We start from the raw sequence: 56774 nt of genomic DNA on the forward strand, positions 1-56774 counted from the left end.
ACGGAATCCTGAAAATGAAATTGCAAGGTTCCGATGCCCGAAGCATCAAAACCCTGCAATCCTAAAACACCCCGCAACCACAAATGCGATTCCAGCTCAATCGCTTAGCCGCTCTTCACGGATGACTCTGATTGCAGACCTTTGGTTTCGCGTAGATTGGCCGAGTCCAAACCGACCCTCACTCCGCCGCCTCGCTCGCCGCACGCCTCCGCTTCGGCTTTCGCGCCTTCTCCAGTACCGGAGCCAGGAATTTCCCCGTATAGCTCCGCGGCGCCTTGACGATATCTTCCGGCGGGCCCCAGGCGACGATCTCGCCGCCGCCATCGCCGCCTTCGGGGCCGAGATCGATGACCCAGTCCGCGGTCTTGATGACTTCGAGATTGTGCTCGATGACGACGACCGTGTTGCCCTGCGCGACCAGCTCGTGCAGCACCTCCAGCAGCTTCTTGACATCGTGGAAGTGCAGGCCGGTGGTCGGCTCGTCCAGGATGTAGAGCGTGCGGCCAGTGGCGCGCTTGGACAGCTCCTTGGCGAGCTTGACGCGCTGGGCTTCGCCGCCTGAGAGCGTGGTGGCCTGTTGGCCGACATGGATGTAGTCGAGGCCGACGCGGTGCAGGGTCTGGAAGGTCTCGCGCACGCGCGGCACCGCCTTGAAGAACTCGGCGGCTTCCTCGACGGTCATGTCGAGCACGTCGGCGATGCTCTTGCCCTTGAACAGCACCTCCAGCGTCTCGCGGTTGTAGCGCTTGCCCTTGCAGACGTCGCAGGTGACGTAGACATCGGGCAGGAAGTGCATCTCGATCTTGATGACGCCGTCGCCCTGGCAGGCCTCGCAGCGGCCGCCCTTGACGTTGAAGGAGAAGCGGCCGGGCTCGTAGCCGCGCGCCTTGGCTTCGGGAAGACCCGCGAACCATTCGCGGATCGGCGTGAAGGCGCCGGTGTAGGTCGCGGGGTTGGAGCGCGGGGTGCGGCCGATCGGCGACTGGTCGATGTCGATGATCTTGTCGATGTGCTCCAGGCCTTCGATGCGATCGTGCGGCGCGGCACCTTCGCTGGCATTGTTCAGCTTGCGGGCGATGGCGCGGTAGAGCGTGTCGATCAGCAGCGTCGACTTGCCGCCGCCGGAGACGCCGGTGACGCAGGTGAACAGGCCAAGCGGAATCTCCGCCGTGACGTTCTTGAGATTATTGCCGCGCGCGTTCACCACCTTGATGGTGCGGCGGTGGTTCGGCGGACGCCGCTCCGGCACCTCGACCTCGAGCTCGCCGGTGAGATACTTGCCGGTGAGCGATTTCGGGTTGCGCATGATGTCGGCGGGCGTGCCTTCGGCGACGATGTTGCCGCCATGCATGCCGGCGCCGGGGCCGATGTCGAGCACGTAGTCGGCGAGGCGAATGGCATCCTCGTCATGCTCGACCACGACCACGGTGTTGCCGAGGTCGCGCAGCCGCTTCAGCGTATCGAGCAGGCGGGCGTTGTCGCGCTGGTGCAGGCCGATCGAGGGTTCGTCGAGCACGTAGAGCACGCCCGTCAGGCCGGAGCCGATCTGCGAGGCCAGGCGAATGCGCTGGCTCTCGCCGCCGGACAGCGTGCCGGAGGAGCGCGACAGCGTGAGATAGTTGAGGCCGACGTCGAGCAGGAAGGTGAGGCGCTCGCGAATCTCCTTCAGGATGCGGCCGGCGATCTCGTTCTGTTGCTTGTTCAGCGCCTCGGGCACGCCCGCGAACCACTCGCCGGCCTTCTTCACCGACAGCTCCGAGATCTCGCCGATATGCTTGCCGCCGACCTTGACGCAAAGCGCCTCGGGCTTCAGGCGGAAGCCATTACAGCCCTCGCAGGGCACGTCGTGGAAGTACTTCGCCAGCTCCTCGCGGGCCCACTCGCTTTCGGTTTCGCGGTAGCGGCGGTTGATATTGGTGATGACACCCTCGAACGGTTTCTTGGTGTCGTAGGAACGCACCCCGTCTTCATAGGAGAACTTGATCTCGTCCTCGCCCGAGCCGTAGAGGATCGCGTTCTGCGTCTTCTTCGGCAGATCCTTCCACTTGGTGTCGAGCGTGAACTTGTAGTGCTTGCCGAGCGCGGTCAGCGTCTGCACGTAATAGGGCGATGACGATTTGGCCCAGGGCGCGATCGCGCCCTTGCGCAGCGTCAGATCCTTCTCGGGGATGACGAGATCCTCGTCGACATGCTGCTCGACGCCGAGGCCGCCGCAGGCGGGGCAGGCGCCGTAAGGATTGTTGAAGGAGAACAGGCGTGGCTCGATCTCGGGAATGGTGAAGCCGGACACCGGGCAGGCGAACTTTTCCGAGAACAGGATGCGCTCGGGGCCGCTCTTGTCGTGGATCTTGGCGGTCTTCTTTTTCTCTTTCTCTTCGGCGGGCGCGGCTGCGGGCGCGTCGGCGAACTCGACGACGGCGAGCCCCTCGGCGAGCTTCAGCGCGGTCTCAAAGCTCTCGGCGAGGCGCTGGCCGATGTCGGAGCGGACCACGATGCGGTCGACCACGACGTCGATGTCGTGCGGGAATTTCTTGTCGAGGCTTGGGGCTTCCGCCAGCTCGTAGAAGGTGCCGTCGATCTTGACGCGTTGAAAGCCCTTCTTGAGCCATTCGGCGAGCTCTTTCTTGTACTCGCCCTTGCGGCCGCGCACGACCGGCGCCAGCAGATAGAGGCGGGTGCCTTCGGGCAGCGCCAGCACACGATCGACCATCTGCGAGACGGTCTGGCTTTCGATCGGCAGGCCCGTGGCGGGCGAATAGGGCACGCCGACGCGGGCCCAGAGCAGGCGCATATAGTCGTAGATCTCGGTCACCGTGCCGACGGTGGAACGCGGGTTCTTCGACGTCGTCTTCTGCTCGATCGAGATCGCCGGCGACAGGCCGTCGATCTGGTCGACGTCGGGCTTCTGCATCATCTCCAGGAACTGGCGGGCATAGGCCGACAGCGACTCGACGTAGCGGCGCTGGCCCTCGGCATAGATGGTGTCGAAGGCGAGCGAGGATTTGCCGGAGCCGGAGAGGCCGGTGAACACCACCAGCTTGTCGCGGGGAATCTCGACGTCGATGTTCTTGAGGTTGTGCTCGCGCGCGCCGCGGATCGTAATTGCGCGCAGGCTGGAGCCCGCGTTCTGTTGTTGGCGCTTCGCCCTGATCACTTCGTCCATCCCGCTGGTCCCTCAAGGAATCCAAAGACGCGCGATCGCGCCAATGCAAAAGGCGCGCTTCGCCCGGAACCGGGATCGGCGCCGATGGGTATGGCAGCGAACGTAGGAAGAACGGCGGAGGATTTCCAGTGGGACTTGCGAATCGTCAACGGATTGTTGGCGCGCTGGCGGCAAGTGGCAGCAAGCGGGCGCGGAACTGCACCTGAACAGCCCGCCGCAACAAAAAGGCCAGCGCGAGGCCGGCCTTTCGTGGCGATGTGACGTCGGTCAGCGATCAGTACTTCGCGACGACAGGGCCGCCGAAAGTGTAGTTCAGGCGAACGGTGCCCATGTCGACGTCCTGCTTGATACGGTCGGTCCGGTCGTTGATGCCAAGCACAGTGAAATTGAGGTTGCGGCCGCCCATGAACAGGTGGTCGTATTCGATGGCAACGGACCAGTTCGGTGCGAAACCGAATTCGAGGCCGGTGCCGACCGCGCCACCCCAGCGGGTCTCGCTTGCGCTGTCGACGACCACGCCGCCCAGAAGGCCGTTATATTTGGCGTGCGTGACCGCGGCGCCGCCCTTCACGTACCAGAGCACGTTGTTCCAGGCATAGCCGACCTGGCCGGTGAACAGGCCGATCGCATCGATTTTGGTCTGATTGACGACCGGCGCGAATGCGGCAAGCGGGCTCGCATTCGACCCCTTCAGATTGGCCCAGTCTCCTTGAGCTTCGAGCCCGAACACCCAGTTGGCCGCCTGCCAGCGATAGCCGACCTGACCACCGACGAGTCCACCGGTCGCGTTGTGACAACCTTCGGACACGACCGGGATTGGCGCGCCGAGCACAGCATTGAGATCCCAGCAATTGCGGCTCGAGGCACCACCGCCGTTGATGCCGAGGTAGAAGCCGCTCCAATTGTACATCGCGACTGGCGCGACCGGAGCTTTGGTGTAGGGGCGGGCCGCCAAATCGGCTGCCGAGGCCGGTGCCAACGCGCTGAGTGCGAACAAACTGGCCGAAGCCAGCAAAAGCTTCTTCATATCCATTCCCCAGTTCCGTTTCCATTCCGGCCTTCCGGAGAGCGGAAGAGCAGCGGACCCTATGACTCAAGTAACGTGGTGATTTTACACCACCGAAGCCAAAGGTTGTGTCTCCCTGGAGCCACATCTCGGCGAAAACGCTGGGGGCGGGCTGGCGTATTGCTACGCGCCTGAAAACAACAAAAAGGCCGGCGCGAGGCCGGCCTTTCGTAACGCGGGTAGCGTCAGAGACGCAGCTCAGTACTTCGCGACGATCGGGCCGCCGAAGTGATAGTTCACGCCGACCTGCACGGTGTGGAAGTTGAGCGTGCCGGTAGGAATGGCGCCCGAGAAGTAGGTCTCGCCGCCCAGGCTGCGATAGAGGTACTCGCCCTTGACCGACCACTGCGGAGCGAAGAACGCCTCGACGCCCGCACCAACGGTCCAGCCGGAGTGGAACTTGCTGTCGGAGACCGAGAGGGCTCCCAGGCTGGCGGTGAGCTTGTTGTCGATCCAGGCGTAACCACCGGTGCCGTAGAACAGCACGTTGTTGACAGCCCAGCCGATGCGGCCGCGCACGGTGCCCATCGCGTCGGTCTTCGAGGTCAGCGAGGCGGGGACGCCACCGACGCCGGGGACGAAAACCACACCTGCAGCCGTCGCGCTGACGTCGGCCCAGGCGCCATCGGCCTCAACGCCGAACACCACGTTGCCGGTCTGCCAGTTGTAACCGGCGGTGCCACCGACGAAGCCACCCTTCATCTTCGGGTCGCCCGAAGCGTTTTCCCACGCGCCGCCGCCGACGATACCGAGGTAGAAGCCGGTCCAGTTGTAGACAGCAGCGACCGGAGCGACCGGAGCCTTGGTGTAGGGGCGCGCCGCGAGGTCAGCGGCCGAGGCCGGAGCGGCGAGAGCGAGCAAACAGGCCGAAGCCAGCAAAACCTTTTTCATTTTCAACTTAATCCCAGTCCCAGTTTCTGTTGTTGCCTTCCGCGACGGAAGGGCAGCGGACTCAACGGCCCAACTGATGCCATCTCTACACCACCAAAGGCGCACGTTGTGTCTCCGAAAAGCCACATAGCCGCAAAAGGTGATGGTTACTGACTTATTACTTCCAAGCGATCGAGCCGAAACAAGAAAGGCCGGCGCAAGGCCGGCCTTTGATCTCCGAATAATTTCAGCGAGATATCAGTACCTCGCGATCGCCGGGCCACCCCAGCGATAGTTCACGCGGATGAGGCCGATATCGACGTCCTGGCTGATGCGCTCGGACCGTGTGACGACACCGAGCGGGGCAATGGCGAAATTGCCGGATCCGGTGAAGTTGATCGTGCGGTTGCCGAGGAAGATGTGGTCGTACTCCAAGCCGACTGACCAGTTCGGCGCGAATCCGAACTCGATGCCTGCACCGACCGTGCCCCCCCAACGGGTCTCGTTGGCGCGATCGAATTCGAGGCCTGTCGCCAGATCGTAGGTGCGATAGCGATCCCCGACGACGGCGCCGCCGCCCTTCACGTAGAGCAGCACGTTATTCCAGGCGTAGCCGACCTGGCCGGTGAGCAAACCGAAAGCGTTGATCTTGGAACGATCGCGCAGGCCAGTCAGCGGGCTGATGTTGTCGCCGGAGAAGTCGGCCCAGTTGCCTTGGCCCTCGACGCCGAACACCCAGTTCGCCGACTGCCAGCGATAGCCGACCTGGCCACCCACCGTGCCGCCCGTGGCGTTGTGGCAGCCTTCACCGACCAGAACGCCCGTCACGGGCGTCACGAAGTCCCAGCACTTGTGGCTCGTGCCGCCGCCGCCGTTGATGCCGATGTAGAAGCCGCTCCAGTCGTAGATGGCAGCGACCGCCGGCGCCGGAGCCTTGGTGTAAGGACGCGCTGCGAGATCCGCCGCGCTTGCAGGAGCCGACAGGACCAACGCCATTGCACCGATTGCACTAAACAGAATCTTATTCATTGCAGTCTCCCCACTTTCGTCCGCTTCTCGAAATCCCCAAAGCGGCTGATCAGGCGCGACGCCCATATGAACTAATTCCGAGGCAACCGTAGCCTAAGGAAAGAGCAGAGTCCGTCTCCGAAATGCCACACTCGGCGACCGACTGAAGTGGCTGCAACTTGATGAATGTTAAGTGGTTTTTGCCGTTCACGGGAACCCGGAAAGGTTCCATCGGAGGAATTGTCTTTTTATCGGCACGCGACCGAATGTTCTGGTGCGTCGCCGCAAAGAACAAATCTGGAACAAAGCCGATGGTGATGCTATATGTGGGGATAACCCTGGGGGTGCCGGGCTGACCGGTGCCCGCAAGCGTATAGGGTCGCCTCGACGGGGCGCAGAGCAACGCGGGCAGCGGATTCGCCCTTTTGAAATTCAGTGGCATTCGGAGTGGAGAGCGGCGATGGCGGGAAGCGTCAACAAGGTCATTCTGGTTGGAAATCTCGGCAAGGATCCTGAAATCCGCCGCACCCAGGACGGGCGGCCGATCGCGAATTTGAGCATCGCCACCTCGGAGACCTGGCGCGACAAGAACACCGGCGAGCGCAAGGAAAAGACCGAATGGCATCGCGTCGTGATCTTCAATGAAGGGCTCTGCAAGGTCGCCGAGCAGTACCTGAAGAAGGGCGCGAAGGTTTACATCGAGGGCGCGCTGCAGACCCGCAAATGGACGGACCAGAGCGGCGTCGAGAAGTACTCGACCGAGGTCGTGCTCCAAGGCTTCAACTCGACGCTGACCATGCTCGACGGCCGCGGTGGCGGCGGAGGAGCCGGCAGCTTCGGCGACGAGCCGGGCGGCGATTTCGGCTCCTCCGGTCCCATCAGCAGCGCACCGCGCCGTCCGGTTGCCGCCGGCGGTGGCCGCAACAGCGACATGGACGACGATATCCCGTTCTGAGCGTGCGTCGTGTCAGCAATTCTTACTAATTGATAGGGCGGGCTCGGATTTTCCGGGCCCGCTTCATGTTTGGGATGAGGTCCGCGTTGCGCCCATGCGAAGTTGGCCGACGGGGCGGCTTCTCGCGTGATCAGCCAGGCGCGACGGGTGGTTCTGAAGGGCCGATTCCGGGAGCGGTTCAGGGGCTGGTCCGGAGCCTTAAGTTATTGGAAAAATAAGCGGAAAAAGCGCTTTCGAGGGGGCTGCAAGGGTGGTTATCCGACCCTGGATGCGCTATATGATTCCCAGATAAAACCTCACCGGATTTCCCCTTGGCTGACGACGACAACAAGCCCGGCGACCAGCCGGCGCAACCCTCGGACATTCGCCCCGTTTCCATCTACGAGGAGATGAAGAAGTCGTACCTCGATTACGCCATGAGCGTGATCGTGGCGCGCGCGCTGCCCGATGCGCGCGACGGGTTGAAGCCGGTGCACCGCCGCATCCTGTTCGCGATGAACAATCGCGGCGACACCCCGGACAAGAAGCACAAGAAGTCTGCCGGTGCCGTCGGCGAAGTCATGGGTAAATACCACCCGCACGGCGACCAGGCGATCTACGACGCCTTGGTGCGCATGGCGCAGGACTTTTCGATGCGCGCGCCCCTGATCGACGGACAGGGCAATTTCGGGTCGGTCGACGGCGATCCGCCGGCGGCGATGCGCTACACCGAGTCGCGCCTGACCAAGATCGCGCTGAAGCTGCTCGAGGACATCGACGACGACACGGTCGACTTCCAGGACAACTATGACGGCTCTGAAAAGGAGCCGGTGGTTCTGCCCGCGCGGTTCCCGAACCTGCTGGTCAACGGCGCCGGCGGCATCGCGGTCGGCATGGCCACCAACATCCCGCCGCATAATCTCGGCGAGGTGATCGACGCCTGTGTGGCGCTGATCGACAATCCGTCGCTGACCATCGACGAGCTCAACAACATCATTCCGGGGCCGGATTTCCCGACCGGCGGCATCATCCTCGGACGCCAGGGCATCCGCAGCGCCTACCATCTCGGCCGCGGCTCGATCGTGATGCGCGGCAAGGTCACCTTCGAGACGATCCGGAAAGAACGCGAGGCGATCGTCATCACCGAGATCCCGTATCAGGTGAACAAGGCGACGATGGTCGAGCGCATCGCCGAGCTCTACAAGGAAAAGAAGATCGAGGGCATCTCCGACCTGCGCGACGAGTCCGACCGCGACGGCTATCGCGTCGTCGTCGAGCTCAAGCGCGATGCCGTGCCCGACGTGGTGCTGAACCAGCTCTACAAGTTCACGCCGCTGCAGACGAGCTTCGGCGTCAACGCCGTCGCGCTCGATTCCGGCCGTCCGCAGACCATGAACCTGAAGGACATGCTGACGATCTTCGTCGGCTTCCGCGAGCAGGTCGTCACGCGACGGACCAAGTACAAGCTGCGCAAGGCGCGCGAGCGCGCGCATGAGCAGGTCGGCCTTGCCATCGCGGTCGCCAATATTGACGAGATCATCAAGGTGATCCGGCACTCGCCGACGCCGGCTGCGGCGCGCGAGACCCTGATGACGCGCGACTGGCCCGCCCGCGACGTCGAGGACATCATCACGTTGATCGACGATCCGCGCCACCGCATCAATGCCGACGGCACCATTCGCCTGTCGCTGGAGCAGGCGAGGGCGATTCTGGAGCTGCGCCTCGCGCGCCTCACCGCGCTCGGCCGAGACGAGATCGGCGAGGAGCTTTCCAAGCTCGCCGGCGAGATCAGCGACTATCTCGACATTCTGCGTTCCCGCGCCCGCATTCTCGACATCATCAAGACCGAGCTCGCCGAGGTGAAGGCGGAGTTCGCCACGCCGCGCCGCACCGTCATCATGGAGCAGGAGGGCGAGGTCGAGGACGAGGACCTGATCCAGCGCGAGGACATGGTCGTCACCGTCTCCCACGCCGGCTACGTCAAGCGCGTGCCGCTGTCGGCCTATCGCGCCCAGCGCCGCGGCGGCAAGGGCCGCGCCGGCATGCAGACCCGCGACGAGGATTTCGTCAGCCGGCTGTTCGTGGCCTCCACGCACACGCCGGTGCTGTTCTTCTCCTCACGCGGCCAGGTCTACAAGGAGAAGGTCTGGCGGCTGCCGATGGCTGCGCCGAACGCACGCGGCAAGGCGCTGATCAACATCCTCCCCCTGGAGCAGGGCGAGCGCATCACCACCATCATGCCGCTGCCGGAGGATGAATCGACCTGGGGGCAGCTCGACGTGATGTTCGCCACCACGGGCGGCAACGTCCGTCGCAACAAGCTGTCCGACTTCGTCGACGTCCGCCGCTCCGGCATCATCGCGATGAAGCTGGAGGAGGGGGAGGCGATCGTCGACGTGCAGATCTGCACCGAACGCGACGACGTGCTGCTGACGGCTGCCGGCGGCCAGTGCATCCGCTTCCCGGTCACCGACGTGCGCGTGTTCACCGGGCGCACCTCGATGGGCGTGCGCGGCATCGCGCTCGGCGAAGGCGACAAGGTGATTTCGCTGGCGATCCTGCGCCACGTCGAGACCACCTCGGACGAGCGTTCGGCTTACCTGAAGATGCGCCGCGCGGTGGCTGGCGAAAGCGCGGCCGAGGAGCCGGCAGCGGACGCCGAGGCCGAGGAGGCCTCCGGCAGCTTCCAGCTGCCGCAGGAGCGCTATGTCGAGATGTCGGCGCAGGAGCAGGTCGTGCTGACGGTATCCGTCAACGGCTACGGCAAGCGGACCTCGTCCTACGAGTACCGCACCACGGGCCGCGGCGGCAAAGGCATCGTCGCCATGAGCGTCAACAACCGCAACGGCAACCTCGTGGCGTCCTTCCCGGTGGAGGAGGCCGATCAGATCATGCTGGTCACAGACAAGGGCCAGCTGATCCGCTGCCCGGTCGAAGGCATCCGCATCGCGGGCCGCTCGACGCAGGGCGTGATCGTGTTCGACACCGCCGAGGACGAGCACGTCGTCTCGGTCGAGCACATCACCGAAGAGGCCGAGAACGGCAACGGAGAGAGCGGCAACGGTAGCGGGGCCTAGGGCATGATCCGGAAAAGTGCGCAGCGGTTTTCCGAAAAGATCATGTTACAGCCCAAAGCGCGATGACGACGATTTATCCTGATCTCATCGCGCTTCAGGCTGGCCCGGAAGCCGACGCAGTTGTATCGCAACGCAGGTTGGAGATGAATTCTCCGATCTGGGCGATGGCTGCATGGGCTTCCGGCAGCACCGGGACGAAGAGCTGGAACACGTGCGGCATGCGCGGCCAGACCTCCAGGCGGCTCCGCGGATCACCGTTTTTCAGCTTGTTGGCCATACGGACCGCGTCATCGCGCAGGATCTCGTCGCTGCCGACTTGGATCAGCACCGGCGGAAGGCCGAATGCATCGCCATAGAGCGGCGATGCACGGGGGTTATACGGGTCGGCGCCTGCCAGATAGCAACGCACGAATTCCGGAATATCGTCCACGTTCAGCATCGGATCTGATGCGGCATTCTCGGTCAACGAGGGCGCGGTGAGCGCCAGATCGGTCCAGGGCGACATGGCAACCGCGGCGGCAGGAAGCGGCTTGCGTTCGTCACGCAGTCTCATGAGAAGGCACAGAGCCAATCCTCCACCGGCTGAATCACCCATCACGAACAGTTCGCTTGGATCGGCCGTCTCGCCGGCGAGCCAGAGAAAAGCCGCCACGGCATCGTCCAGTGCGGCCGGAAACGGATGTTCGGGGGCGAGGCGATATTCAAGCGCCCAGACCGTCGACTTGGTCACATTGGCAATGCGCCAGGTGAAATGCCGATAGTAGATCGGCGCGCCCGAAATATAGGCGCCACCGTGAAGATACAGCATGTTGCGCCCCGGGCGCGACGCCGGGGTGGCGATCCGGTGCAATCTGAGGTGACCGACCTGTACGACGCTTGTCTTGGTGCTGCGTGGCGGGCGAGGCACCCACCTCTCCATGCGATGCATGTTTGCCCGCCACGTTCCGACATCGAATGGCCGACGGTGCCGTTTCAGGAACATGCGGATGCCGAGGCGCAGCATTTCCCCGCGCAGGCTCATGGTGCGTCCTTTTGATTCATTCGCGTGGGTCTTACGACCTGAATGCGGCCGCCTTTGGCAAATGCAGCCGTTCGGGTTCGCCGGATCCGGTGTCGACCAGCAGGCCATCCTCGATCTCGACGATGCGATCCGCAAAGGGAATGACTCGCGGATCATGGGTCACGACGAGCACGGCGCGTTCGCGCTGATGTGCGGCGTCTGCGAGAATCCGCATGATGCTTCGTCCGTTATTGCCGTCGAGCGCGGCCGTCGGCTCGTCGGCGAGAATGACCGAGGGATTGGCGACGAAGGCTCGCGCGATCGCGACCCTCTGCTGCTCACCGCCGCTGAGCTCGCCCGGCAAGGTATCGGCCTTCTGCTCCAGACCAACCAGGTTCAGCGCTTCCCGCGCGCGTTTCCCGGCTTTGCGCCCACGCTCGTGACGGATGTCGAGCGCGAGCTGCACGTTCTGCGCTGCAGTGAGCGTCGGAAACAGATGATAGGACTGGAACACAAAGCCGATATGGTCGCGCCTGATTTGGGCTAGTCCCTCCTTGTCGACACCCGACGTGGGCGTGCCGCACACGGTGAGTGTACCCGAGCTTGGTGCCAGCATGCATCCGAGCACGAGCAGCAGCGTCGTCTTGCCGCTGCCCGAGGGCCCCATCAGCAGTGTGAACTCGCCCCGCCGCAGCGTCAGGTCGATCCCGCGCAGCGCCTTCACCTCACCGGCGCCACGCCCAAGCGTCTTCTTGATTCCGGCCGCCTCAATGATGATTTCGTTCATCGCATGAATACCGTTGCTGGATCGATCCGCACCACGCGCACGATTGCACCGATCGCCGACGCCACGCACATCACGACCGTCAGCACGAACAGGGCTGCAATCAGCCACGGCGTGATGACGATCGGCAGCGCGCTCTTGGCAGTCATCTCCACGACGACGGCGCCAATCGCACCCGCGATGACGAAGCCGATGATCGCGTTGAGGAGCGCCTGATAGATGATGACCCTGTAGATATATCCATTCGAAGAACCCATTGCCCGCAGGGTGGCGAATTCACTGAGGTGATCCTTGGTGCTCGAATAGAGCGTTTGCGCGACGATGACGGTGCCGACGATCACTCCCAGCAATGCACCTGCAAATAGCGCAGCGCCGGCGCCCGTTCCGAACAGCCAGAACGAGCGGCTACGGCTGCGGAATTCATCGGTGGTGAGCACCTCGTGCTCACCAACTTGAGAGCGAATGGCCTTGAGAACTGTGTCGCGATCGGCGTCGGGCTTGAGGCGCACCAGGAGATCGCTGGCGCGATCCGGGAAGGTTCCGGTGTAGGTGCGAGCGTTTTTCAGGTCCACGAAGACGTAGGGCGTGGTGGTGAAGGAGCGGATGCCGTCGGTCAAGGCCACGACCTTCACGCGGCGGCCGCGGATCTCGGCCGTTGATCCGATTTTTGAGACGCCGAGGCGATCGTAGTAGGAGCGGTCGACGACCACCGCTCCATTTTGCGACAGCGCGCGAACGTCACCCTCGACCACGTTCCATGGCCTCAGGCTTCCATCACGCAAATCGGCGCCGACAACGAAGATGGGTGTCATCTCGCCGCTCTCGAGGCGCCAGTCCGAGAAGCCGATGACCAGCGGGACCACGGAGGCGACGCCGTCGACGGACATGACCTTGTCGCGCAGCTTCGCATCCAGCAGCGAGGGATCCTCGAAGCATTTCGCTCCCTTCGGCAGCACCCAGAGATCGGCCGATGCATGGTCGATCATCGTCGTCACCATGCGACCGAAGCCCAGGAACAGGCCCATCTGGATCATCACCAGGACGACCGAAAAAACGATGCCGACGAGCGTCGCGACAAAGCGCAGGCGGTCGTGGAAGAGATTGCGGGACGCGAGCGTCGGGACCAGTGACATGGACGTTCCGTCATCGAGGTTGATCTGAGATAGCGCCCTTACCGGGGAATCCGGAATGCCGGTGGCCCAGCAGTCTCGCGCCTGCGGCCAGGAATCCGCTCGCGGCCCAGCTCAGAGCCAGCGCCACAATGAGGACGAACGCGGCTTTGGCGGCGGCGTTCAGTCTCGTGTCGAGCAGTGCATATTGCAGCCACAGCACGAACGGGTAATGCGTGAGGTAGATGCCGTAGGCATTGGTGGAAAGGCTGTCGGCGACCGCCGACCTGCGACGCAACAATGCCAGCGAACTCGCCACAAAAGCGATCACGCCCGTCGCGCATGCAGGGGGAAACGCGAAAGCAGCGGCGATCCGGTACGCCGGCGGACTGGCATTCCAGTCCGGCATGGTCAGTGCGGTCAGCCCGCCCCATACGGCAAAGCAGGCGAAAGCTGCGGCAACCCACGTTGGCCAGTGGTGCGCGAGGGGGCCGTCGATGCGGAAGACGCTGCGATCAGAGCCGTAGCTGCCGATGGCGAGCCCCGCGGAGAAATAGAGGAGATAGTGCAGCGGGCGGCTTAGCTGGAAAGACAATGGGCCGAAAAAGGTCCATTCCCAGGGGGTGAAGATCATCGCGAGCGGGACATAGGCCAGTGCCGACAGACTGGTCAGGCCTGCGAAGAGGAGCAGGGGACGATCGTCGCATTTGGCGACGATGAAGCTCGCGGCGCGTGGCCACGATGGCACGAGCTCATGCAGCGCAGCAGCCAGTGCGCTGAGCAGCAGAAGCTGCCACAAGAACCATTGCGGGCCCGAGGGCCACATCGGCAAAGCGCGCCAGTGCTGCCAAAATGCCGCAGGCGACGGGTCGGTCGCGGTCGTCAGATACGAGGCGTAGTACGCCACCGGACTGAGGAGGACGACGGCGAGGACGAAGGGCAATCCAATTCGCCACCAGCGATCCGCGAGATAGGCGGCGGCGCCCTTGCGGATCAGGCCACGCGGGGTGAACAGGCCCGCCAAAAGGAACATCAGGGACATCAAGCTGACGTCTTGCCATGCGCAGAACAGGTCCAGCCCAAACCAGCGCTCGCTGTCGATGATCGGAAACGCGATCCAGCGATAGGGCGACGCGTCGAAGGCGAACGGATGCGGCGGCTGAGAGGCGAGGTACGGAAGGGCCGAATGGAAGGCGACCACGATCAGGATGACGACGGCGCGCAAATTGCTGAATGTGACGTTGGCGCCAGAGTTCATGGGGGAGCACCAGCCCGGGATTGATCTCGCCGGAACCAACCGAAAGCCGATCCACCTGGTTCCAATTCGCCGACGGGCAATTTCAGATTGGATCCGCAGCGGACGCGGTTTTGCTGAAGCCAACGCCTCCAGGGCCAGGCGCGCTCGCTGGTGGGCTACGAGGCGGTCGAAAGCTCTCTCGTCAAATCGGCAAGCGCCTCCCGCTTTCCGATTTGTGCCATCCAGCACCAAAGGGGACGCTCAATCTTGCCATAGCCCGCGAGCAGTCCCTCTCGTTTCGGCGCATCGTCAACGTCGCGAAGAAGCCCAGAACGTAGACCCTCCTTTGCCATCTTCCACTGCAGCGATGCAGGGTAGGCCTTGAGGACGCAAGCAGGCGAATCCGCCGCCATGATCTCCAGGACGGTACCGATCTCCCCGCCATGCAGTTCGGCGACGTCCAGCACCGAGGCCTGCGGAAAGATCCGACCGATGATCGACTGCACCTGATCGAACGAGATTGTCAGCCGAGGTTTCAACTGCAGAGGCGGATCGCTGGACATTTTCGCACCTGCCTCATGCAGCAATCCGGGGCTCTCACGCTTGTCGAGAAACCCGGATTGCGCTTGCCGCTCCACTCGGGCTACGCGCTTCCGCTAAATCTCCAGCTCCGTCCCGAACTCCACCACCTGCTTGGTCGGCACGCCGAAGAACGCGGCGGAGCGTTCGGCGTTGCGCTGGAGGAAGGCAAACACGCCTTCGCGCCAGACCCACATTCCCGGGACGTCCTCGCGCGGGATGATGGTCTCGCGGCCAACGTAGTAGGTGATGTCGGAGAGGTCGATGCCGGGCAGCTTGCCCAGGCGGCAGATGAGCTTCAGTCCTTCATAGATCGTCGGGTTCTGCATGAAGCCGTAATGCAGGATCACGCGGGTGATGCCCGGGATGATCTCGAGCACCTCGGCGCGTTCCTCGTCGGGAATGTGCGGCGATTCCTCGATCAGCACGGTGACCAGCAGCACGCGTTCGTGCAGCACGCGATTGTGCTTGACGAACTGGGTCAGCGCCAGCGGCACGCCGCGCGGCGCGGAGGCCAAAAACACCGCGGTCCCGGGCAGCCTCGCCCTGCACTGGTTCACGACGGTCTCGATCAGGTCCTCCTCGGGTTGGCGCAGCCGCGCCCGCGCCGCCTCGACCAGCTTCACGCCGCCGCGCCAGGTCAGCATCAGGAACGCAACGAGGGCCGCGAGCAGCAACGGAAACCAGCCGCCCTCGAACAGCTTGATCGAGTTGGCCGAGAAGAAGATCACGTCGATCACGAAGAAGGCGCCGTTCACGGCAACCACCAGCCAGGGCGAATAGCCCCACTGGATCGCCACCAGCGCCGCGAGCAACGTGGTGATCGCCATCAGCAGCGACACTGCGATGCCATAGGCGCCGGCGAGCGCGTCCGAGCTGCCGAAGCTCAGCACCGCCCCGAGCGTTGCGGCAGCAAGCAGCCAATTGACCAGCGGCACGTAGATCTGGCCGATCGCAGCGCTCGTGGTGTGGCGGATCTGCATGCGCGGCAGGAAACCGAGCTGGATCGACTGCTGTGTCAGCGAAAACACGCCGGAGATGATCGCCTGCGAGGCGATCACGGTCGCGACCGCCGAGAAGGCGACCAGCACATAGTGCAGGGCGTCGGGGCAGAGCTGGAAGAACGGATTCTCGATCATGGCGGGATCGGTGATCAGAAGCGCTGCCTGGCCGAAATAATTCAGCACCAGCGCCGGCAGGCAGACCGCGAACCAGGCGAGCCGGATCGGGAAGCGCCCGAAATGCCCCATGTCGGCATACATGGCTTCGCCGCCGGTGACCGCGAGGAAGGCGGCGCCGAGAATTCCGAAGGAGACGTGAAAATCCTGGTGGATCAGGAAGTCGAAGGCATAGAGCGGGCTGAGCGCCGCCAGCACCGCCGGCGCCTTGACGATGCCGTGGATGCCAAGCGCGGCAAGCACGACGAACCAGGCCAGCATCACAGGGCCGAAGATGCGGCCGATGAAGCCGGTGCCCTGCTTCTGCATCATGAACAGCCCGATCAGGATGGCGACGGTCACGGGCACCACGGCCGGTGCCAGCGAGGGGGCGTCGACCTTGAGGCCTTCGATGGCGCTGAGCACCGAGATCGCCGGCGTGATCGCGCCGTCGCCATAGAGCAGGGCGGCGCCGATGAGGCCGACCACCAGGAGATGGGCGCGCCATGTGCCTGGCTGGGCGTGGCGGGCATGCAGCAGTGCCAGCAGCGCGACGATGCCCCCTTCGCCGCGGTTATCCGCGCGCAGGATCAGCAGCGCGTATTTCAGCGAGATGATCAGCAGCAACGCCCAAAGGATCAGCGAGGCAACCCCCAGGACAGCGTCCTGACTCAGCGTGCCTCCATGAGCAGCCGCCTTGGCGGCTTCCTTCAGGGCGTAGAGGGGACTGGTGCCGATATCGCCGTAGACCACCCCAAGGGCGCCCATGGTCATGGCAAGCGGCAGCGCGTCGGGGCGATGGCCGGAGGCGACTGCGGGCGTACTGGACAACGGCAACTCCCCCGATGGAAACGCGCCCGTCGGGTCATTCCGATGGGGGCGAGCACGATGCAGTTTGCGACGAGACGTCGCAAATATCCACGGGGTTTATCTTGAGGGGGCTTCCTGACGCGAAACTTACAGGTCCGACTACGGGGTGCGGTCGGCTGTCACGAGGCGGGCCTCGCGGACACTGGCCTTGCTGCCGGCGCGGCGCAGGCAGGACGCCTCGAAATTCGGCCAGGCCTGCTGTGAGCAGTCGCGGCCGATGGTGCGGATGTCGAGCCGGTCGCTCTTGGCCAGCGGCTGCGGCACGCTGGCTTCGACGGTCGGGGCAAAGCCGGGCAGGAGGGTGAGGGCTGCGGCAACACACGCAGAGACTGCGATCGCTGAAATGGTCTTGATCATTGACGGTCCCCTGTGATGCGGCCGCCTCGCCCAGTGTGCGGCCCGTCATTCGTTGGCTGGATTAGTAACCATGGCCAGTTTCCGGACGTCTTCGCGGAGGCTGGAAATGGTTTCGTTCGCGCTCCGTTTTGTTTCGTCGCTGCCCGAGGACGAAACAAAACGGCCATTGCCGACGTCCGGCGAGACATTTTCCGTGTAAAAGGTCCGGAAACGGACAAGGAACCTGCCCGGCTTGCCGGGCCGGGCCGGGCGCGGTAGGACGGGGCCATGTCGCGCATTGCCTTCTACCCAGGTTCCTTCGACCCCATCACCAACGGCCATCTGGACGTGGTCCGGCACAGCGTCTCGCTGTGCGACCGGCTGGTGGTCGCGATCGGCGTGCACCCAGGCAAGAAACCGCTGTTCTCCACCGAGGAGCGGCTGAAGATGCTCCATGACGTCTGCGGGCCAATCGCGGCCCAGGCCGGCTGCGTGCTCGAGGCGACGACGTTTGACGATCTGTCGGTGACCGCGGCGCGCAAGCACGGCGCGATCATCATGATCCGGGGCCTGCGCGACGGCACCGATCTCGATTACGAGATGCAGCTCGCCGGCATGAACGAGGCCATGGCGCCTGAAGTGCATACGGTCTTCCTGCCGGCCTCTCCCATGGTCCGCCCGATCACCGCCACTTTGGTGCGCCAGATCGCCGGCATGGGCGGGGATGTCTCGGCCTTCGTCCCGCCGCAGGTCGCGGCACAGCTCAAGGCCAAATTCGCCGGTTAACGGCCCGCTTCCTTTCTCATCCTGACCGGAGTTGTCATGATCCGAATTTTCGCAGTTCTTGCCGCGCTTGTGTTCGCGGTGCCGGCGGTGGCGCAGCAATTGCCGGCAAACCTCGACAAGGCCAATGCCATCGTCATCGACAGCACCAAAGGCCGCATCGTCATCAAGCTCAGGACCGACATCGCGCCGCAGCATGCCGAGCGCATCAAGCAGCTCGCGCGCGAGGGCTTCTACAACAACGTGCCGTTCCACCGTGTCATGGACGGCTTCATGGCGCAGACGGGCGACGGCCAGAACGGCAACGGCACCGGCGGCTCGAAATATCCGAACCTGAAGCAGGAATTCTCCAAGGTGCATTTTGCCCGCGGCATCGTCGGCATGGCCCGGCGCGGCGACAGCGTCGACAGCGCCAACTCGCAGTTCTTCATCATGTTCGCCGACGGCGGCAGCCTCGACGGCCAGTACACGGTGATCGGCGAGGTCGTGCAGGGCATGGACGTCGTCGACAAGCTGAAGAAGGCGCCCCCCGGCTCGCCCGGCGGCACCGTCACCGATCCCGACAAGATGGTGAAGGTGCAGGTCGCCTCCGACATCAAGTAGGAGCGGCCATGGCGCGCCGCGGTGGCAAGCTCCTGCTGGTTGCCGCGATGCTGCTGCTCGGCGTTCCCCGTGCGGCCGCGGAGGACGCGCAGGTCAACACCATCCAGGACATCTTCCGGCACTTGCGTACCTGCTGGAGACCGCCGTCGCCGGCCAAGGCGCGCCCCCTCGACATCACCGTCGTCGTGAGCTTTAACCGGGCCGGAAACATTCTGGGCCATCCGAGGATTACCTATGAATCCGCGGAGGCCTCCGACAACGACCGGCTGCAATACCGGATCGCGGTGATGGAGGCGTTGCAACGCTGCACGCCGGTGCCATTTACCGATGCAATGGCCGGCGCCGCGGCGGGACGTCCATTCGCGATCCAGTTCCGCAACCGGAAGACTTCACCTCCAACACAAGAGAGACGAGCATGAGCGTCACCGAAAACACCCTGATCCTCGAGACAACGCAGGGTCCCGTCACCATCGAGATGCGGCCCGACCTCGCGCCGAACCACGTCGCGCGCATCAAGGAGCTCGTGCGCGAGGGCTTCTATGACGGCATCGTGTTTCACCGCGTGATCGAGGGCTTCATGGCCCAGACCGGCTGTCCGCATGGCACCGGCACCGGCGGCTCCGGCAAGAAGCTGAAAGCCGAGTTCAACAAGGAGCCGCATGTGCGCGGCACCGCCTCGATGGCCCGCGCCGCCAATCCCGATTCCGGCGACAGCCAGTTCTTCATCTGCTTCGACGATGCCCGCTTCCTCGACAACCAGTACACGGTCTGGGGCAAGGTCACCGAGGGCATGGAGAACGTCGACAAGATCAAGCGCGGCGAGCCCGTGATGAATCCTGACAAGATCGTCAAGGCGCGGATGGCCGCGGACAAGGAGTAAGCACGCGACCCTCATCCTGAGGAGCGCGGAACGCGCGTCTCGAAGGATGAAGGCTCCGCTGCTGCAGTTCGGCCTTCATGGTTCGAGACGGCGCTACGCGCCTCCTCACCATGAGGGCTGGCTGTGTCGCGCTAGGCCCGCACATGCGCACCGATCTCTTCGATTTCGACCTGCCCGCCGAGCGCATCGCATTGCGTCCGGCGAGTCCGCGCGACTCCGCGAAGATGCTGGTCGTGGAGAACGGCGCGTTGCGCGACCAGACCATCTCTGACCTGCCGCAATGGCTTAAGCCCGGCGACCAGCTCGTCGTCAACGACACCAAGGTGATCGCGGCGCAGCTGAAGGGCCGCCGCATCGGCCGCGAGACGGAGCCGAAGATCGAAGCGACGCTGATCAAGCGCGTCGACGGCTCGCGCTGGCAGGCGCTGGTGAAGCCGGCAAAGAAGCTTGTTGCCGGCGATCGCATCCGCTTCGGTAATGAAGGCAAGGTCTGCCTGCTCGGCCACCTCGACGCCGACGTCGAGGCCAAGGGGGCAGAAGGTGAGGTGACGCTGTCGTTCTCATTCCACGGCCCGGCACTCGACCAGGCCATCGCCGATCTCGGCAGCCCGCCGCTACCACCCTACATCGCTTCCAAGCGCACGCCTGACGACCAGGATTTTGCGGATTACCAGACCATGTTCGCGGCCAACGAGGGCGCAGTTGCAGCGCCGACCGCGGGTCTGCATTTCACGCCCGCGCTGGAGCAGGCGCTGCGCGCGCGCGACATCGGGATCAACCGCGTGACGCTGCATGTCGGGGCAGGGACCTTCCTGCCGGTCAAGGCCGAGGACACCGAGGGCCACAAGATGCACGCCGAGTGGGGCACCATCTCGGCCGAGGTCGCGGAGCGGCTCAACAGCGCGCGGAAAAATGGCAGGCGGATCGTCGCGGTCGGCACGACGTCATTGCGTCTGCTCGAAAGCGCGGCGAGCGAGGACGGCATGATCCAACCGTTCGCGGCCGAGACCTCGATCTTCATCACGCCGGGTTATCACTTCCGCGCCGTCGATGTCCTGATGACCAATTTTCACCTGCCGAAGTCGACACTGTTTATGCTGGTGTCGGCGTTTTCGGGGTTGGAGACCATGAAGCAGGCCTATGCGCATGCGATCGCGAATGGTTACCGGTTTTATTCGTACGGGGATGCGTGTTTGCTGTTTCCGTCGGTGCCGTAGGCGACCAACGCAAACCCATCGCCGTCACCCCGAGGTGCTCGGCTCTTCGGCGAGCCTCGAAGGGCGACGGCCCGGCTGCTGCATCTCGGCCGCTCATCGAGGCTCACCATGCAGCGCCTGGCGCGGCATGGTTCGCACCTCAGGATGACGGATCGACGGGCGTGCTCCGTTACGCCATCACCCGCTGCGGCAAGAGCTCCGCGATCTGCACCGCGTTCAGCGCCGCGCCCTTGAGCAGCTGGTCCGCCGCCACGAACATCGAGATCGAATGCCCGCTAGCGTCGCTGAGGTCCTTGCGGATGCGGCCGACCAGCACGTCGTCCTGGCCCGAGGCGTCGATCGGCATCGGGAAGTAGTTCTTGGCGCGGTCGTCGACGACCTTCACTCCGGGCGCCTGCGCCATGATGGCGCGGACCTGGTCTTCGGTGATCGGCTGCTCGCATTCGAAGGTGATGGCCTCGCAATGGGCGCGCAGCACCGGTACGCGCACGCAGGTGACGCCGACGGCGATGCTGTCGTCCTCGAAGATCTTGCGGGTCTCCTTGATGACTTTGGTCTCTTCGTCGTTGTAGCCGGTCTCGGGATCGACGGCCGTGTTGTGATTGAAGAGATTGAAGGCGTAGGGGTGCGGCATCACCTTGGGCGTATAGACCTGCCCGTTGAGATTGGCGCGGGTGGACTCGACGAGCTCCTCCATCGCGGCGGCGCCGGCGCCGGAGGCCGCCTGATAGGTCGAGATGATCACGCGCTTGATCCGGTTCTTCTGATGGATCGGCCACAGCGGCACCAGCGCGGTGATCGCGGCGCAGTTCGGGTTCGCAATGATGCCCTTGTGATCGCGGATGCGGTTCGCGTTGATCTCGGGAATCACCAGCGGCACGTTCGGGTCCATGCGGAAGGCGGAGGAATTGTCGACCACGACCGCGCCCGACTTGACCGCGATCGGCGCATACTTCCTGGAGATGCTGCCGCCGGCGGAGAACAGGGCGATATCGACACCTTCGAAAGACCGCTCGGTCAGTTCCTCGATGACGACGTTCTGGCCGCGGAACGACACCGTCTTGCCGGCGGAGCGGGCGCTCGCCAGCGCCTTGAGCTTACTGATGCGAAAGCCGCGCTTGTCCATGGCGGCGATGAATTCGGCGCCCACCGCACCGGTGACGCCGACAATCGCGACGACGGGATCGTTACTCACTTTGTCCTCCGTTGAATTTGCGAATTAGACAACAAAAAAGCCCCGGACCATCGAGGGCGGGGCTTGCCGTAGAGCTGATGCGTTTAAGTCGACGACCTACGTGCGCACGCCTCCCCGGGCCCCTGAGGCCGTGGTGGTTTTGGTCGTGCGTTTGGTGATCGTGAACATGGCGGCGACTTATGCGGGAGAGTCTTGCGTCCGTCAATGGGTTTTCGGCGGGAACGTGGCAGCGCGGGGACCTGTCGCTATTTGGCCCGGGCAGCCGGCGGCTCCAGGATGACCTCCTTGAGGTCGTCGCCGCTGATCACGACGATCGCAAAATTGAGCCGGCCGCGTTCGCGCACCAAGCCGCCGCTGATGGCCTTGCCCGAGGCTGCGCGCTCGGCGACGCGTACGGCGTCGGCGAGGCGGTGCCTGATCGCACCGAGCGCGGCGAGATTGCTGCGGTCCTCGTGGTCGAGCTCAGTGAGGGGGAGGGCGGCCTCCCCGCCGACCAGCTCGCCCGTCGCAGCATTGATGGTGTGGCGCCAGATTCGGTCGTTGTGCAGGGTCTTGACGCGGTAGACCGGCACGCCCGAGGCGCCGTCGAAGCTCACATCCGCCGTCGTGGCGCCGGCATGGCGGGCTTCCGCGATCGCCATGGCCTGGCTGATCGTGATCGACGAGCTGCGGAATCGTTCTATTTCGCGGCTGACCGCCTGGCGGTCCGCTTCAGCATCACCATCTGTCTCGCTGTGAAGCGCGGTCGGCGTGCCCGCAGTCACGATTGCCTGCGCCGGCGCGGTGATGAGCAGCGCGGGCAAGGCGATCGCAAGCAGTTGCGAGGTCCATCGTTTGGCTGTCGTCATGCTCGAAACCCTCGGCCAGCGAGTGTGCCGGATGATCGTAAAGAATTCGCGGCCGGCCTTGGGCATCGGCCGGCCGCGGAGCGCCGCGGCGGGCTATACCCGCCGTGACGATCGAAGCGGTCCGGACCTCTTTGGGGCTGGTGAAAAAGCGATCCGTACCCGGCTTATAACTAAACCATACCGTATCGTTTTATTTTGGTCAACGCTGCCGCGCGGTCCCCTTTGGGGAAAGATCGCAAGCTCACGGAATTGTCAGCGGGAGGAGCGGCGCCGTGGCGTGACTTTGGCGGCGTCCTGGACGCGGTCGGGGGGCCCCAGCGCGCCGGCCAGGAACAGCTTGATCGCCGCGCGCATGCGCTTTTCGGCGGCCTTCAGCTCCAGCGCCGTCCCGAACGTCGCCATGCGGTGGGTGTGACCGACGACGACGTCGAGGAATACCTCGGCTGCAATGGTGGTGTCTTCGACATCGAGCGCACCTTGCGCCACCAGATGGTCGAAGAAGCGCGCGGTGGTGGCGACGGCCTTGAGCCAGCCTTCCTCCTTGCCGAGCTTGGCGACGTCGGGGAAGTTGATGGCCTGCGACGTCATCATGCGGCTGAAGGCGACGGCGTCGGGACCGCAGGTGAAGGTCAGCATCTCGCGCCCGATCTCGACCAGCCGCTGCTCGACCGAGATGTTCGAGGCGCTGGAGAGCTGTGTCTCCGCCGCCGCCGAGAGCGGCGCGAGCCAGCGCGCGATCTCGCGCCTCAGCACGGCCGCAAACAGCCCGCGCTTGTCGCCATAGCGGGAATAGACCGTGGGCTTGCTCACCCGCGCGGCTTCCGCGACCGCGTCGAGTGAGGTCGCATCGAAGCCGCGGTCCAGGAACAGGCGGGTGGCGACCTCGATCAGCCGCTGATCGCGCTCGATCGCGGCTGACTTCGTCGGCCGGCCGCCGCGCGATTTCGGCACCTCGCGCCGTGGCGCTGCCGGTCTCGTCCTGGTCGCAGTCAATCCCATGCCCAATGATTCCTGCGCGTTTCTGACAGTCGTCTTTGCTCTATAACGCGCAGCAATCGAGGCGTCATCGCGAATCTGGCCGAATTGGCCGTATCGTCAACGGTCTCGATCCGCCCCCGTTCCGTCGTGCCGGCTTACGGAAGCGTCGAGGTCCAGGCCCGCCCGGATGCGGCCTTCTCGTATCCGTACTCATACAGCGCCCGCATATAGACGGTATCGAATCCTTCCGACGGCGGCGCCGGGTAATCGCGCGCGATGTAGGAGAGATGGAAGCCCAGTCGGTTGCGCTTGGCGAAATCGTAAGTCGAGAAGATGATCGACCGCGTCTGCGATTGGGTGATCGCCGACAGGCTCCGTGAGGCAACGTCGATGGTGCCGTTGGAGACGAGCTCGAAGTTGCGTTCGATCTTCTTGTTGACGAGGATGTAGATGTCCATGTTTGCATTGCCGGGCAGGCGGCTGCTCTGGAACAACAGGGCTTCCGGCAAGGTGAGCACCGGCGCCGTCACGCCGCCGTCGACATGCATCTCCTGAAACCGGCGGCCCTGGCCTTCGGCATCGATCATGATCGGCGGAAACACCAGGGGAATGCTGGCGGAAGCCGCCATCACGTCGCGAAACAGTTTCAGGGCCTCGGGCGTTCCAACAGCGGCGATCTTGCCCATGTCCCAGATCGCGGTCCGCTGGGTGTCGAGATCGGTCGTCACCACCAGTAGCTTCCGGCCGTTCGCGTGCTCGCGCGCGACCTGCGCCATGATTTCCGGACCTACATAGCGCGCGACGAGCTCGCGCAGCCTTGTGTTGCCGAACAGGCCGGATCCGAACAGCACGCGCATGATGCTGGGATCGTTCAGGAGGCTCTCCGCAATGCCGCTGGTGTAGACCTCCTTCAGCGTGTCGTCATATTGCGGGCCGAGAAACGCGAAGGGCGCGATCAGGCCGCCGGTGCTGACGCCCGAGACGACCGAGAAGGTGGGGCGGGTCTTGGCCGCGGTCCAGCCGTTGAGCACCCCGACGCCATAGGCGCCATCGGCGCCGCCGCCGGAGAGCGCCAGATAGGTTTTCGTCGTGGCGCTGGTGCCCTTCTCAAAGCTGAATTTCGTGATGGGCTCGTCGGCGTAGCGCCTGAGGCCGTCGATATCCAGCACGCGCGAGACGCTGGCTTCAGCGGCCGTGTAGGGCGTACGCGGCAGGGAGGTGCAGGCGCCGAGCGCAAGGCTGCACATAAGGACCAGCAATTCGACCAGGCTGACACCTGTCTGCCTGATCCGGTCACGCGAGGAGACGGATGCGTCGGTCGAACACGAAGGATACGGCATTGTCGGTGGCTGGCGATCACGCATCTAGCGCCGCCGGCAAAATTCACCGCGGCATCTCGTCCAGCCCCCATGACGAAACTATACTGTATCGTTTTGTTCGACAAGAGGGACAAGCAATATCCTCGCGCTGCTTGCTGTCCCGGTCTGAAGCACAAACGGGCCCCGAGCGCGGCCTTGCGGGTTGATCGGCTCCCTCCGACAAGCAATAAGCACCGCCATGAATCCCGACGATGACGTACCCAATCACTTTGAGTTGCTCGCCACCGATGGCGCCGCGCGCACCGGGCGGCTGACCACGCCGCACGGCGTGGTGCGGACCCCGGCCTTCATGCCGGTCGGCACCGCCGGTGCCATGAAGGGCATGCACTGGCGCGAGGTGCGCGATGCCGGCGCCGATATCGTGCTCGGCAACACTTACCATCTGATGCTGCGTCCGAGCGCCGAGCGGATCGCGGCGCTCGGCGGTCTGCAGCGGTTCACCGGCTGGAACGGTCCGATGCTGACCGATTCCGGCGGCTTCCAGGTGATGTCGTTGTCGGATCTGCGCAAAGTCAGCGAGAACGCCGTCACGTTCCGCTCGCATATTGACGGTGCCAAGGTCGAGCTGTCGCCGGAGCGCTCGATCGAGGTGCAGCGTTTGCTCGGCTCCGATATCGCCATGCAGATGGATGAATGCGTGCGGCTGCCGGCCGAGCACGCGGACATCGAGCGCGCCATGCAATTGTCGTTGCGCTGGGCGGAAAGAAGCAAGCGCGCCTTCGAGAGCGCGCCCGCAGGCTACATGCTGTTCGGCATCGTGCAGGGCGGCGACGTGCCGCAGCTTCGCCACGCGAGCGCCAGAGGCCTGGTCGCAGTCGGCTTCCACGGCTATGCGATCGGCGGTCTTGCCGTCGGCGAGCCGCAGGCGGTCATGCTGGCGATGATCGACGAGACCGCACCGCTGCTGCCGAGAGAGCGGCCGCGCTACCTGATGGGCGTCGGCACGCCCGACGACATCCTCGAAGCGGTGAAGCGCGGCATCGACATGTTCGATTGCGTGATGCCGACCCGCAATGGCCGGCACGGCGTCGCGTTCACGCGCTTCGGCCAGGTGAATCTGCGCAATGCACGCCACGCCGACGATCCGCGCCCGCTCGATGAAGAGAGCTCATGGCCGTCGACGCGCAACTGCGCGCGCGCCTACCTGCACCATCTCGTCAAGGCGGGCGAAACGCTGGGGGCGATGCTGCTGTCCGAAATCAATGTCGCTTACTACCAGTCCCTGATGCGGGGCGTCAGGGACGCGATCGCACACGGAAAGTTCGACGAATTCTATCAGCGCACGCGCGAGGACTGGGCGAGGGGCGACATCGCCCCACGCTAGATCAGTTGCAAGTGAAGCGATGCTTCACGGCGTGCTTGGTCACGAAGCCGTAGCCGCAATTATCGCAGGTCCAGAGATAGCTGATCACGTGGTCCGACACGTAGGCGGATGCTTCGGCGGCGACCATGGAGTCGGCGCAGACAGGGCAGGTGGGCAATTCGCTGCAACGCGGATCGCGGTTGGTCGCGACGGTCGACAACACTTCAGCAACTGCTGACATCGCGGTGACCTCCCTGCTTTGAGACGTAAGTCTAACATAAGCAGAACCAGTTGACGAGATCGCAACACAAATGCGTTGGTTTTCTGATCGCTGCCGCTCACGTGATTTTGCGATGCAGCGTATTTAGCATGTGCCGCATTGTCGCTTGCGTGTCGCCGCAAGCTGTCTGTAACTGCCAGAATGGTCGCGACAGAAGCACAGATCGTCGCCATAGGAGTTCATCATGGACGCATCGTCCACCACGGGTGCAGCGCACCAACCCGGCCGCGGCCGGATCTATGACTCGATCGTCGATGCCTTCGGCAACACGCCCATCGTGCGCTTGCAGCGACTGCCGCGCATGCACGACGTGAACGCGACCATTTTGGCAAAACTTGAATATTTCAATCCCGCGGCAAGCGTGAAGGACCGCATCGGCGCGGCCATGATCATCGCCATGGAGAAGGCGGGCATCGTCAAGCCCGATCGAGCCGACCTCCGGCAATACCGGCATTGCGCTCGCATTCGTGGCGGCTTCGCGCGGCTACCGCCTGAAGCTGGTGATGCCGGAATCGATGTCGATCGAGCGACGCAAGATGCTGGCTTTTCTCGGCGCCGAGCTGGTGCTGACGCCGGCAGCGCAAGGAATGAAGGGCGCGATAGCGGCCGCCGAGGAGCTGTTGAAGACGACGCCGAACTCGGTGATGCCGCAGCAGTTCAAGAACCTCGCCAATCCCGAAGTGCACCGCCGCACCACCGCGGAGGAGATCTGGAACGACACCGGCGGCAACATTGATTTCTTCGTGGCCGGCGTCGGCACCGGCGGCACGATCACCGGCGTCGGCCAGGTGCTCAAGCCGCGCAAGACCTCGCTGCGTGTGGTGGCGGTCGAGCCGGAGGAGAGCCCGGTGCTGTCGGGGGGACAGCATACCCCGCACAAGATCCAAGGGATTGGCGCCGGCTTCGTCCCCGACATCCTCGATCGTTCCGTGATTGACGAGATCGTGAAGATCAACTCGACGACGGCGATCGAGACTACGCGCGCGCTGGCGCGGCATGAGGGCATTCCGGGCGGCATCTCCTCGGGCGCGGCGATCGCGGCCGCGCTGCAGATCGGCAAACGCCCCGAAGCTGCGGGAAAGACGATCCTGGCGATCGTACCGTCCTTCTCCGAGCGCTATCTTTCGACGGCTCTATTCGAGGGAATCTAGGACATGGCAGATCAACCGAGGCGGCCGCGTACGCTTGGCGATGCCAGAACGGAGGCCGAGGCGGCGTTCAAGAAGGTGACGGCGAAGGTCGCCGCGGCGCCGCCCAAGCAAAACGCCGTTCCCGGCATCAAGGAGCAGGTCACGCTCCGCATTGACCAGGACGTGCTGGAGTTCTTCCAGGAGGGCGGTCCCGGCTGGCAGGACCGTATCAACGAGGCGCTGCGGAAAGCGGCGGGGAAGTCGTAGCCAACATCGTCGTCGAGCGCAGCGACGCAATCCAGAATCTTTCCACGGTTGACAGCCTGGATTGCTTCGTCGCAAGGGCTCCTCGCAATGACGGAGCATGCTGCGACGCCGTCGTGCCAACGAAAAGCCCGGCGCGAGCCGGGCTTTTGTGTTGTCAATTTGGCTTCGTTTCAGCGGCGGAACATGCCGCCCATCATGCCGCCGACGACACCGCCGACGAAGGCGGCACCGGCAGCATCGCCGGGGCTGCTGCGTTGAGGGGCCGGCGCCGGCGCGCTGCTGGGAGGCGGAGCGCTGGCGCGCCGGGCCGCCTTCTGGCCGTTGTCGCTCGCAACGGGCGGAGCGGCCACGACCTCCGAGAGCAGGGCCTTGTGCTGGTGCTTGTTGAGGTAGCCGGACGATGGATAGCCGCGCGCTGCCTGCCAGCGCTTGATGACCGCACGGGTCTCGTCGCTGAACACGCCGGTCTGCTTGGTGTCGAAGCCGAGGCCGGTGAGGCGGCGCTGCACGTCGCGGCGCTGGGCCTTGTCGAGGCCGATCTGGTCCTCGGTGAGCTGGGTGGCCTCGTCGGTGAAGGTCGCAGGATCGACGCCGGCGTTGAGCGTACGGGTCGCGGTCGAGGGTCCGCTCTTGATCGCCGCGAGCCGTGCCAGCGCCAGCGCCTTGAACTGACCGTTCGGATAGGCGGAGAGATAGGCGTTGAGCTCCTCCGGCTTGTTGGACTCCTTCACCGAGCGCCAATATTCGAGCTCGACACCGTCCGAGCTCCCGGCCGCCGCCGGCACGACCGCGGAAGCGGTCGGGGCCGCGTTGGCGACCTGGGTCGTCGGGGCTTGGTTGAGATAGACCGAGCCGGTCAGGTTGGTGTGGCCCCAGGGCAGCTGGCTCTTGCGGGTCTCTTCATTGACCTGGGCGCGCACCGCCGTCATCGCCTGCTGGATCTCGACGCCGGGCTTGGTGATGTTGTCGATCAGTGCACGGGTGAACGGGCTGTTGTTGCCCTCCTGGCCGTCGAGCGCGGTCTGGCCCGGGCCGGTCGCGAACGCGATCAGCGTGCCTTCGCCGGACTTCATCTCGGCCAAACCGCTCTGGACGTTGACGCTGCGGGTCGCCGAGTTCGACTTGATCTTGGCGGCGAATGGATTGTCGCGGCAGGCATCGAGGAAGACGAGCTTGACCTTGGCATCGCCCATGGTCTGCTCGAGCGTCAGGTCGATGTTGATGGCGGCCCCCAGCTTGACGTCCATCTCCGATTTGATGTCGGCATCGACAGGCAGGAGATAGTTGGTGCCGCTGACGGCGATGCCGTGCCCGGCATAATAGAACAGCGCGATGTCGGAGCCCTGCGCCTTGCGGCCGAAATCGAGCAGCTTCTCCGTCATCTGGTCGCGGCTGAGGTTGGAGCCTTCGATCACCTCGAAGCCGACATTGCGCAGCGTCGCCGCCATCGCCTTGGCATCGATTGGCGGGTTCGGCAATTGCGCGACGTTCTTGTACGAGCCGTTGCCGACCACGAAGGCGACGCGGCGGTCAGCCTTGGCGGCACTGACCGACAGGGCCATGCACATCAGCGAAGCGAGGAGGGTGAGATAGCGCATTCTGAAATCCCCAGAATCGAATTGCAGGCAGCAACAAATCGGCAACGAAGCTACACGAAGTGCCCGACTTCGCGCCACCAAAACGGCAGTCCGTTGCACCAACCCGCTGCTGTGTGGCCGAATGTGCACGATGGAGGGACACTCCAACGTGACCCAAATCACACGGCCACTTCGTTTTGTCGCGCGAGGTGGCGCGAGGTTCACTGCGCGCGAGCGGGAACCGGCGAAGCGGGCTTTAAATTCAGGAGATTGCCGAAAAGGATCAGCGCCGCACCGAGTACGGTCCAGGCGTCGAGCCGCTCGGAATACAGCAACCAGCCGGCGGTTGCGGTCAGTGGGACCCGCAGGAAGTCCATGGGAACCACGATCGTCGCGTCGGCGTAGCGCATCGCGCTGGCGAGGCAGTAGTGCGAGAATGTGCCGCAGATGGCGATCACGCCGACCCAGGCCCAGACATAGACCGATGGCCACGTCCAGACGAACAGCGTCGGAACGAAGCCTGCGACCGATTGCACCACCAGCATCCAGGACAGGATCGAGAGCGCGCTTTCGGTGCGGGTCAGCGATTTGACCAGGGCCATCGAGACGCCAAATCCCATGGCGGCCCCGAGCGCGATGAGCTGGCCCGGATTGATCTCGCCAGTAGCCGGCCGCACGATCATGATCACCCCGACGAGGCCGAGCACGATGGCGGTGATCTTCCATGGCGTCATTCGCTCGGACAGGAAGCTTGCCGCGAGGAGGGCCGTCCAGATCGGCATGGTGAACTCGATCGCCACCACCTGGCCGATCGGGATCAGCGTCAGCGCGAAGAACCAGCCGAGCTGGGCGACGTAGTGCACCAAATTGCGCCCGACATGCTGTGGCAGGCGCGATGTCTTGAGCACCTTCAAGCCGCCGACGCGGTAGATGATCGGCGAGAGCAACAGGAAGCCGACCAGCGACCTCACTTCCATGATCTGAAAGACATTCAGCTCGCGCGTGGTCTCGCGCCCAGCCACCGCCATGATCAGCATCAGCGACAGCCAGCCCGCCATCCACAGTGCAGCCATCGTTTTGGACGGTGTCGTGCTCATTGCTGGCGGATGCGGAAGGGTGAAATTCCGAAGGGACGGCTGGTATCGGCGACGTCGCTGCCGTTTGCAACGGCCAAATCTGCGGATGCAGCAATGCAGGTCGGCGTGTTAATGCATCAGCGAACAACGAGAAAAATCGGGAGATCTCGCTCATGCATATCTTGCAGCCGGCCGAATGGAAGAAACCCCGTGGCTTTTCCCATGGCGTCGTGGTTGAGGGGCCGGGCCGGTGGGTGGTTCTGGCCGGCCAAACCGGTGGCGACGAGGCCGGCAACTACGCGCCCGACATGGCCGCGCAGGTCGCGACTGCGCTGAAGCGGATCATCAAGCTCTTGGGCGAGGCCGGCGCGGGCCCCGAGCACATCGTCCGTCTGACCTGGTACCTGACCAGCCGCAGCGAATATGAAGCGGCCGCTGCTGGCATTGGCGCAGCATGGAAGGAAACGCTCGGACGCAATTTCCCGCCCTCGACGCTGCTTTGTATTGGCGGTCTCGTGGATGAGCGGGCCAAGGTCGAGATCGAGGTCACGGCGTTCGTGCCGAATGCATAAAAAAAACCCGGCGAGGTCGCCGGGTCGATGGTCTTGAACGTGATCTGGCTCAGCGCGTCATCGCGATGTTGGCGCCGCGGAATTGGCTGTCGGCGCGCATCGTGACGGTCTGCTTGTTGCCGCTCGTTCTCAGCGCGATGTTGGCGTTGAAGCCGGCGGCCGAGGCGACCACCTCGAAGTTTCCGCCACCACCGCGGCCCTCGAGCGAGCCGGAGATGTTGCGGCTGGCTTCGGCCCAGCTGCCGGTGACGGCGCTGCCTTCGGCACGGACATTGGCGGAGAGGTGAAACTTGTATGCGTCGCTGGCACAGGTCAGCGACATCTCCATGGTCGGGCCGATCGGGGCGTACTTGGCCCGGCAGCGGATTCGCTCGGTCGAGCCGTCGTCGAGGACGACAGTACCGCCGCCGCTCCAGGTGCCTGCCATCGGCGCAAACGGGCCTGACTGAGCTTTGCTTTCGGTGTGGGCGATGCCCGCTGCAAACAAAACGGCGGCCGCGATCAGCAGCCGCCGGCTTCCAGCGCGAGACTCAGTTGGCTTATTGGCGCGATGCTTCCCACCGCCCGCTGCACGGTATGCCTGCAGATGCTCCATTCCACTTCCCCGATCCGGCGTTGCCGTTGAGTTGACCGTTGGCATATGCACCATTGATCGAAACTTTCACAAGTCCCCCGCTGCCGATGGTGCCGGAAACGTTAGCGCCGGGTGCGGTGATCTTGCCATCGGCAACCGTCAGCATGGAGCTAGCGGTCGGTTCGCACGAACCGCTCTTGGTCACGATGGTGACCTGCCAGTTGCCATCATAGGGGTTCTGGGCAAAGGCGGGGGCAGCGAGGGTGCCGGCGAAAACTGAGGCGGCACAAAACACCGCAATGCGACCAAAACGCATGAATTCGTCCTCGAATGTGTCCGATATGCTGACGCTTATTCGGGCGAAATGTGACCGAAATTTGTTGCAATGCCAAAGGCAAAATTGTTCCTGTGGGAACAATGGTTTATTTGCGCTCTTGGTGCCAATTTCCGAAGTGGAATCAAGGTCGCTTCACGTTAAGAGTAAACGTAAGGGCGACTCAGGAAAGGCTTCGGTCAGGAAAGGCTTGGCGCGGAGGTCGCGAACTGCTCGTCCTGAACTTTGGCGGGCAGCGCCTTGTGCACCTTGATGTAGTCGATCACATCGGCGAGCAGCTTGAGCCCGAGGGGCGCCAGCGCACGCTCCCAAAGCTCCCGTGCGGTCTCGCCTTTCTTGACGAAGCACCAGTCCTGGGCGGCGATCGCGCCTGCGTCCATGCGGTCGGCGAGATGGTAGATGGTCCCGCCGGCGATCGGGTCGCCTTCCTTGATGGTCCATTCCACCGCGGCCTTGCCGCGATGGCGTGGCAGCAGTGAGGGGTGATAGCCGATCCCGCCGAACTTGGCGGAGGCGAGCGCGTCCTTGCCGATTCGGGCGTGGCTGTGCGCCGTGATGATCAGATCGGTATCCGGGGCAATCTCGGACGCCACCACCAGTTTCGGATTGGCCTGGACCACGACCTCGATGCCGGCAGCCCTGGCAGTCGCGGCGAGGCGATCTTCGGCATCGGCCACGACGACCCGGACGACCGCGACGCTGTGCTCCCGCAACATGTTGAGGGTGGTCACGCCGAAATGGCGGGAGCCGACGAGGGTAATGCGCATATGTGTCCGATCCGTCTCGCAACTGCGTCATCCTCCCGATAACACGTTCGTATGCCCTGTCACCACCCGCGCGGCATTTGCGTGGGTTATCAACAATGCGCTGGGCGCTGGCTGCGACGAACTCTGGGATTGCGCAGTCGATCGCTCAGCTGATCGCCGGCGGCCTTTGCGCCCATGCATCGCGAAATCATCGGGCGGTAACACGATCTCAACCAGCTTCGTGTATCGACGAATCTGTCGCGGATTTGTATTGCGTACCGCGACACGAAGACGTCCGCCGGCGTGGGCGCGCCGCCGCGCCTTTTCGCCGGGATGGATCTCATGCCGAGTGCAATCGAGCAGATCGTGGACGCCTATGTGCGTCTGAAGAACCGCCGTGGACTCGATGAGCTGATGATGCACAGGCAGCGGCTCGCGGTCGATCTGAAGAGCCGGTCCGGCTATGATTTCAGCCTGCCGATCGGCAAGATCGACGAGGAGATCGCGATCATCGAGGCAGGGCTCAGCCGGCTCAACGCGGAGAATTCCACGGCAATCTAGAGGTCTGCGTCGTTGCGGGGGATCTGAGGCCGATGCATGGTCTTGGTCCGCGCCCGGTTCATGCATGGTTGGGGGCGGCAGTGTCTCAATCGTCGGGTCGTTCCGTGGGACACCATCCTGAGGCTTTGTCCCTGCGATTTGGAGGAGTCGAGCGTCTATCGCTCAGTCGCGCCGGCCGCCGTCAATCACCGTGAACAGCGGTCGCGCCGGAGTCGGCTCGACCAGCAGCTCCTCCACCAGTGCGGTTGCCGCATCGACATATTTGCGGGTCGGCCTGTCGAGAGGGCGCTTGGCCTCGTCGTCGAGCGCGACCTTTGCGGCCTCGACCAGCTTGCGCATGCGTGCCGCATGGTCGTCGCCCGCCGTCAGCGTCGCTCGCGCCAGCGAGCGCAGCACGAACAGCTCGCCCTCGAGGCGGAGCAGACGGTCGTTGAGCCTGGTCAGGACGGCGTTGAGATCGGCCATGGGTTCGACGCGGAGGATCCATCCTGATCTAAAGCGCAATGAGATTTGGATGAATCGTCATCGCGCTTTAGCTTGTTGTTTACGCATGATCTTTCCGGAAAACCGCTTCGCACTTTTCCGGATCATGCTTTAGCGGCGATCGGTGAACGGAGTCCAAACGGCGCCGGTGCAATTCGGCCGATCCTGCGAACGCCGTGGACGGCTTACCACTCGACGCCCGCCCAGCGCCTCCCGAACACAGGCGGCCTCGTCTTCACGGCTTGCCAGCCGAAGAAATGATGCTTGCCGGACCAGGCGTGCACCACGCCGCTACAGATGCCGCATTTGAAGCTGCCGGTGTGGGCCTCGCTGTGCTCCTCTCTGGTCGCGGTGTAGTTCATGCCGCAACCCGCACAGGTGAACTGTTCGATCGTCCAGATGCTGTTGGCCATTGCCCAGAATGTGTTTCGGTGGTCTCGATCCACAGTAGTCAGCAGCGTTTGCAGCAGCGTAAACTGGCGCGGGGAAATCCGGTTAATGGGCATTAGCCAAGCCCGGGTTGGAGGGGAGGCCATCCGCCGCCCATCCATATCAGCCGCCTCGAGCGCTTCGAATGTCCCGGTCGATGAGCATCTGCACCCGTCTGATGGCGAGCAGCGACAGCCTGCCTTGCACTCGCCCCGAGCGGACCTTGTCCCTGATCGCATAGGTATAGCGCCAAAAGCCGGGCGCGGCGTTTGGCCTCAGAGAGTAACGGATGCCGCGGTGCGTCCCTGCGCGTGCAAGAGGCTCTTCGGGAGGGCGCGTCATCGTCTCGGAATGCGGAATGGCCCGATCTGTTCCCAATCGGGAGCATGGGCAGTTCCAGTCGCCTTGACGCAGGATGCGTTGCTGGCATAACGGCAGGGCCTCGCAAGCGCCGGAAGTTGCGTTCATGCCGCAAGGAAAGCTGTGCCCGTGAAAAACCTCCGTCAGCTCCTGACGGGAGAGGACGTCATCCAGCTCGTGATCCGGCTCGGCCTGCTCGCCCTGCTGATCATCTGGACCTTCCTGATCATCCGCCCGTTCGTACCGATCCTGGCCTGGAGCGGCGTGCTGGCGGTCGCGTTCTATCCGGCGTTCAGCTGGGTTGCCAAGATCCTCGGCGGCCGGCCCAAGACCGCAGCGGCGATCCTGACCCTGATTACGCTCGGCATCGTCATTGGTCCGGCGACCTGGCTCGGCATCAGCGCGGTGGACGGCGTGCGCGAGCTGGCGCACCAGCTCGGCACCGGCGACCTCGTGCTCCAGTCGGCGCCGGAGCAGCTCAAGGCGTGGCCGCTCGTCGGCCCCTGGCTCTACGATCTCTGGGACCAAGCTTACAACAACGTTCGGGCGGTCGTGCGCGAGGTGGCGCCGTATCTCCAGCCGCTGGCAGGCCCGCTGCTCTCGCTCGCGGGCGATGCCGGCGTGGGCACGCTTCAGTTTCTCGTCTCCGTGTTCGTGGCCGGCTTCCTGTTTCCGCATGGGCCGCGGCTGGTCGCCGCCGGCCGCAGCTTCCTGTTTCGCATCGTGCCGGAGCAGAGCGAGCATTTCCTATCGCTTGCGGGCGCGACCATCCGCGCCGTGGCGCAGGGCGTGATCGGCGTCGCGATCGTGCAGGCGCTGCTCGCCGGCATTGGCTTCAAGCTCGCCTCTGTGCCGAGCGCGGGCCTTCTCGCCTTCATCGTGCTGTTGCTCTCGATCGTACAGATCGGTGCTTTCCTCGTGCTGCTGCCGGTGATCATCTGGATCTGGACCGCCAAGGACGTCACCACGGCGCTGCTCCTCACCGTGTTTCTCGTCATCGTCGGCTTCATCGACACCATGTTGAAGCCGCTGGTCATGGGACGCGGCCTGACCACCCCGACCATCGTGATTTTCGTCGGCGTGATCGGCGGCACGCTCGCCCACGGCATCGTCGGCCTGTTCATCGGCCCGATCGTCCTGTCGGTGGCCTGGGAAATGATGATGGCCTGGATCAGGACCGAGGACCGGGCGGAGGCGGGCAAGGGCTGATCTCGCCCCCGAACGGCGCGGTCTGCCGGCCGTGCCACGCCAGGCCCCCGATGGCTGGCGTCCTGTGATCAAGGTGTGCCGCGAACTTGTCTGTTCCACTAGACAAGTTACGATTGGCTCGATTCTAGTTTTCGATGACGGCAGCAATGGCGAAGTCTTCCAAGCTGGTTGCCGTCAGGCGCGGCAAGGTATTGTTGGTCAGACGCCGGTCGGACGGCCGGTGGATGTTCCCGGGCGGCCGCAAGCGTGCGCGCGAGTCGGAGAAAGACTGCTTGCGGCGGGAGATCAAGGAGGAATTGCCCAAACTGAAGCTCGGCAGGATCAGCCTTTGGAAGGAAGTCAAGGCGAGGAACAAGCGCTCCGGCCGCAAGATGAGCGACGCGATCTTCCTCACCAAGTCTGCGAAGGGCAGGCTGGCGATCGGAGACAAGAAGGAGATCGATCGCGCCGCCTGGCAGAAGCCCCGCGGCATCCGCCTGACGCCGACCTCGCGCTACATCCGCGATCGCCTGTTCCCGAGGAAGCGACGGCGGAGCTGAGCTAATCCTCGCGTTCCGCCGATCGCGTCCGCCCAGCGAATGACCTCGACCGCGTCGCGAGCGGCTCCAGAGCCGCGAGCCTGACAGCCTCGGCCTCCCGCATCTCCTTGCGGACCTTGCGCGCATCGCGCATCGCCCGCTGGATGAAGGGATGTTGGGAGTCCTCGGCGAAGAACAGCACCACTTCGCAACTCGGACATTGCCTGGAATAGCCGTCCTGCAACCGCCCGGCGCGATCGCGAAACACGTTCTTGCACCGCGTGCACTGAATCTGGACCGAACTCATGCGCGGACAACAATGACTTTGAAAATGGATCGTCAACTGATCCGAAATATCTGAAGAAAGCTTGAATGCATTTGCGGCCGGACGCCGGCAGAACGCGCGCGGCCAACGGCAGAAGACCGGTTGGAACAGTCAGCCAGCCGCTATTGCCTGGCCACCATCGCGTCCAGGCAATGGTTGAGGAAGGCGGTGCGATCCCTGGGCAGTATCTTCTCGAGGTCCGCCTTCAGCGCGCATTCACGCTGGCGCAACTGCTCGGCCCGGCGCTTCTCGGCTGCCTCGCGATATTCGGGAGCAACCTTGTTGGGATCGACCAGCGTTTGTGCATGGGCGGGAGCCGTCGCAAGCAGCGCGATGGCGCCGATGAAAATGAATGGTTTCAAATGAGCCTCCGTCAAACGAGGTATCCTAGCGTGCCGCTTGCGCAAGCCCAAACCGGAAAGCGTGAGGTACCCCGTTCCCGATAGGTCGCGCCGGTGGACTTTCTGCCGGACCGCTTGGAACGACTCTGCGCGTCGCGCGTAGATTCTTGGCTCCCGGCCCATCCCCAACCCCAAAAGCCCCCGGGCCGCGAGAAAACCTTCCCCATAAAGGTTGGCGACCTCAGGCCTTCGCACTGAGGTCGTTTGGCGTACGCGTGTGAACCAGTTCACAAGCGCGCGGCGAAACCTCTGCTATGGAGACGTCATTGCTTAACCGCTTCATTTTAAACGAACGCCCCAGCGTGGCTCCAAGCGCTGGGGCTTTTTCGTGCCGGCTACTGCCGGGATCGCGATGGCGTCCCCGGACGTTGCCTGCGAGGGATGCGTTCGCGGGGCAAATCCCATATGCATGGCGGCGAGCTGCCGATTCGAGATGAAGGCGGCTCGCATTCAGTTTGCGACGGTTCAAGACCAGAAGCGGGTTCAAGTGAGGCTTTCCAAAAAGGCAGGGGTGGCCAAGAAGGCGCCAAAGAAGGGCAAAGGATCGCAGCGCGCCACGATCTCATCTTCGTCGCCCCTCGGCATGATGGCCCTTCATCTGCTTGCACAATGGAAGCAGTCTGGACGCAGTGGCATCGTCTTTCTCGCCGAGAGCGAGAACAGGGCGGAGCGGCTGGGCAGCGTGATTCACGCGCTCGACCCGTCCTGCGAGGTGCTGGTGTTTCCGCGATTGAACACGCTGCCGTTCGATCAGCTGGAGCCGTCGCACGAGCTCGCGGGGCGCAGAGCTTCCGTGCTGAGGCGCCTCGCAAGATCCAAGAAACCCCTGTTTCTGGTGTCGACCGCGGAAGCGGTGATGGAGCGCCTGCCGCCGCCGGCGAGCCTGTCGCGCCTGAGCCTGAGCTTGAAGGTGGGCGGCACGTTCTCCGAGCGGGACCTCGAGACTCGCCTCGCGGCTCTGGGATACGATCTCGACGACGAACCGGATTATCCAGGCGGAGCGCTGTTCCACGGTCAGACCTTCGAGATATTTCCCGCGGGCGCACTGGGGCCGTTCCGGATCGAGCATTCGCAGCATGCGATCAGACGGATCGTGGCGTTCGACCCGCATGAGCACAGGATCATCTTCGAGACCAGGGAGCTGCTCGTCGATCCCATGTCGGAGCGGCTCGGCCTTGCCGGCAAAGGCGGCAAGCGCGCGAGCCTGTTCGATTATTGCGCGGGTGCCAAATGGATCGCCGATGCAAGCGTCCCCTCGCACGCCGACGGATGGCTCGACACGATCGAGGAGGCCGCGCCGCGCAGCGAGCGCCAGCGCGAATATCTCGGGCGGAGCGATTGGAAACGGCTCTCCAAGGGCATGAAGATGCTGCCGCGGACGGCGTCGTTCCAGCCCGTTCCGGAATTTTCGAAGCTGACGTCCTCCAGGAAGGCGCTGCGGGCCTTCGTCGAGGAGACACGCCGGGCCGGAGCGCGACTGATCCTCATCGCCGCGCACGAGGACGATCTGCGCGTGATGGAGCGGATGAGCGGCATCAAGACGCCGCGCTGCGAGGACTGGGACGAGGCGACGCGCGGGCGGAACGGCGAGACGGCGCTGCTGGCCGATCTCGATGCAGGCTTCGTCTTGCCAGGAAAGAAGCCTGTGGTCGTGGTGACGGCGTCCGACGTGCTCGGCAGCCGCGCCCATCATCCGCAACCGATGGCGCGCGCCTGGAGCGCGGCCTTCGACCATGCCGACGTGCCCGAGCAGGGTACGGTGGTCGTCCATCTCCAGCGCGGCCTTGCCGTGCTCGACGGCTTGCAGACCGTCAACACCGGCGGCGGCGCCATGCGCGAGATGATCCGCCTGAAGTTCGCGGGCGAAAACGCGGTTCTGGTGCCGCCGCCCGATCTCGCCTTGATGTGGCCTTACGCGACCGAGCTCGGCAAGCTGGCGCTCGACAAGGCGGACGGCAGCACATGGTGGGCGCGTCGTACCGAAGCCGAGCGCGAGATCCAGATCGCCGGCAAGGTGCTCGCCAAGCACATCAGCCAACGCCGCCGGCGGCGCGGCGAAAAGCTGGTGCCGCCGGGATCGACCTACGAGAAGTTCGTCGCGCGCTTCCCTTACTTCACGACGATCGACCAGGCCAAGGCGATCAACGACGTGCTGGACGATCTTGCATCCGGTCATCCGATGGACCGGGTGATCTGCGGCGACGTCGGTTTTGGCAAGACCGAGGTCGCGCTGCGGGCCGCGGCCGCGGTGGTGCTGTCGGGCAAGCAGGTGGCGATCGCGGTGCCGACGACGGTGTTGGCACGGCAGCATGTCGCGACGTTCCAGAAGCGCTTCGCGCCGTTCAGCATCGAGGTGGGCAACCTGTCGCGTGCGACCTCGGGCGCGGAGCTGCGGGAGACCAAGGAGGGACTGCGCCGCGGCCGGATCAAGGTCGTGATCGGCACCCAGGCGCTTACGGGGAAGGACGTGAAGTTCGACGATCTCGGTCTCGTCATCATCGACGAGGAGCAGCATTTTGGCGCGGCGGAGAAAGCAAAGCTCGCCGGCCTCGCCAAGAACGTCCATGTGCTGATGATGAGCGCGACGCCGATCCCGCGGACGCTGGCCGCCGGCCTTGCCGGCTTCCGCGATCTCAGCGTGATCGCTTCGCCGCCAGTGCACCGGCTTCCGGTCGCAACCCGGATCGCGCCGCTGTCGGATGCGGCCATTGCCTCCGCGCTGCTGCGCGAGCAACGCCGCCACGGCCAGAGCTTTTTGATCTGTCCGCGCATCCAGGATCTCGATCCCATGCTGGCGCGGGTGCGAGCGGTGGCGCCTGACCTGCGCATCGTCTGTCTGCACGGCAAACTGCCCGCCGACGAGATCGACGATCGCATGATGAGCTTCGTCGAAGGCGATGCCGACGTCCTGCTCGCGACCAACATCGTCGAGAGCGGCCTCGACATTCCCCGCGCCAACACCATCGTGGTGTGCTGGCCGGAAAAGTTCGGCCTTGCCCAGCTGCACCAGCTGCGCGGACGCGTCGGCCGCGGCGGCATCCGCGCCTTCGCCCATCTCTTGACCGAGACGGAGTCCGGACAGTCCGAGAAGCGGCTCGCCGTGCTCGAGGAGTTCAGCCGGCCGGGCGCCGGCTTTGCCATCAGCGAGCGCGACCTCGATCTCAGGGGCGCAGGCGACCTGTTCTCGGAGCAGCAATCGGGCCATGTCCAGGTGTTCGGGCCCGTGCTCTACAGCCACCTCCTGAAAATGGCTTCGGAGAAGGCCGATGAGGAGCGCGCCGCGGTGTGGGTGCCCGACCTGAACCTGCCGGTCGGGGACATGCTCCCCGAGAGCTACGTGCAGTCCGAGCCCGTGCGGCTCGAGCTCTATGCGCGCGCCGCACGATGCAGCAGCGAGGATGATCTCGACGATCTCGAGGAGGAAACCTCCCGCCGCTTCGGACCTTTGCCGAAGATCGCGCGCGACTTCTTCGCTGCGGCGAAGCTCAGGATCGAGTGCAAGCGACGCGGCATCATCCGGCTCGATGTCGGGCCTGAGGCCGCGGCTGCAACGTTCCTGCCGGGGCGCTTGCGGAAGTCGCGGGGCAAGTCACTGCAACGCGACGGCGATCGCGTCGTTCATCACAGCCCGATGCGCGATGCGCCATTCGAGCGGGTGGAGGAGTTGTTCGAGCTGCTGGATGAGGGGTGAGGGCGCCCGCGCCTTGGCGTCCTCCTTCGACAGCAGCCTGACGTCATCGCCAGCGCGGATCGCGCATCCGAGGTCGCTCACCGGCCGGGCCTTTTCAATTGCCAATTCGTGGCGGGAACCCTGTTCCACCGTTATAGTTAATGGGGGCTTGGCGCAGGAGATTGTCCGATGTCCCATGCCATTCCTCCGGTCATTGTCGCGATTATCGCAAGCTCATGTTTGTTGGTCCTGGCGCAAGCAGGCGGCGCAAATGCCGGGTCCGCAGGGGCGGGCATGGGAACGGGGCCGAATACCGCTGGCGGGTCGGCACCTTCTGGAATGGGGACGAGTGCAGGCAATGCGGCTCCCTCAGCGCCCCCGGGGATGGGGACGAAAGATACCGGCACCGGCGGAAATCCGGGCACCAACAGCGAACCGGCCAATCCGAACGTTCAGCCCGCCACGCCCGCGAGGTCGCGGGCGGCAGCCCAGGCCGCGAGAAATGCCGGGGCTGGTCACGCCCAAAATGGCCTGCCCATCGGCGCCATTGGGAGCGGCACGAGCAATGAGGATCAACTGGCCACTGGCTCAACGTCCTCCCAAGACAGATTCCGGCCGGCGACACAGGCTCAAGGAAACACCGGTGCTGGTTCACACGGTCTGTCGGGGAGAGGCTCGAGTCTTTCGGATCAGATCAGTCACCGGCGAGCCGCACGAGCTGGAGACAAGGTGCTGGATGCCAAAGCGCAGGTCGAGCGACGAACGAATGTGTCGCCCAGACGCGGTTCGAGCCCGATAAAGCCAGGTCTATAGTCTGCGAGCGAAGGGCAAAGGATCGGCAATGGATCGTCGCGCTCAACCACAGCCCGATGCGGGAGGCGTGGTTGGAGCGTGTGGAGGAGTTGTTCGAGCTGCTGGATGAGGGGTAGGACGCATCAAAAATGCGAGAACAACCCCATGCACAGTAGCTAAGTGCTTCTGCCATAATGTCTTCTGCATCGCGCAAAAGGTGGTCGCGATCGCTGCACCGGGCCGACACAGCTGTCGGTCTGTGATCAGGATGGGCCCAACGGCGCATGCCGCATTCTCTGGCCCCGGAGTTCCAGCACACAGCAATTGCACCGTCGGGCAAAACAGGGGTATTCTGCCAGCTTCGGAAAATCCGTTTCGAGGCGTGCGCAGGCCGGGGCGACTGCACCCATCAGGGTAGCTTCCCGGCTGTCTTCGTCCCTGCATCGCATCGACCCCGTAATCGGCCGGGGTCGCTGAGCCGTCGGCCAGCAGCGTCGCTAACGTGAAATTAATCCGAAATGCTCACAATTTTAGGCAGTTGGAGTTGGGTGCTGCGTACAAGGACTCGTCGCGAGGACGTTCCAGGGGCGGCTTCCTGTTGCTCGCTCACTGGGGTCAATGCACGTGACCACGACCTTCGAAACGCAAAGCTTCGCCGAAGAACTCGACGCGGTAGCACTTGCTGCCGCCGCAGCAGCGCACGAGCCCCCGGCCCTGGAGGCTCCAGCACCGATCAAGCGCTACAGGCGGAAATCGGTCTTGGCACTCTCGGTATGTGCCCTGGCCATCAACGGCGCCGCGGCCATCTATACGTTGCCGCCCGATTTGCCGCCGCTGAATGTCAGCAGCCTGGCTGAGCTGCTTCCACGCCGCGAAGCGCCCGCGCCGAAGCCGGATCCGGTTGTCGCCGCCTTGAAGGAGATCCAGTCGGCCCAGCAGCAACACACGGCATCGCTGCAGGAGAACAATCAGGCCTTGCAGCAAAATGCAGCTCTGATGCAGCAGGATTCGATGGTGCTGCTGTCCCTGCGACAGAGCATCACGGACGAGCGGGTCGATGTGAAGAAGATATCTTCGCAGCTGTCCACGCTGATCGCGAAGGTCGACTCGCTGCAAAACGCAATGATGTCGGACGTCACGTCCTCCATTCGACGAGCGAATGCCCGCTATGGATTGTCCGCGGCAATGCGGAAGCGCTTGGCTCGGGAGTCCAAGCCCGTAGGGCCCATTTCGGTCGGCGGAGCCCCGCTGAGTGTGCCGGCTGCGACGTCAGCTCCGGAGAGCTGAGGCGCGGGCTCGGCTGCCTCTCCACCAGTGAGGCAGGCTAATCGCATTTGAACCTTCATCGGAAGTCGTGATGCCCGGGCTCGTCGCGCCTGCGCGGCCGAAGCCGTTTCGGCGAGGCGAAGGCCTGGCCATCCACGTTCTTGTGCTGCATGGCAAGGCGCGGATGACCGGGACAAGCCCGGCCATGACGATGTGGAGACTATCCTGCCCAAGCGGCGGCTGTCTCGCTCCGGCAAGCATTTTGAGGCGCGAGCAGGGCGCGGCAGAGTGTGCTCTTGAACCGCATCTCCCCAAGATCGACTCGTTGTCTCCGATCCAGAACACAAAATTGCTGCCGTCTGAATCGCATGCGTGAATGCGAAAGCGACATCTTCGTCAGCGACGAACCGCTTCATAGCGCCTCGCGATAACTATCGATCCGTTTCATCTCGGATTGCTGATCGACGTTCTGGCGGGCTTAGAAGAATACTGACCCACCTACTGAACGCCAGTGTCCGCGCGGTGGCGTTGCAAGCTTGCAAGTACAAATGCGTCCGCAAGGCGCGCTCCACGGGGACTGTCCGGGAGGACCACGCTGCTCCACGACGCCTACCCCAGCGGAATGCTGTCGACGCGCAGACAGGGGCGGCACTGGAAGGCGTGTACCGCGGGCAGATCGAGGATGGCGGGAAGCGTGGCCAGGAACGTCATCGGCCGTCTGCACTTGCAGCAGATCAGAACGGGCGGCCCGTCTTGCGCTGTACCGATCATCGCCAAAGTGCCCAGGGGGTAGGGCACACTACGCGGATGCTGCGGGCAGTTCATCTCGGGGGGACTACGGTGCTCTATCGGAATCTGCCGCTCTTTTGCGACGAAGGGGGTTGAGGATTGGCAGGAAAACCGATCGGATCGCGGCCGCGCTGCAATGTCACCCTAATCAAGAGCGTCAATTGTTGGGCCTTAACCTCCAGCCGTAGTCCTGATGTGAAATCGCGGCGGTGATGTCGGCCTCTTTGTCCGCTGAGAGGCGCCAGGCTGCCACTCCGAAGCACAAGGTCAAGACCAGGGCTGTCGCAAGCAGAAGCATCGAGACGAAATGGCTCACGCGCATCACCCGCAGTTTGAAACTACGAGAGAGCGAACACGAGTTGCCGATTCGGAAAATACAGACGCGCTGACCTAAAGGCCTGATTTCCACATCCGTTCACACAGGACCAAAGGCGCTCACGATCCCGATCGTGATCGGGACCAGCGCGACGATTGTCCATAAGGCTGGCGAGCTGGAGGATAAGCCGGCGAAAAAGATCAGGAGACCGAAGCCGACGAGGGCCGCCGAGATGGCATAGGCGAGTGCTTTTTCCATCATTCGATCCACGAGGAATACGGGATGGATTGCGCCTGTAGGACTCACCGCGGGTCGAAACGTTCCTGTGCTTATATTTGAGCCGCATCTGCGGCTCCGAAAGCTGGAGACACGAAATCAGCTGGCGTCCGCGCTCACCTGGCCCGCTGGATTAGCGGCGGCACGCTTTTAGGCCGACGGGGCAGTCCCGGTCTTCCGCTCAAGCATCGCCATTTCAACATGGTCAGCCAGGACCGTGAGGTGGCACGCAAGCCGGTCGAACACTTCGCGCTTGGCGGGATCTGTTGCCAAATCGCGGATCAGGGCGCATTCAGCGGCATCGTTCCGAAGTTCTCAAGCTGGGCCAGATAATCCTTCATCGGTAACTGGCTCCGTCCCCCGCAAGCGGAACTGTACAACCAATGTCCGAAAGCGAACAGAAGCGATTGCCGATTTTTCCTAGTCTTTCGAGGCTTTGGCCTTTCCCAAAGGCCCAAGCACCTCCAGCGGCCCCGGCCTCCACACCCCAAATGCCCCCACGGTCGGGGCCGTCATTGGCGATAGCCCGACCCATCGATCGTATCCCGTAAAGCTGGCCCTCTAAGCGTTCGCGACATTGGGGTCGGTGAGCCGTTTTGCAGCGCAGGCCGCTGCGACCCCTGGACAGCACTTCCAAGCAGGAACTGTACCCTCGCCAGCGCGTTTTCTCGCTTGCATGGTTTTCCCGGTCGGTCGGGCCTTGGGGGGCGTCAATGGGCACTTGTGATCGCACCGCTGTCCTAAAGCAGCGTGGGGACGAGCTGGCTTTCGGTCGTTCCGAGCTTGAAGATTTGCGCTCCCGCGTGATCGCGGCCGAGCAAATGCAAGAGCGGCAAAGGCTCGACGGCAAACCGGCCGCAGCAATTCGCAGGAGTGCGAAGTCCAAATCGTCATCGGCAAATCCCGATCGGCCAAAGAAGCGCTTGGCGCGGCCGCCGAACGTCGGACAATGACGTCCGGTCAAGAGTAGGCAATTTCGTCGGCGTTCGAGCGTGGCCGAAAGACTCAACTGGGAAGTGTGCCGGCTGCGAGCGCGGCTCCGGAGAGCTGAAGGCGAGACAAGCGAAGCACTCAGAAGATATCCGCGCTAAGCTAGGCCCGCGCGAACGGTCTCCTTCGCCTCGCTCGACGCGAGCCGCCACCGAGGATGCGCATCCGGCCGCCGTCTATTGCCGTTCTTCGTACTTGTTGCAGCGACCATCGCCCAGTTGCACCCGATTGAGTTCCTGAAATGGCGGATCGCAACGCAGGAGCGTGTACGTCCTGTAGGAAGGCGGGGGGACGCGCCAGCAAAGAGTCTGGCCCGCGGGCACCTGGTACGTTTCCCCGCTCGCTATCGTATAGCTGCACGAAGGACTGGGGTCCTTCATCTTCACCTCTGCATTGGCCTGGGTGAGCGAAGCCGCCGCGAGGAGTGCCACCGACAATACACGCATGGTTTCCCTTTCTCCGCACATGTGACCTGCAATGGTGAGTTGGGATGCAGGCGTCGGTACGACAAGACAGCCACCGATGACAAATTTCCAAGAAGCACGATGGTTGCGACGGCCTGACGTGTAACCTTTTGCCGTTGAGGCTGCACGAGCAAGAGCTCAACCCGTACCACTGCTGAGAACATCGTTCTGCCTTCGCGCAACGCTTTGCAGCGCCACCGGAGACGAACATTTGAATTGCATTGCTGCTATCAATCTTAACCTCGACTTAAAGGCTCCATCTGATTGCCTTGGTGTGCGTAAAGCAGGATCATTCCGAACGGTCATACGACGCTGTTCGAGAGAGGAGCCTGCGATGACACTGCAGGATGCTTTGGCGGTCTACGTGTATGCTTGGATGAGGGACAAATCTCTCGACGAGGCCCACGAGCAGGTCGTCGACGCGGCGGTGAGGGTCATCGAACAGCAGGCGCGGAAAGCACTGGCAGCGCATTCACAGAGCGACGAAACGGAATAGCGCCGCCGTGTGGTCGCCATATCCGGCGGTGTTGTCGTGCGCAGGGCGGCTCCGCGCCCATCGCTCGCAATCCGGTCCGTCGTTCCAGTGCTTCTGCCGACGGTATGGCCGATCACGATGCTCCACGCAGGATCAGCAGCCTGCATCGTCCGGATGCGGCTCGATTAAGCATTAAGACAATAAGCCAAATTAAATAAATTAAATACTGGACGTGATTTAAATTTGGATTAGAATGAGAATCACTTGGCGCCGGACGAACGCGTCAAGGACCTCCTAGAAGCGGCCCCATTATCCCGCCCTGCTTGCAGCCAAGGATGTAAGGCCGCTTCTAGGGCAAAGTGTGAGGCAAATCATGCACCTGTCACTAGGTGATTTGTGTCTCATCTCCGCAGCAACGGGTGCGCTCCTACTGATTGAGATCGGCGTTCTGATCATCGTGGGTTTGATCTGAGCCAATGAAGAAGAGCGTAGGGACGTTCTGCGGGACAGCTGCATATCAGTTTTCTTTGTAAGCGTGTTCGGCCTCGACGGCGCGGAGCAGGGCGGCAAGGCTGGGATATTCCACGCCATTGCGGACGTAGCGGTTGATGTGCTCGACATAGCTGGCCGATCCGTCGGGCTTGCCGCGCCAGCTGAACAGCAGCACGGCACTGTTGTGCTGGCGCAGTACGTGGCCGGCGCCATTACCGAAATGCTTGCTCATGGCGTGCCGCTTCATGGCCGCACCTCCAACTTCGCCAGCTCCGGCTCGTCCCATTTCCGGAAAGCATCCCGAAGGGAGACGTTCCTATGGTGAGGCGTAATGCCGAGTGCAAGGAAGCTACGGGCAGGACTGCCGAGCTGAGTGGCATATATCTCGGAGCGCTGCGCACGCGCGTAATCGATTTGCCAACACGGTGCCCACATAGAGCTTTTTCAGTGGGCTTGCGATCTAAACTAACTCATTGATCCGGCTTGGTGAGCGCGCTGGGGCTCGAACCCAGGACCCCGTGATTAAAAGTCACGTGCTCTACCGGCTGAGCTACGCGCTCCCATGGCCGCTGATGGCTTTGACGAGATCGCCATCGTGTTCGGACATTCGAGAAGCATGTCTTGCCGCTGCGCTTCAAGTTTGCGTCGCGGGGAAAACCGGCCGTTTCCGGATCATGCTTTCGGTCCGGGCTGTGTAGGGGGATGGGACGCTGAGGTCAATAGCGGGCGTGGTTGCCGAAAGTCTTGGCAGGGACGAAGATTTGCTCGCGGAATCGTTGGCTTAAGCCGGGATTCTCAACCTGATTGGCGGGCCGTCATCCACGCCGAACAGCGAGGATGGACAAGCCGCCCGTCACGTCGGCTCCCGCCGCACCTCGCTCGGCACGGGTTGTGGCGTGCCGACGGGGGTCGGCAGGGCGACCGGGCGTAGGCCGATCAGCTCGGCAGTGCGGATGGCGCTGTCGCGCCAGAACTGGAACGAGTTGATCCGGCTGAGCTCGAGGATGGCGATCGCGACCGCGGCGAGGAACGGCAGGCTTTGCAGCACCAGCACGCCGGCGAAGATGTAGATCTCGGTGATCTGGCGGAAGCTGTTGGAGGCGATCAGCACGCCGGCACCGACCACCAGCAGGGTGCCGATCACGGCCTCCCAGAACGCCTGGAACTCGATCGACATCCTGGACAGGCCGCCTTTGGAGGTACGGGCGAAGGCGATGTGCTCGGTGATCAGGCCCTGCGCCACCGCGCGCGACACCGTCCACTGCACGCTCATCGCCGCGATCATGGCGCCCAGCATCTGGCCGGGCTTGATCGCGACGCGGGCGCGGTACATCGACAGGAAGTGGGCCAGCGAGACGATGAAGGCGCCGATGATCGGCAGCGTCAGGATCTTGTCGGGGATGGCGATGTCGGCAAAGGCGACGATCGGCACCCAGACGAGGTTGAGCAGCGCCACGACGACGCCGAGGCTTTCGGCGCCCAGCCAGTTGAGCCAGCCCAAGCCATATTCTCGCTTCTGGTCGGGCGTCAGCCGACTCGAACCGGGCAGGAAACGGCGCCAGTGCTTCTTGACGATCTGGAGGCCGCCATAGGCCCAGCGGTGCCGCTGCTTCTTGAAGGCCTCGTAGGTGTCGGGCAACAGGCCCGCCCCGTAGCGGGTGTTGGTGTAGTGGGTGGTCCAGCCGAGCTCCTGGATCGCAAGGCCGAGATCGGAATCCTCGCAGATCGTGTCCGACGACCAGCCGCCGGCCATGTCCATCGCGGCGCGGCGGATCAGGCACATGGTGCCGTGCACGATGATGGCGTTGGCCTCGTTGCGCTGGACCATGCCGATGTCGAAGAAGCCGGCATATTCGCCGTTCATGATGTAGTGCATGATCGACAGATCGCCGTCGCGATGCTCCTGCGGCGCCTGCACGAGGCCGACGCGCGGGTCGGCGAATGCCGGCACGAGGTCGTTCAGCCAGTCGGGCTCGACGACATAGTCGGCATCGAGGATGCCGATGATCTCGGCATCCGCCGCGGTCCGATCCATCGCAATGCGCAGCGCGCCGGCCTTGAAACCCTGCACCTTCTCGGCGTTGATGAACTTGAAGCGTTCACCGAGCGCACGGCAATGGTCCTGGATCGGCTGCCAGAAGGCGGGATCCGGCGTGTTGTTGATGATGACCACGCATTCGTAGTTCGGATAGTTCAGCCGCGACAGCGCATCCAGCGTCTGCTTGAGCATGTCGACCGGCTCGAAATAAGCGGGGATGTGGATCGAGACTTTGGGATAGTAATTCTCCGGCACGTTCTCGACCGGCTTGCCCTTGGAGAGCAGCCGCTGCGGCGGCCGGCCGAAGGCGACGGCCGCGATCTCGTCGATGCGCGCCATCGCAATGAGAACAAGGGGAACAAGGAGGATCATGCCGAGCGTCAGCGCGAAGGCCGAGCCGAAGATGAAGTAATGGCTGTTCCAGAACGCGAACACGGTCGCCGCCCAGGCACCGACGCCGTTGGCGGTCGCCGAGAGCAGGAAGGCCTGCTTCGCGGTCGCTTTTTCGATCCGCAGGATCGGCAGTGACAGCAGGACGCCGACCAACAGCGCGATGCCCATCAGCTTCCAATAGTCGGGGTTTTCCACCGGGCCGGTCCAGGCGAATTTCGGCTCGCGGCTGGCATTGAGGATGCCCCAGTAGGGGCCGACGCCGCCTTCGAAGAACTTCCAGGGCTGATCGATGGCTTCGACGATGTTGTATTCCATGCCGATGGCTTCGGCGCGGGTGACGAAGTTGCGCAGGATCAGCGCCTGCTGGAACGGGCCCGGATCGGCGTTACGCAAATTGTAGCCCTGGCTCGGCCAGCCGAACTCGGCGATCACGATGCGCTTGCCCGGGAAAAGGTTGCGCAGGAGGTTGTAGCGGTCGACGGCCTGGTCGACCGCCTGGTCCGAACGGAAGTTTTCCCAGTAGGGCAGAACGTGCGCGGCGATGAAATCGACGTTGGAGGCAAGGTCCGGATTGTCGCGCCAGATATTCCAGATCTCGCCGGTGGTGACGGGCACGCGGACCGAGCCCTTCACCTTCTTGATCATGTCGATGAGGTCTTCGACCTTCTGCTCGCCGCGGTAGATCACCTCGTTGCCGACCACGACGCCGACGACGTTGCTGTTCTTGCGGGCGAGCTCGATGGCGGCCTTGATCTCGCGCTCGTTGCGATCCTTGTCCTTGTCGATCCAGGCGCCGACGGTGACCTTGAGGCCGAACTCGGCGGCGATCGGCGGCACCAGTTCCACGCCGCCCGTGGACGAATACAGGCGGATCGCGCGCGTCATGGTCGACAGCGTCTTCAGGTCGGCGCGGATTTTCTCGACGGTCGGAATGTTGTCGATGTCGGGGTGGGCCGAGCCTTCGAACGGTGCGTAGGACACACTGGGCAGGAGGCCCTTGAAGTCGGGCGCGGGTTTCTGGTCGCGCAGGACTCCCCACAGACCAGCGTGAAGCGCGGACACAAGCAACAGAACGGCGGCGACAACGCGCATCGCGGCTAGACCAAAAGGGGCTGAGGTGGCAGGGAAGCGGATCCGACCCCGAGATCCGACCGTGTCCCCGGCAAAGGGAGCATACCTCTGCCGCGCGGTTTCACAACTGTCATGGCCTCATGTCCTTATGAGGGCATGGTCTTTTCGAACGACGCGCGGCAGTGCCAACCGCGTCTATGGCTGATCGTTCCTGAACGGCAGGTGAAACGACCCTCGCCTATTTCTGCGGCGCCGGCGTCGGACTTGCTGCAGGCGAGGGGCTCGCGGCCGGCTGCGGTGCCGGCGAATTGCCGGCTGCCGGTGCCGCCGGCTGAGAGGCCGTGGCCGCCGCCTGCTGCGGCTGGGCGGCCGGATTGATCCAGCACGCGTGCACGCGGCTGTCCAGCGTTTCGGCGACCTTGGGGTCGATCTGCCCGCCGAATCGGGTCAGGCAGCGGAACGCGGCCTGGATGTGGCCGCCCGGGCAGCCGAAACGGTCGTAGAGGTCGAGATGGCGAAACGCGGTGTCGAGATCATCCCGCCACATCAGCCGCACCACGCGCCGGCCGAGCCAGACGCATTCGGGGTTGCCGGCCGGGCCGTTGATGACCTGGGCCGCTTCGGCGAATTCGTCGGTGCGGCGCTGGTTCTGGGCGGCATCCTTGGCGGCGGCGTCGGCGGGCTGGGCAGCCGCCTTGCCCTGGTCAGGGGTCGGTGTGCCGCTCTGGGCGGAGACGCCGCCAAGACCGGCGAGAAGGAGAAGGGAGGAGACGGCCAAGGTGGCGGCGAACTGCCGCAGGACCGCATTTCGTGACTCGAACACCCGTTGCCGCATGAATTCCCCAATGTATCCGCTGGCCGTCCGCATCAGGATCCCGCGGACGCGCCGGTGATGGCGTCCAAATGGGTCTCCAATGCGGCGGAAAAGTCTTTGCGAGTCCATGACCTGTATTTCGAATTTTGTCCAGCAAAGTCACAATCCTAGAGCACGGTCGAACGGCCGCAGCCAGATTCCTTTTTGGGGGAGGGGCGGATCCGCAGAGTGGATCGGCATTTGGACCACCCCCTTGGCAGATGGCGTGCGAGCAGGTAATCGACGGACCCTTCGCGGAGGACGGAACCGATTTCTCTTCGTACGCCACTGGCGCTTCTGCTCGTTTCGTTGGGTGCGATCGCTGCCGTGTGGTGGTGGCTTGCCACGCCGATCACACTCGCGCGCGCCCCGATCGACCCCGCCGACAAGGTCCAATGCGTCTCCTACGCGCCGTTCCGCGGCGAGCAGTCGCCGCTGGACGCATGGACTCATATCGAAGCCGACCAGATCGAGCAGGACCTGCGCCAGCTCAAGCAAATCACCGACTGCGTTCGCACCTATTCGATGGAGAACGGGCTCGATCAGGTTCCGGCGATCGCCGCCAAAGTCGGCGGGTTGAAAGTGCTCCAGGGCATCTGGCTCTCCAGCAACCGCACCAAGAATTTCGAACAGGCCGGGCTCGCCATTCGCCTCACCAAGCAATTCCCCGACGTCATCACCGCGGTCATCGTCGGCAACGAGGTGCTGCTGCGCGGTGAAATGACGACGGCGGATCTCGTCTCGATCATCCGCCTGGTGAAGACGCAGGTCAGCGTGCCCGTGACCTATGCCGACGTCTGGGAATACTGGCTGAGGAATCGCGAGGTCTCCGACGCCGTCGACTTCGTCACCATCCACATCCTGCCTTATTGGGAGGATTTCCCCGTGAGGGCGAAATTCGCCTCCGCCCATGTCGAGGCGATCCGCGAGCGCATGGCGGTGGCGTTCCCCGGCAAGGAGATCCTGATCGGCGAAACCGGCTGGCCGAGCGAGGGCCGCATGCGCGACGGCGCGCTGCCGTCGCGAACCAACCAGGCGCGTGTCGTCTCGGAAATCCTGGGCCTTGCCAAGGCGCAGAAGTTTCGCGTCAATCTGATCGAATCCTACGACCAGCCGTGGAAGCGCAGGCTGGAAGGCACGGTCGGCGGCTATTGGGGCCTGTATGACTCGGTGCGCCGGAGCCTGAAATATCCGCCGGGAGAGCCGATCAGCAATTTCCCGTACTGGAAATGGTACATGGGCGCGGGCATGGGCCTTTCCGCGCTGGTGTTCGCCGTCGCACTGATCACGCTGCGCCGGAGGCCGTGGACGCCACGCTTCTCGTCCTGGCTCGGCGTCGGCATCTCGGCGACGACTGCCGGCATCCTGCTCGGGATCGGCGCGGACAAGATGTATTACGAGAGCTACGGGATCGGCGGCTGGCTGCTCTGGGGCGCGCTGTTGCTTGCCGGCATCCTGTCGCCGATCTTCTGTGCGCAGGCGATGGTGATCGGCCGCAGCCTTCCGACCTTCCTCGATCTGCTCGGCCCGCGCGAGGGCCGGAAATGGTCGAAGCTCACCGCGGTACTCGGCCTCACGCTCGCGGCGACGGCGGTGATCGCGGCAGCGACCGCGCTCGGCTTCGTGTTCGACCCGCGCTACAAGGATTTTCCCTACGCTTCGCTGACGATGGCGGTGGTGCCGTTCGCGCTTTTGATGCTGAACCGGCCGCAGATCGGCCAGCGTCCGATCGCGGAAGCCGCGTTCGCGGGCGTGCTGGCGTTGTCGGCCGCGTATGTGCTGGTCAACGAAGGCCGTGACAATTGGCAGTCGCTGTGGACCTGCGCGATCTATCTCTTGTTCGCTCTCACGCTGTGGCGGGCGCGGGCCGAGCAAATCCAAGAATGAAGAGGCCGATCGCCAGGCCCGACAGCACGACATTGTAGAGCACGATGCCGAGACCGGCGGCGACGACGCCGACGGTGAGCAGAACGATCGACGGTCGCATCAGGTTCAGCGTCGCCACCACCAGCGCGACGATCCCGAACACCGAATTCTTGAACAGGACGGTCGCAACCGAACGCCCCTTGCAGATCAGCGTCTGAAGGCCGGCGTCGCAGGCAAGCGCGACCTGCGACAGCTCGATCGCGAGATAGCGCAGATAAAGCGCATAGCCGACGGAGACGAAGCCGACGACGATCAGGAACTGCACCTGGTAGGGCGTGAGGCGGAAGGGCTTTTTGGTCATGGCGGCAATATGGTCGGGATGGCGCGGGCAGGCAACAGGGCAGGCCGAAGTTTCTGTTCGACGCGCGGGCTACAATCCCTTTGACCGATCATCTTGCGGCGCGCGCCATGCGCTCAGACAGGGCAACGGCGCCGACCAGGTCGGCGCCGTCCGGCGGATGCCGCGAGAACAGCTGCCGTTGCGATGATGAATGTCTTCACCTGTGTCTCCCTTGGTCATGGAGGCGGGCACGAGCGATTTCGCATGTCGGCCGCTTCGGTTCACGACCGGGACAACTTGGCAATCGGCGGCTGGTTTCCATGACGGACTGAGATCTGAGTCCGCCTGCGCGCGCGACAGGATACCGTCATCCAGCGTGCGTTCAGGTGGAAGCGGAGTCCATCCTAGCGCCTGAAGAACGACGACAGCGTCGATCCTGTGGATGCTGACGACGCCTCCGGTTTCGCCGGCGCCGGCGCAGGCTGCGCCGCGGGAGCGGGCGCGGGCTCCTCGTGCTTCGAGCGTTTTGAGGAATAGCTGCGGCGGCGCTGCGGCTTCTCGGGCTTTGCGCTCGGCGGGGGCGCGGTTTCGGCTTGCGGGACCGCGTCCTGGTTCTTCTCCGAACTCTTCTCTTGAACCCTGTCTTGAGTTTTCTCTTGCGCTTTTTCTTGCCCTTTTTCTTGCGCTTTTTCTTGCGCTTTGTCCTGACCGCCACGCATCGACAGGCGCTGGCCGTCGAATATGGTGGTCTCGCAGTGGCGGTCGCTCTCGGCGAGGCCGGCGCAGAATTTTGCCGCGACGGCGGCGTTGACCAGGGGGCCGGCCCCCAAGCGGAGCTGCATGCCGAGGCCGGTGGTGCCTTCCTTGATCATGATGATCGGCCGCAGCGCGGCGATCTCGGGATTGGACTTGGTCAGGCTGCGCCAGAGCGCGCGCAGGCCGTCGATCGAGTTGGCGCCGCCGAGATCGATCGCAAAGCGCGTCTGCTGAACCGCGATCGCTGCGGATTCGCTCTCGGCTGCGTCGGGCGGCTTGGTTGCCGCCGCGACGACCTCAGCCGCGCCGGACGCCGGCTCGGCCTTCTTCTCAGCGGGCTTTTCAGCTGCCTCGGGTTGAACCAGTTTCGATGCGGCCGGATCCGGCGGCGCCATGAGCGACTTGGACGGCACCAGGGGAATGGTCGGCAGCGCGGAGTTCATTGCCGGCGTCTGTTGCACGAGCGAGGCGGCGGCCGCGGTCTGCGGCGGTGGGCTCGCCGGCTCTTTCAACGTTTGCGTCGCAGTGTCCTTCTGAGAATCCTTGGCGGCTTCGGTGCGCGGCTTCTCGCCCGCCGGCGTCGGGGTCGAGGCGACCGGCGCGACGCTGGGTGCTGGCGCTGCGTCCTGCGGCTTCAGGCCCAGCGGCGTGGCGGTTTGCTTGGCAATGGCGCCGGTGACGGAATCGAGCCCTTGCTCGAGGACGGTGACGCGCGAATACAGGCGGTCGCGGTCGCTGTTCAACGTCTCGATGGCGGCGGCGAGTCGGCGCGCCTCGTTCTGGCTCTCCTTCGTCAGCATCTGGAGCCGGTCGGCCTGGTGCGCGAGATCGACGGACGCAACCTGGTCGCGTCGCCAGCCGAGCTGGGCCTGGTTGGCCATCACGGCAAGGACGACGGCGCCCACGGCCGCCACGCCCCACGAGCCCAGCCGCCACATCATACGCCGGTCGAGCGCGTTTTCCTCGGCCAGAAGTCCGGAGAACAGCCCGCCGGTCTCCTTGGTGCCGAAGGCATCCGCCAGTGGGTCGGAATCCTTTGCCATGAATATTAAGCGCCCAGCCCTGTCCGGCTTCCCCGAATCAATCAGGGAACATTAACAGGAAAAGCGCGCCGCACTTGAATTCCGGGCGTTTGCGGGGGTAGCAAGGCGATAGCTTCTGAGGGCCTCGCTGCCCGTCGCGCCGAATTGATTCGGCACTATCTGTCAGGATTTCGATGACCGCCCGTTCCAGTCTCACGATCGTGCTCGCCGCCGGCGAAGGCACGCGCATGCGATCGAGCCTGCCGAAGGTGCTGCATCCCGTGGCTTCTCGGACGCTGCTCGCCCATGTGCTCGCTGCGGCGCCCAAAGAAACCGGCAGCTCGCTGGCGGTGGTGGTCGGCCCCGATCATCAGGCAGTCGTGGAGGAGGCAAAGCGCATCCGCCCCGACGCGCTCACCTTCGTGCAGGGCGAACGCCTTGGCACCGCGCATGCGGTGCTGGCGGCGCGGGAGGCAATCGCGCGAGGCGCGGATGATCTCCTCATTGCCTTCGGCGACACGCCGCTGATCTCGGCCGAGACCTTTGCGCGGCTGCGCGCGCCGCTCGCAAGGGGCGCCGCAATCGCCGCGCTCGGCTTCCGCGCCGCCGATCCCACCGGTTATGGCCGCTTCATCGTTGAGGGCGAGCGTCTGGTCGCGATCCGCGAGCAGGCCGACGCCAGCGCAGAGGAGCGCAAGATCGAGCTGTGCAACGCCGGCGTGATGGCGATGGATGGGCGCCGGGCGCTCGACATCCTCGGACAGATCGGTAATGCCAATTCCAAGGGCGAATATTATCTGACGGACGCGGTCGAAATCGTCCGCAAGCAGGGATGGGAGTCCGTGGTGATCGAGACCAGCGAGGACGAGGTGCGCGGCATCAACACCAAGGCACAGCTTGCCGAAGCAGAAAGCGTGATGCAGGCGCGATTGCGCAAAGCGGCGATGGAGGCCGGCGTCACGCTGATCGCGCCGGAGACGGTGTATCTGTCCGCCGATACCGTGTTCGGCAAGGACGTGACCATCGAGCCATTCGTGGTAATCGGCCCCGGCGTGTCGATCGCGGACGGCACGGTGATCCATTCGTTCTCGCATATCGTCGAGACCAAGCTCGGCAAGAAGGTGTCGATCGGCCCCTATGCGCGGCTGCGGCCCGGCACCTCGCTCGGCGACGGCGCTCGCATCGGCAATTTCGTGGAGACGAAGGCGGCGACGCTGGAGGCCGGCGTCAAGGTCAACCATCTCTCCTACATCGGCGACGCCACCGTCGGCGCCAATTCCAACATCGGCGCCGGCACCATCACCTGCAACTATGACGGATTCAAAAAGCACAAGACGGTGATCGGGCAGGGCGCCTTCGTCGGCACCAACTCCTCGCTGGTCGCACCGGTGACAATCGGCAACGGCGCCTATATCGGCTCGGGCTCGGTGATCACGAAGGATGTACCCGACGACGCGATGGCGCTGGAGCGCAACCAGCAGACCATCCGCGAAGGCGGCGCCGCTCGCTATCGCGAGATGAAGACCGGCGGCAAGAAGCCGGAGAAATGAGCGGCGCTTCTATTGTGTCGCAGCACACTGCGACCTCATCCTGAGGGCCCGCTGGAAGCGGGCGTCTCGAAGGATGGCCGCGAGCGAGATGCGGGCCTTCATGGTTCGAGACGCGCTTCGCGCTCCTCACCTTGGGG

At 63.9% G+C, this 56774-nt stretch carries 50 protein-coding genes, 1 tRNA gene and 1 pseudogene; 20 read left to right on the plus strand and 32 right to left on the minus strand.

Annotated elements, in window-relative coordinates; genetic code table 11:
- Window positions 1-178: 178 nt before the first annotated feature.
- From uvrA to EAV90_RS11855, 4 genes are all read right to left on the minus strand, one after another.
- Window positions 179-3163: an excinuclease ABC subunit UvrA gene (uvrA, locus tag EAV90_RS11840; protein ID WP_122403155.1), complete on the minus strand. Its 2985-nt coding sequence runs from the start codon at window positions 3161-3163 to the stop codon at window positions 179-181.
- A gap of 274 nt (window positions 3164-3437) precedes the next feature.
- The gene (locus tag EAV90_RS11845; protein ID WP_122406661.1) at window positions 3438-4190 is read right to left on the minus strand and encodes an outer membrane protein; all 753 of its coding nucleotides are present in this window, start codon (window positions 4188-4190) and stop codon (window positions 3438-3440) included.
- Window positions 4191-4427: 237 nt separating this feature from the next.
- Window positions 4428-5120, minus strand: a complete 693-nt coding sequence (locus EAV90_RS11850) for an outer membrane protein (protein WP_122403156.1) — start codon at window positions 5118-5120, stop codon at window positions 4428-4430.
- Between the two features lie 237 nt (window positions 5121-5357).
- Window positions 5358-6128 carry an outer membrane protein gene (locus EAV90_RS11855; protein WP_122403157.1) on the minus strand — a complete coding sequence of 257 codons (771 nt, stop codon included), beginning with the start codon at window positions 6126-6128 and terminating at the stop codon, window positions 5358-5360.
- Window positions 6129-6567: 439 nt separating this feature from the next.
- Here EAV90_RS11855 and EAV90_RS11860 point away from each other — a divergent pair, with 439 nt between their 5' ends.
- Window positions 6568-7062 (plus strand): single-stranded DNA-binding protein, encoded by a 495-nt coding sequence (locus EAV90_RS11860; RefSeq protein ID WP_122403158.1) that lies wholly within the window; start codon window positions 6568-6570, stop codon window positions 7060-7062.
- 311 nt (window positions 7063-7373) lie between these two features.
- Window positions 7374-10118 (plus strand): DNA gyrase subunit A, encoded by a 2745-nt coding sequence (gyrA, locus tag EAV90_RS11865; RefSeq protein WP_122403159.1) that lies wholly within the window; start codon window positions 7374-7376, stop codon window positions 10116-10118.
- A gap of 94 nt (window positions 10119-10212) precedes the next feature.
- On the opposite strand, the gene EAV90_RS11870 is transcribed toward gyrA, so the two are convergent.
- The 7 genes from EAV90_RS11870 to EAV90_RS11900 form a co-directional block, all read right to left on the minus strand.
- Window positions 10213-11139, minus strand: coding sequence for an alpha/beta hydrolase (locus EAV90_RS11870; RefSeq protein WP_160118824.1), 927 nt, complete (start codon window positions 11137-11139; stop codon window positions 10213-10215).
- Window positions 11140-11170: 31 nt separating this feature from the next.
- On the minus strand, window positions 11171-11905 hold the full coding sequence (locus tag EAV90_RS11875) for an ABC transporter ATP-binding protein (protein ID WP_122403161.1): 735 nt from the start codon (window positions 11903-11905) through the stop codon (window positions 11171-11173).
- Window positions 11902-13035, minus strand: coding sequence for an ABC transporter permease (locus EAV90_RS11880; protein ID WP_129143466.1), 1134 nt, complete (start codon window positions 13033-13035; stop codon window positions 11902-11904). Before EAV90_RS11880 ends, EAV90_RS11875 begins: the two co-directional genes overlap by 4 nt.
- Before the next feature lie 10 nt (window positions 13036-13045).
- Window positions 13046-14392: an acyltransferase family protein gene (locus EAV90_RS11885; protein WP_129143467.1), complete on the minus strand. Its 1347-nt coding sequence runs from the start codon at window positions 14390-14392 to the stop codon at window positions 13046-13048.
- Between the two features lie 32 nt (window positions 14393-14424).
- Complete coding sequence (locus EAV90_RS11890) at window positions 14425-14811, minus strand: hypothetical protein (protein ID WP_164936881.1); 387 nt, start codon at window positions 14809-14811, stop codon at window positions 14425-14427.
- Between the two features lie 93 nt (window positions 14812-14904).
- On the minus strand, window positions 14905-16758 hold the full coding sequence (locus tag EAV90_RS11895) for a potassium transporter Kup (protein ID WP_122403165.1): 1854 nt from the start codon (window positions 16756-16758) through the stop codon (window positions 14905-14907).
- Window positions 16759-16953: 195 nt separating this feature from the next.
- Window positions 16954-17211 carry a hypothetical protein gene (locus tag EAV90_RS11900; RefSeq protein ID WP_122403166.1) on the minus strand — a complete coding sequence of 86 codons (258 nt, stop codon included), beginning with the start codon at window positions 17209-17211 and terminating at the stop codon, window positions 16954-16956.
- 267 nt (window positions 17212-17478) lie between these two features.
- Here EAV90_RS11900 and coaD point away from each other — a divergent pair, with 267 nt between their 5' ends.
- From coaD to queA, 5 genes are all read left to right on the plus strand, one after another.
- Window positions 17479-17976: a pantetheine-phosphate adenylyltransferase gene (gene coaD, locus EAV90_RS11905; RefSeq protein WP_122403167.1), complete on the plus strand. Its 498-nt coding sequence runs from the start codon at window positions 17479-17481 to the stop codon at window positions 17974-17976.
- A 36-nt stretch (window positions 17977-18012) separates the two neighbouring features.
- Window positions 18013-18576, plus strand: coding sequence for a peptidylprolyl isomerase (locus tag EAV90_RS11910; protein WP_122403168.1), 564 nt, complete (start codon window positions 18013-18015; stop codon window positions 18574-18576).
- An 8-nt stretch (window positions 18577-18584) separates the two neighbouring features.
- Entirely contained in the window at window positions 18585-18995 is a 411-nt protein-coding gene (locus tag EAV90_RS11915; RefSeq protein ID WP_122403169.1) for a hypothetical protein, read from the plus strand.
- The gene (locus tag EAV90_RS11920) at window positions 18992-19456 is read left to right on the plus strand and encodes a peptidylprolyl isomerase (RefSeq protein WP_122403170.1); all 465 of its coding nucleotides are present in this window, start codon (window positions 18992-18994) and stop codon (window positions 19454-19456) included. The genes EAV90_RS11915 and EAV90_RS11920 overlap by 4 nt, the downstream gene beginning before the upstream one ends.
- 143 nt (window positions 19457-19599) lie before the next feature.
- Window positions 19600-20673, plus strand: a complete 1074-nt coding sequence (gene queA, locus EAV90_RS11925) for a tRNA preQ1(34) S-adenosylmethionine ribosyltransferase-isomerase QueA (protein WP_122403171.1) — start codon at window positions 19600-19602, stop codon at window positions 20671-20673.
- Window positions 20674-20842: 169 nt separating this feature from the next.
- Here the strand turns inward: queA and EAV90_RS11930 are convergent, their stop codons facing one another.
- From EAV90_RS11930 to EAV90_RS11945, 4 genes are all read right to left on the minus strand, one after another.
- The gene (locus EAV90_RS11930; protein ID WP_122403172.1) at window positions 20843-21868 is read right to left on the minus strand and encodes an aspartate-semialdehyde dehydrogenase; all 1026 of its coding nucleotides are present in this window, start codon (window positions 21866-21868) and stop codon (window positions 20843-20845) included.
- A 245-nt stretch (window positions 21869-22113) separates the two neighbouring features.
- Window positions 22114-22716, minus strand: coding sequence for a PepSY domain-containing protein (locus EAV90_RS11935; protein WP_162500269.1), 603 nt, complete (start codon window positions 22714-22716; stop codon window positions 22114-22116).
- A 252-nt stretch (window positions 22717-22968) separates the two neighbouring features.
- On the minus strand, window positions 22969-23715 hold the full coding sequence (locus tag EAV90_RS11940; protein ID WP_129143469.1) for a TetR/AcrR family transcriptional regulator: 747 nt from the start codon (window positions 23713-23715) through the stop codon (window positions 22969-22971).
- A 134-nt stretch (window positions 23716-23849) separates the two neighbouring features.
- The gene (locus EAV90_RS11945) at window positions 23850-25058 is read right to left on the minus strand and encodes a patatin-like phospholipase family protein (protein ID WP_122403175.1); all 1209 of its coding nucleotides are present in this window, start codon (window positions 25056-25058) and stop codon (window positions 23850-23852) included.
- Between the two features lie 193 nt (window positions 25059-25251).
- Here EAV90_RS11945 and tgt point away from each other — a divergent pair, with 193 nt between their 5' ends.
- Window positions 25252-26397, plus strand: a complete 1146-nt coding sequence (gene tgt, locus EAV90_RS11950) for a tRNA guanosine(34) transglycosylase Tgt (RefSeq protein WP_122403176.1) — start codon at window positions 25252-25254, stop codon at window positions 26395-26397.
- A gap of 1 nt (window position 26398) precedes the next feature.
- On the opposite strand, the gene EAV90_RS11955 is transcribed toward tgt, so the two are convergent.
- Window positions 26399-26617 carry a hypothetical protein gene (locus EAV90_RS11955; RefSeq protein WP_122403177.1) on the minus strand — a complete coding sequence of 73 codons (219 nt, stop codon included), beginning with the start codon at window positions 26615-26617 and terminating at the stop codon, window positions 26399-26401.
- Window positions 26618-26840: 223 nt separating this feature from the next.
- On the opposite strand from EAV90_RS11955, the pseudogene cysK reads away from it, so the two are divergent.
- Window positions 26841-27807: pseudogene (gene cysK / locus EAV90_RS11960) on the plus strand (cysteine synthase A).
- Window positions 27808-27810: 3 nt separating this feature from the next.
- Window positions 27811-28053, plus strand: a complete 243-nt coding sequence (locus tag EAV90_RS11965) for a BrnA antitoxin family protein (protein ID WP_129143470.1) — start codon at window positions 27811-27813, stop codon at window positions 28051-28053.
- A 170-nt stretch (window positions 28054-28223) separates the two neighbouring features.
- Here the strand turns inward: EAV90_RS11965 and EAV90_RS11970 are convergent, their stop codons facing one another.
- Window positions 28224-29651 carry a caspase family protein gene (locus tag EAV90_RS11970; RefSeq protein ID WP_129143471.1) on the minus strand — a complete coding sequence of 476 codons (1428 nt, stop codon included), beginning with the start codon at window positions 29649-29651 and terminating at the stop codon, window positions 28224-28226.
- A 200-nt stretch (window positions 29652-29851) separates the two neighbouring features.
- Window positions 29852-30727 carry a DMT family transporter gene (locus EAV90_RS11975; RefSeq protein ID WP_122403181.1) on the minus strand — a complete coding sequence of 292 codons (876 nt, stop codon included), beginning with the start codon at window positions 30725-30727 and terminating at the stop codon, window positions 29852-29854.
- Window positions 30728-30879: 152 nt separating this feature from the next.
- Here EAV90_RS11975 and EAV90_RS11980 point away from each other — a divergent pair, with 152 nt between their 5' ends.
- Complete coding sequence (locus tag EAV90_RS11980; protein WP_122403182.1) at window positions 30880-31278, plus strand: RidA family protein; 399 nt, start codon at window positions 30880-30882, stop codon at window positions 31276-31278.
- 49 nt (window positions 31279-31327) lie between these two features.
- On the opposite strand, the gene EAV90_RS11985 is transcribed toward EAV90_RS11980, so the two are convergent.
- The 3 genes from EAV90_RS11985 to EAV90_RS11995 form a co-directional block, all read right to left on the minus strand.
- Window positions 31328-31873, minus strand: a complete 546-nt coding sequence (locus EAV90_RS11985) for a hypothetical protein (protein ID WP_162500270.1) — start codon at window positions 31871-31873, stop codon at window positions 31328-31330.
- On the minus strand, window positions 31818-32168 hold the full coding sequence (locus tag EAV90_RS11990; protein ID WP_122406662.1) for a hypothetical protein: 351 nt from the start codon (window positions 32166-32168) through the stop codon (window positions 31818-31820). The genes EAV90_RS11985 and EAV90_RS11990 overlap by 56 nt, the downstream gene beginning before the upstream one ends.
- A gap of 197 nt (window positions 32169-32365) precedes the next feature.
- Window positions 32366-32953 (minus strand): formyltransferase family protein, encoded by a 588-nt coding sequence (locus EAV90_RS11995; protein WP_122403184.1) that lies wholly within the window; start codon window positions 32951-32953, stop codon window positions 32366-32368.
- Between the two features lie 321 nt (window positions 32954-33274).
- Between EAV90_RS11995 and EAV90_RS12000 the strand changes: the two genes are divergently transcribed.
- A complete protein-coding gene (locus EAV90_RS12000) occupies window positions 33275-33493 on the plus strand; it encodes a hypothetical protein (protein WP_122406663.1) in 219 nt (72 codons plus the stop codon).
- Between the two features lie 162 nt (window positions 33494-33655).
- On the opposite strand, the gene EAV90_RS12005 is transcribed toward EAV90_RS12000, so the two are convergent.
- On the minus strand, window positions 33656-33958 hold the full coding sequence (locus EAV90_RS12005; RefSeq protein ID WP_122403185.1) for a hypothetical protein: 303 nt from the start codon (window positions 33956-33958) through the stop codon (window positions 33656-33658).
- 203 nt (window positions 33959-34161) lie between these two features.
- Window positions 34162-34389 (minus strand): hypothetical protein, encoded by a 228-nt coding sequence (locus tag EAV90_RS12010; protein ID WP_122403186.1) that lies wholly within the window; start codon window positions 34387-34389, stop codon window positions 34162-34164.
- 505 nt (window positions 34390-34894) lie between these two features.
- On the opposite strand from EAV90_RS12010, the gene EAV90_RS12020 reads away from it, so the two are divergent.
- Complete coding sequence (locus tag EAV90_RS12020; protein WP_376707313.1) at window positions 34895-35974, plus strand: AI-2E family transporter; 1080 nt, start codon at window positions 34895-34897, stop codon at window positions 35972-35974.
- A gap of 146 nt (window positions 35975-36120) precedes the next feature.
- Complete coding sequence (locus tag EAV90_RS12025) at window positions 36121-36513, plus strand: NUDIX hydrolase (protein ID WP_122403189.1); 393 nt, start codon at window positions 36121-36123, stop codon at window positions 36511-36513.
- Window position 36514: 1 nt separating this feature from the next.
- Here the strand turns inward: EAV90_RS12025 and EAV90_RS12030 are convergent, their stop codons facing one another.
- Window positions 36515-36760, minus strand: coding sequence for a hypothetical protein (locus tag EAV90_RS12030; protein WP_312016216.1), 246 nt, complete (start codon window positions 36758-36760; stop codon window positions 36515-36517).
- A 179-nt stretch (window positions 36761-36939) separates the two neighbouring features.
- Window positions 36940-37179, minus strand: coding sequence for a hypothetical protein (locus EAV90_RS12035; protein ID WP_122403191.1), 240 nt, complete (start codon window positions 37177-37179; stop codon window positions 36940-36942).
- Between the two features lie 622 nt (window positions 37180-37801).
- Here EAV90_RS12035 and EAV90_RS12040 point away from each other — a divergent pair.
- The 3 genes from EAV90_RS12040 (at window position 37802) to EAV90_RS39400 (ending at window position 43322) form a co-directional block, all read left to right on the plus strand.
- The gene (locus EAV90_RS12040) at window positions 37802-40909 is read left to right on the plus strand and encodes a DEAD/DEAH box helicase (RefSeq protein ID WP_162500597.1); all 3108 of its coding nucleotides are present in this window, start codon (window positions 37802-37804) and stop codon (window positions 40907-40909) included.
- 1389 nt (window positions 40910-42298) lie between these two features.
- A complete protein-coding gene (locus tag EAV90_RS12050) occupies window positions 42299-42967 on the plus strand; it encodes a hypothetical protein (RefSeq protein WP_162500271.1) in 669 nt (222 codons plus the stop codon).
- A 70-nt stretch (window positions 42968-43037) separates the two neighbouring features.
- Window positions 43038-43322 carry a hypothetical protein gene (locus EAV90_RS39400; protein ID WP_162500035.1) on the plus strand — a complete coding sequence of 95 codons (285 nt, stop codon included), beginning with the start codon at window positions 43038-43040 and terminating at the stop codon, window positions 43320-43322.
- Between the two features lie 828 nt (window positions 43323-44150).
- Here EAV90_RS39400 and EAV90_RS39405 read toward each other — a convergent pair.
- A complete protein-coding gene (locus EAV90_RS39405) occupies window positions 44151-44309 on the minus strand; it encodes a hypothetical protein (RefSeq protein WP_164936882.1) in 159 nt (52 codons plus the stop codon).
- A 1806-nt stretch (window positions 44310-46115) separates the two neighbouring features.
- On the opposite strand from EAV90_RS39405, the gene EAV90_RS39410 reads away from it, so the two are divergent.
- Window positions 46116-46277 carry a hypothetical protein gene (locus EAV90_RS39410; protein ID WP_160118827.1) on the plus strand — a complete coding sequence of 54 codons (162 nt, stop codon included), beginning with the start codon at window positions 46116-46118 and terminating at the stop codon, window positions 46275-46277.
- Window positions 46278-46773: 496 nt separating this feature from the next.
- Here the strand turns inward: EAV90_RS39410 and EAV90_RS12055 are convergent, their stop codons facing one another.
- The 4 genes from EAV90_RS12055 to EAV90_RS12070 all read right to left on the minus strand — a co-directional run bounded on the left by EAV90_RS12055 (window position 46774) and on the right by EAV90_RS12070 (window position 51085).
- Window positions 46774-46995 carry a hypothetical protein gene (locus EAV90_RS12055; protein WP_122403197.1) on the minus strand — a complete coding sequence of 74 codons (222 nt, stop codon included), beginning with the start codon at window positions 46993-46995 and terminating at the stop codon, window positions 46774-46776.
- Between the two features lie 237 nt (window positions 46996-47232).
- Window positions 47233-47308: transfer RNA gene (locus tag EAV90_RS12060), tRNA-Lys, on the minus strand.
- A gap of 293 nt (window positions 47309-47601) precedes the next feature.
- Window positions 47602-50271, minus strand: a complete 2670-nt coding sequence (locus EAV90_RS12065; protein WP_122403198.1) for a glycosyltransferase — start codon at window positions 50269-50271, stop codon at window positions 47602-47604.
- A gap of 217 nt (window positions 50272-50488) precedes the next feature.
- The gene (locus tag EAV90_RS12070; RefSeq protein WP_122406664.1) at window positions 50489-51085 is read right to left on the minus strand and encodes a beta-1-3, beta-1-6-glucan biosynthesis protein; all 597 of its coding nucleotides are present in this window, start codon (window positions 51083-51085) and stop codon (window positions 50489-50491) included.
- 345 nt (window positions 51086-51430) lie between these two features.
- Between EAV90_RS12070 and EAV90_RS12075 the strand changes: the two genes are divergently transcribed.
- A complete protein-coding gene (locus EAV90_RS12075; RefSeq protein ID WP_122403199.1) occupies window positions 51431-52990 on the plus strand; it encodes a glycoside hydrolase family 17 protein in 1560 nt (519 codons plus the stop codon).
- Here EAV90_RS12075 and EAV90_RS12080 read toward each other — a convergent pair.
- Both EAV90_RS12080 and EAV90_RS12085 read right to left on the minus strand, forming a co-directional pair.
- Window positions 52950-53330, minus strand: a complete 381-nt coding sequence (locus EAV90_RS12080; RefSeq protein WP_122403200.1) for a hypothetical protein — start codon at window positions 53328-53330, stop codon at window positions 52950-52952. The genes EAV90_RS12075 and EAV90_RS12080 overlap by 41 nt on opposite strands.
- 383 nt (window positions 53331-53713) lie before the next feature.
- Entirely contained in the window at window positions 53714-55108 is a 1395-nt protein-coding gene (locus EAV90_RS12085; RefSeq protein WP_122403201.1) for a hypothetical protein, read from the minus strand.
- A 173-nt stretch (window positions 55109-55281) separates the two neighbouring features.
- On the opposite strand from EAV90_RS12085, the gene glmU reads away from it, so the two are divergent.
- Window positions 55282-56637, plus strand: a complete 1356-nt coding sequence (glmU, locus tag EAV90_RS12090) for a bifunctional UDP-N-acetylglucosamine diphosphorylase/glucosamine-1-phosphate N-acetyltransferase GlmU (protein WP_122403202.1) — start codon at window positions 55282-55284, stop codon at window positions 56635-56637.
- The last annotated feature ends 137 nt before the right edge of the window (window positions 56638-56774 follow it).

The organism is Bradyrhizobium vignae, from assembly GCF_004114425.1.
Classification (GTDB): domain Bacteria; phylum Pseudomonadota; class Alphaproteobacteria; order Rhizobiales; family Xanthobacteraceae; genus Bradyrhizobium; species Bradyrhizobium vignae.

Excerpts from the sequence above, each read along its gene's own strand:
- uvrA (WP_122403155.1), bottom strand. The coding sequence starts at position 3,163 with ATGGACGAAGTGATCAGGGCGAAGCGCCAACAACAGAACGCGGGCTCC.
- EAV90_RS11845 (WP_122406661.1), bottom strand. The coding sequence starts at position 4,190 with ATGAAGAAGCTTTTGCTGGCTTCGGCCAGTTTGTTCGCACTCAGCGCG.
- EAV90_RS11850 (WP_122403156.1), bottom strand. The coding sequence starts at position 5,120 with ATGAAAAAGGTTTTGCTGGCTTCGGCCTGTTTGCTCGCTCTCGCCGCT.
- EAV90_RS11855 (WP_122403157.1), bottom strand. The coding sequence starts at position 6,128 with ATGAATAAGATTCTGTTTAGTGCAATCGGTGCAATGGCGTTGGTCCTG.
- EAV90_RS11860 (WP_122403158.1), top strand. The coding sequence starts at position 6,568 with ATGGCGGGAAGCGTCAACAAGGTCATTCTGGTTGGAAATCTCGGCAAG.
- EAV90_RS11870 (WP_160118824.1), bottom strand. The coding sequence starts at position 11,139 with ATGAGCCTGCGCGGGGAAATGCTGCGCCTCGGCATCCGCATGTTCCTG.
- EAV90_RS11875 (WP_122403161.1), bottom strand. The coding sequence starts at position 11,905 with ATGAACGAAATCATCATTGAGGCGGCCGGAATCAAGAAGACGCTTGGG.
- EAV90_RS11880 (WP_129143466.1), bottom strand. The coding sequence starts at position 13,035 with ATGTCACTGGTCCCGACGCTCGCGTCCCGCAATCTCTTCCACGACCGC.
- EAV90_RS11890 (WP_164936881.1), bottom strand. The coding sequence starts at position 14,811 with ATGTCCAGCGATCCGCCTCTGCAGTTGAAACCTCGGCTGACAATCTCG.
- EAV90_RS11895 (WP_122403165.1), bottom strand. The coding sequence starts at position 16,758 with ATGACCATGGGCGCCCTTGGGGTGGTCTACGGCGATATCGGCACCAGT.
- EAV90_RS11900 (WP_122403166.1), bottom strand. The coding sequence starts at position 17,211 with ATGATCAAGACCATTTCAGCGATCGCAGTCTCTGCGTGTGTTGCCGCA.
- coaD (WP_122403167.1), top strand. The coding sequence starts at position 17,479 with ATGTCGCGCATTGCCTTCTACCCAGGTTCCTTCGACCCCATCACCAAC.
- EAV90_RS11910 (WP_122403168.1), top strand. The coding sequence starts at position 18,013 with ATGATCCGAATTTTCGCAGTTCTTGCCGCGCTTGTGTTCGCGGTGCCG.
- EAV90_RS11915 (WP_122403169.1), top strand. The coding sequence starts at position 18,585 with ATGGCGCGCCGCGGTGGCAAGCTCCTGCTGGTTGCCGCGATGCTGCTG.
- EAV90_RS11920 (WP_122403170.1), top strand. The coding sequence starts at position 18,992 with ATGAGCGTCACCGAAAACACCCTGATCCTCGAGACAACGCAGGGTCCC.
- queA (WP_122403171.1), top strand. The coding sequence starts at position 19,600 with ATGCGCACCGATCTCTTCGATTTCGACCTGCCCGCCGAGCGCATCGCA.
- EAV90_RS11935 (WP_162500269.1), bottom strand. The coding sequence starts at position 22,716 with ATGACGACAGCCAAACGATGGACCTCGCAACTGCTTGCGATCGCCTTG.
- EAV90_RS11940 (WP_129143469.1), bottom strand. The coding sequence starts at position 23,715 with ATGGGATTGACTGCGACCAGGACGAGACCGGCAGCGCCACGGCGCGAG.
- EAV90_RS11945 (WP_122403175.1), bottom strand. The coding sequence starts at position 25,058 with ATGCGTGATCGCCAGCCACCGACAATGCCGTATCCTTCGTGTTCGACC.
- tgt (WP_122403176.1), top strand. The coding sequence starts at position 25,252 with ATGAATCCCGACGATGACGTACCCAATCACTTTGAGTTGCTCGCCACC.
- EAV90_RS11955 (WP_122403177.1), bottom strand. The coding sequence starts at position 26,617 with ATGTCAGCAGTTGCTGAAGTGTTGTCGACCGTCGCGACCAACCGCGAT.
- EAV90_RS11965 (WP_129143470.1), top strand. The coding sequence starts at position 27,811 with ATGGCAGATCAACCGAGGCGGCCGCGTACGCTTGGCGATGCCAGAACG.
- EAV90_RS11970 (WP_129143471.1), bottom strand. The coding sequence starts at position 29,651 with ATGCGCTATCTCACCCTCCTCGCTTCGCTGATGTGCATGGCCCTGTCG.
- EAV90_RS11975 (WP_122403181.1), bottom strand. The coding sequence starts at position 30,727 with ATGAGCACGACACCGTCCAAAACGATGGCTGCACTGTGGATGGCGGGC.
- EAV90_RS11980 (WP_122403182.1), top strand. The coding sequence starts at position 30,880 with ATGCATATCTTGCAGCCGGCCGAATGGAAGAAACCCCGTGGCTTTTCC.
- EAV90_RS11985 (WP_162500270.1), bottom strand. The coding sequence starts at position 31,873 with ATGGAGCATCTGCAGGCATACCGTGCAGCGGGCGGTGGGAAGCATCGC.
- EAV90_RS11990 (WP_122406662.1), bottom strand. The coding sequence starts at position 32,168 with ATGCGTTTTGGTCGCATTGCGGTGTTTTGTGCCGCCTCAGTTTTCGCC.
- EAV90_RS11995 (WP_122403184.1), bottom strand. The coding sequence starts at position 32,953 with ATGCGCATTACCCTCGTCGGCTCCCGCCATTTCGGCGTGACCACCCTC.
- EAV90_RS12000 (WP_122406663.1), top strand. The coding sequence starts at position 33,275 with ATGCCGAGTGCAATCGAGCAGATCGTGGACGCCTATGTGCGTCTGAAG.
- EAV90_RS12005 (WP_122403185.1), bottom strand. The coding sequence starts at position 33,958 with ATGGCCGATCTCAACGCCGTCCTGACCAGGCTCAACGACCGTCTGCTC.
- EAV90_RS12010 (WP_122403186.1), bottom strand. The coding sequence starts at position 34,389 with ATGGCCAACAGCATCTGGACGATCGAACAGTTCACCTGTGCGGGTTGC.
- EAV90_RS12025 (WP_122403189.1), top strand. The coding sequence starts at position 36,121 with ATGGCGAAGTCTTCCAAGCTGGTTGCCGTCAGGCGCGGCAAGGTATTG.
- EAV90_RS12040 (WP_162500597.1), top strand. The coding sequence starts at position 37,802 with ATGATGGCCCTTCATCTGCTTGCACAATGGAAGCAGTCTGGACGCAGT.
- EAV90_RS12050 (WP_162500271.1), top strand. The coding sequence starts at position 42,299 with ATGCACGTGACCACGACCTTCGAAACGCAAAGCTTCGCCGAAGAACTC.
- EAV90_RS39400 (WP_162500035.1), top strand. The coding sequence starts at position 43,038 with ATGCCCGGGCTCGTCGCGCCTGCGCGGCCGAAGCCGTTTCGGCGAGGC.
- EAV90_RS39405 (WP_164936882.1), bottom strand. The coding sequence starts at position 44,309 with ATGGAAAAAGCACTCGCCTATGCCATCTCGGCGGCCCTCGTCGGCTTC.
- EAV90_RS39410 (WP_160118827.1), top strand. The coding sequence starts at position 46,116 with ATGACACTGCAGGATGCTTTGGCGGTCTACGTGTATGCTTGGATGAGG.
- EAV90_RS12055 (WP_122403197.1), bottom strand. The coding sequence starts at position 46,995 with ATGAAGCGGCACGCCATGAGCAAGCATTTCGGTAATGGCGCCGGCCAC.
- EAV90_RS12065 (WP_122403198.1), bottom strand. The coding sequence starts at position 50,271 with ATGCGCGTTGTCGCCGCCGTTCTGTTGCTTGTGTCCGCGCTTCACGCT.
- EAV90_RS12070 (WP_122406664.1), bottom strand. The coding sequence starts at position 51,085 with ATGCGGCAACGGGTGTTCGAGTCACGAAATGCGGTCCTGCGGCAGTTC.
- EAV90_RS12080 (WP_122403200.1), bottom strand. The coding sequence starts at position 53,330 with ATGACCAAAAAGCCCTTCCGCCTCACGCCCTACCAGGTGCAGTTCCTG.
- EAV90_RS12085 (WP_122403201.1), bottom strand. The coding sequence starts at position 55,108 with ATGGCAAAGGATTCCGACCCACTGGCGGATGCCTTCGGCACCAAGGAG.
- glmU (WP_122403202.1), top strand. The coding sequence starts at position 55,282 with ATGACCGCCCGTTCCAGTCTCACGATCGTGCTCGCCGCCGGCGAAGGC.